Genomic DNA, 57671 nt, shown 5'->3' with positions numbered 1-57671 from the left:
AAAATCGAGAAACGAATCCAATTAAAGATAATGATAAACAATTACCAAAAGATGAAGAACAAGAACTAAGAAAAGAACAGAATGACCAATCAAATAATCATTTGAATAAATAAAATTAACCCCGTGCTTAATTGTACGGGGATTTTTCAATATAATATTTAATATTCAGTTTATTTTTAAGGGAATATATGGTTTAATTATGATGGGAGGGACAACTGTTATGATGAAAAAAAGCGCATTAATAGTATGTAGTTTATGCTTAGGTTTCAGTATGACAGCGTGTGAACAGAAGAAAGAAGTGAAAAAACAAACGGCAACTTCTTCTACTGTGATGGAAAGACAGCAGCTAGAGTCTATAAATATAAATCATTTCTCCAATATAAATGAAGGAATGACTTATACCGAAGTGAAAGATTTAATTGGTTTTGATGGTAATTTACTTATAGAAGAAGGTGTAGAAGATTCTACACAAATTAAGCAAATTTTTTCATGGAAGGGAAGCAATCCAACTTCATTAGTTGAAATTACCTTTTTAGATGGAAAAGTGCATTCAAAAGCGCAGCAAGGGCTAAGTTAATAAGTTAAAAATGGGAGAGTTTAGCATGAACATACATACAGGGGAAATTCAATTAGTTCCGTATAGGGAAAAATATAAAGAAGTTATACAAACATTTACTTTACCAAGTGAACAAGTTCAATTCACATCGGATCCAGGTGAATTATTGGAGAAGGCAAAAAGTGATCGTACAAAAAATGTCATTGTTATTTTAGATTATAATGGGGTACCTGTTGGCCTTTTTGCATTGCAAACAGGAGATAGAGTACAGGAGTTCACAGACAATCAGGATGCTTTACTTTTAACATCTTTTTCTATAAATCACGATAGACAAAGAAAAGGATATGCTAAAAAGTCATTGGCACTATTACAAGAGTTTGTACAACGTTATTTTCCGATAAAAAATGAAGTTGTACTTGCTGTGAATGAAAAAAATATTCCTGCACAAAATTTATATGAAAAAGTCGGCTTCCAAGATAAAGGCTTTAGAAGAATGGGACCAATTGGTCAACAAATTATAATGCATTTACCTATCATGAAATAACGATAAAAAAAACTTACTCTTGCATAACAAAGTAGTAAGTTTTTTTATTTAGTACGATATATAATGTAGAGTATATATAAATGAAATAGAAATGAAGGAAATACAAAATGAAACAAGTTAGAAAATGGAATATTGTTGGAGGAAGGGTGATAAAAACCGGAATAGCAGTTTTTCTTACAGTTCTAGTTTGCGAATTTTTCAATATACCCACTATTTTTGCTGTCATCACGGCTATTGTAACGATTGAGCCAACTGCAACGGATTCTATAAAAAAAGGCCTAGTTCGTTTTCCAGCTTCAACAATTGGATCGGCGTATGCAATGACTTTCACATTTTTCCTAGGTCATCAGGCTCTTTCTTATGCGTTAGCAGCGATGTTTACAATCGTTACATGTCAAAAACTAAATTTACATGCGGGAACGTTAGTCGCAACATTAACTGCTGTTGCAATGATCCCTATTACGGCAGATCATTATTTCACTGCATTTTTAATTCGATTAGCTACTACATCTACTGGTATTATAGTATCTACTTTAGTGAATTTTTTCATTTTGCCACCACACTACGTTAAAACCATTTCGGGATGTACAGAGGAACTATTTGTTAAAACGGCAAATATTATGGAGGAATGGCTTAATGCATTAATTGAAGGGAAGGTTATAACGAAAGAGACAATTCATAATCTATCTAAATTGAATTTATCATTACATAAAGCGGTACAATTTGTTCAATATGAGCAAAAAGATTGGAAATATCATCGACATACAAAAAAAGAAATGAGAAGCTTTTTACTTGTACAAAAGCAACTTCAGTTATTACAGCAAATTATTTATCATATAGATAATTTAGCTCGAGCATCAATTGAAACATGTAACTGGTCACAAAATGAAAAAGAGATATTACAGCGAACGATTCATTCTATAATTTCTATATTAAGAAATCATTGTAATGAAATAGATGAAGAACATTTTAAACTGATTGATGAATTAGACAAAAAATTTTGGGATTATAAAAATGATGGAGGACATTGTAAACCAAATCAATATCATCATCACTTTTCAAGCGAATCTATAATAATATTTGAGGTATTATCTATACATGATATGTTAGAGGAATTAAAACAAATATCCGAGAAATATGAGGGTGAAAATCAACTCAATTGTTCGGTTCATTTAAATGTGGAGGATTGATATGGCAATTTATATTGCATTACTAAGAGGAATCAATGTAGGCGGGCATAAGATAATTAAAATGGCTGATTTAAAAGAAATGTTTGAATCCATAGGGTTAAAACAAGTAAAAACATATATTCAAAGCGGTAATATCGTGTTCAAATCTGAGGAAGATATAACATTTCTAAAGGAACGAATACAATCTGAAATTAAAAACGTTTTCGATTTTGATGTTCCAGTTATTCTAAAGACAAATGAAGAGTTTATAAATATTATAAACAATGTTCCTTATGAGACGGATGCATTACTAGAAAGAGAAAATATACATGTTGCTTTTTTAGCTAATTCACTTACTGCAGATGAAAGTAAGCAATTACTTATGTATAAAAGTGAAATGGAGGATTGTTATATAGATGAGAAGGTGGTTTATTTGTTTTTCAAAAATAGCATTCGGAATTCTAAATTAATGAACCAGTTTCAGAAGTTACATACACCAGCTACAGTCAGGAATTGGCGGACTGTGAATAAATTAAAAGCGATAATTGAGGGTATGTAAATATAAAAAGATGAGATTTTCTGTATATAGAAAATCTCATCTTTTTATTTATATTGTTTTCCGACTATAAATTCGACAATAGGATAAATAAAGAATGAAGAACAAAGTGCGATAAAGAGAGGAAGATTCTTTATTTCATCAAGTAATAGGAATGCAAATCCTTCTGAAAATATTAAAATTAGAAACATAAAACAAATAAGTGCAAAATAAGCAATTTTAAAGCTTTTATATTTGATTTGCTGTCCCATTTCGTCTTGGCTTTCTTCCGATACTCCATTTGGATCTCCCCAAGTAATTTGATTAATTAAATTACCAAGCATTAACGAAAAAGCGAATATTGTTTCTCCCAAAATCGAACCTTCTGTTACATATTTATACGCACCATGTACGAGGACTCCAATTAATGATAAAACGATAATCATGAAAATAAATTTTTTATGCTTCAATTTAGAAATGACACCTCCGTATTTGTAAAAAACTATTTACATTCATAGTATAAAATTGGAAAATTTACATGTCAAACACTTTTTACATATAGGATGGAATATGAGATTTTGTTTTTAAGATTAATAAAAAATTACATTACATTTGAATGTAAAAGAATGGGCTCGCATATATTTGGAAGGGATGTCAGATTAATTTAGGGGGTAGTTATGTCTATTCTTTTAAAAGCTGGTGCTGATGCAGGAAATAACGGTTTGAAGTTAATGGTGAAAGGGCAAGACCCTATTTTTATTCCGAGTATATATTCTTTATATATAGGAGAGCCTACAGGATTGTTAGATGAGAGTGATGTTTCATTATCTGAGTTAGAAAATCACATTGATGTGACCATTAGTTCTCCATCACTAATGTTAAATAATGTGCGGTATATCGTTGGAGAAAAAGTCATTCAAGATCAATTAAAAGGTACTGAGGTTGAGAAGAAATCAAATAAGTCAACTGATGAGTTAATGGTTATTACAATTCTATCTGGTTTAGCGGTAAGTGCTATGCGTCAAAGTCCAACTTCTAGTCATATTAATATTCGTTACGATTTATCTGTTGCTCTTCCTATGCAGCTTATTACACAAGAAATAGCTGCGGAAAATGCGAAACGTTATATGGGCAATCATAAAGTTGTGTTCCATTATCCAAACGGACGTGATGTTACGATTAATGTATCTATCGAGTTTTGTAAATGCCTACCTGAAGGCGCTTCTGGGACGTGGGGTATTGTATACGATGAAGAAGGAAATGTTGTGAAACATAAAATAGAATGTGAACAAAATCAAGTTTCAGAAATTGATTTTGTTGATAAAACATTATTATCTTTTGATATTGGTGCTGGGACGACAGAAGAAGTAGTTTCACTAGGCGTAAACTTTAGACCACAACTAAGTAAAGGTTTATCATATGGTGTGAAAGAAACGTTGCTACAAATTATTACGAGATGGAACCGAAAGTATCCAACAAAAACGATTGATAGCATTACAGAGTTTAACCAAATTTATTTAAGTGAAAAGCACCCAAGAAATGCGTTATTAGTTGAGGAATCACAACCAGCATTATTAGGTTTAGCAGCGCGTGTCGCAACGGATATCATAAACAAAATTGATGATATGAAAGACGATCCATACGTATTTATATATGGCGGGGGCGCAGTAATTATAAAAAACAGTTTAAAAATGATTTTAAAACAAAAAGGACGACTAAAAAATGTAATCTTTGTAGATAATCCATTATTTACAAATGCACGCGGATTATTAGTTTACACTTGTTCGCCAAAATATAGAGAGCATAAGCAAAAAGAGTTAGGGTTTACAAACTTAACGATAAGTTAGTTGGTGGAAGCATGCGATCTAGGCGATATAAACGTGGTGATCGAGTAAAAATCAATATTCATAAGTCAGTATCACCTGAAATGCTTGCATGGCTAAATAAACAATCAAACCCAACCAATTTCTTTTTCTTTGCAGCGCAGCAACTCTTTAAACAAGTAGGAGATATTGATGTGTCAAAAGCTATACCTAGTAGTCATGTTTTCTCATTGTACGTCGAGCCATCTTCCATATTAAAGGTTGAAGTAAACCCTTTTAAAAACGTGCCACTTGAAGCTAATAAATCCACTGACAATATAAAAAAAAAATCATGGGAGTCTGTTGATCAATTAGATTGTCCGTTTTTTTAAACATAGAAAAAATAAGTATTGCCCATCACTATACATACGGATACAGTGATGGGCTTTTTTTAATATAACGAATAGAAGGGCACAAATTGTCGTGTGCCCTTCTATTCGTTATTTATCTATATTTTAGATGTATGTTCAGTAACAGCATGAATTATGTCTACCCAGTCATCGGGATGATTTTCATGTCCTGCGCCTTCAAGTGTTAATAGGACTGAGTTAGGAATTTCATCAATAAGTGCGAGACCATGTTCAAAAGGGAGTGCTGTATCGTCTGTTCCGTGAATGACTAATGTAGGTGCTTGTATGGAGTGAAGCACACATTCATATGCATCATCACCTTGAAGTAAAGCGTGATTAAACATACTTAATAAATTGCTAGCTCGTTCTATTTCTTGTTTTACTTGTTTAAAGACCCTTTTTTCATCAAATATTCGTTTGGATCCACATAATAAGCGAGATCCTGAAACTAAATATTCTGCTACAACATTTTCATTTGTCCAATCTAAATGCGTGCCATTTGCGTGATGCGTTAAAATTCTTTCATCCATCGGAGGTAAATCACGCGTGTTATCGTCAGATCCTATCACACTTGTAGCCAGTAATGTTAACGTTAAAATTCTTTCGGGATGTTTTACAGCAGCAATTTGAGCGATCATACCACCTAATGACATACCAAATAGATGCGCTTTATCAATTTGATAAGCATCTAGTACCCCAATTGCATCTTCAGCCATATTTGTAACTGTATAATTGGAAGTTCCAGGTTCATATGTAACAGAGCGTCCCACATCCCGGTTATCAAAACGAATAACAAATTTCCCCGTGTTAGCCAACTGTTCACAAAACTCTTCATCCCAATAAACCATTGAACAAGTAGCACCCATAATTAATAAAATAGCAGGGTTTTTAGGATTTCCAAAGCTTTCTGTACATATATCAATCCCGTTTATTTTAAATATCTTTTCAGTCATAAGTTCTCCCCATTTCTTTTGAATGTAATTGAAAATACAGTTTTGAATGATTCTAAGGTGAGTGTACGTTTCTTTTGGAATTCATATTGCTTCTTACATAATTACCCCCAAAAATAAGCTTATGATAATTCAAGGCAAAAAATTTTGAGAAATATTTGTATGTTATTAAAATAAATAGCAAGGAGGAATGGAAATGAAAGCAATTGTTATAGATCAATATGGTAGTGTTGAAGAATTAAAAGAAAGACAAGTTTTAAAACCGGTTGTTAAAGATAACGAGGTATTAATACGCATTCTCGCAACATCTATTAACCCTGTTGATTGGAAAATAAGAAAAGGAGACTTACAACAACAGTTAAGATTTTCATTTCCAATCATTTTAGGGTTAGATGTAGCTGGAATTATTGAAGAAGTTGGGGAAGAGGTAGAGTGTTTCAAAATAGGAGATAAGGTGTATACGAAACCTGAAAATATAGGACAGGGCTCTTATGCTGAATTCATTACAGTAAAATCGGATTTAGTATCCTATATGCCTACAAATCTAAGTTTCGAAGAGGCAGCTTCGATTCCTCTTGCAGGACTTACAGCGTGGCAAAGCCTTGTAGATTACGCAAAAATAAAAGAACATGACCGAGTACTTATTCATGCTGGAGCTGGCGGAGTTGGTAGTTTAGCAATCCAAATCGCAAAATCATTTGGAGCTTTTGTTGCGACAACTGCAAGTAGTAAGAATGAAGAGTTTTTAAAGTCTCTAGGAGCGGATCTCGTTATTGATTATAAAAAGGATAAATTTGAAGAATTACTATCAAATTTTGATATTGTGTTAGATACAATAGGTGGCGAAGTACAGGAAAAAAGTTTTCAAATTATAAAACCTGGTGGTGTTTTCGTTTCGATTGTTCATGAACCACTCCAAAAAGTAAAAGGGATAAAATCAGGTTTCTTATGGCTAAAACCAAATGGAAAGCAACTAGAAGAATTATCAGATTTAATTGTACATGAAAAAATAAAACCAATCATAAATAAAGTTGTTCCGTTTAATGAAGCAGGGGTTAGAGAAGCTCATATTTTGAGTGAAGGTCAACATGTTAGAGGTAAGATTGTAATGAAAGTGGAATGAAAATGATTAAGTAGCCTTTAAAAAGTAAATACCCCAAAATAAAAATATTTTGGGGTATTTACTTTTTAGCTTACAGATAGTGGACACATGCTTCTATAGTTTATAGTTTTGTATTGTATCATGTAATTTCTCTAAACCAATTAACATCTCTTTTTCATTTAACATAGAATAGCTAATCCTTAATTGGTGATTATTTATTTCGGGATTTAATAGACAAGCTGTTCCTGGTAAAAAAGAGACATCTACTTCATTTGCTTTTTGTAATAAGGTAAAGGGATCTATCGAATCAGGAAGTGTAATCCATAAATTAAAGCCACCATTTGGTATTTGAAATCTAATTTCTTTAAGTGGTGATAACATATCAATCGTTATATCACGTCTAATTTGTAAAGCCGTACGTAATTTTTCTAAATGGTTTTTCATACGTTCTGCACGTAAAAACGGTAGAAGTGCTTTTTGTGTTAATAAAGGGCTACCGATATCCATTGAACCTTTTACAGCAAATAACCATTCAAAAATAGGACCATCTGCAATAAGTGCTGCGATACGCAATCCTGGTGCTAACGTTTTACTAAATCCTTTTATATATATTACATGACCATTTATATCAAAGTTTTTGATTGGAGGGGGCACAATAGCATCCTCAAAATATATCTCTCCGAAAGAATCATCTTCAATTATGAAAAACTCATACAGCTCCGCTAGTTCTATAAGTTCCATTCTCCGTTCTTTACTCATTACTGTACCTGTTGGGTTCTGAAAAGTTGGATTCGTATACAATAATACGGGATTTTTACTTTGACAAATATCATCCACTAAATCGGATCGAATTCCATGATTATCAAGAGAAACTGGTATAATTTGAACGCCTTTATTGATGAAAATATCAAGTGCGGCACTGTAACACGGACTTTCCACTAATACAATATCACCAGGTTTTAATAATGTTTGAGCAATTAAATCAATTCCTTGTTGTGCACCGCTTGTAATTAATAATTGAGATGGGTCTGTCACTAATTTCTGGTGTTCATGTAAGTAATTTGCTATTTCAACTCGCAGTTCATAATCACCCTGTACTGGTCCATAAGTTGCTAAGATCATCTGGTCTTTATTCAGTATTTTATGCATTTCATCTGCTAAGAATGGATTTGGCAATAAGCGAGGATACAAAATCGCTTGTGAAAAATCGTAATATTTTCGGTGCTGATTCATTGCATATTGAGATCGTATAACATTAATCGTTTTCGTTTGTTGCCATTTATACGGAATTGGTTTGAAATCTTTCTTTCCATGTTTATGTATATAAGCACCTTTTCCTTGCTCAATGCGTATATATTCTTTCTTTTCTAATTGCTTATATGCCTTACGAACAGTTAATAGGCTAATCTGTAAATCTTCGGCCATAGAACGTAAAGATGGAAGTGAGTCACCATGTGAAAGCATGCCACTTTGTACTCTTTCAACGATCTGCATATATATTTGCTTGTAATACGGTATGTTGGATTCTTTACGAAGGACAATTTTCATGGTTTCACCTTTTTCGTTTTTATTTAATTAAAGCGAAAAATGTAAAGAGAATCAACTACGATTTTAGGCAACTGTTATATACATAGATACACTGTTATACACTATACCTTCTATACTCATGGTAAGAGTAAAAAGGAGGAAGAAAAATGGTCATTTTCAATTATATTTTAGTATGTATTATTTTCGGAACAACATTTTTAACGATAAAAATTGGAATTGAAGCAGGAGCGCCCCCGTTATTTTCAGCAGGCATTCGTTTCTTTTTAGCAGGCGTAATTCTGATGATTATATTTAAGTTAAAGCGAAAAGAAATTATGCCACATGTATTTTCGAAACGTATTATGTATGCTGGTTTTTGTTTAACGTTTATGACATTCGCATCACTGTACTGGGCAGAACAATATATTTCTTCGGGATTAGCTGCTGTGCTTTCTGCTACAGGACCGATGATGATTTTGTTATTACAAGCAAAGAGAAATAAGACAAAATTACAAAAGGAGCAACTTTTCGCTTTAATTATTGCACTAATAGGTGTTGTTTTTGTTTCTTTACCAGGAATGCATCAAGAAATAAGTTTCGTATGGAGTATCGCTTGTTTTGTTTTAATAATAGGAGAGTTATTTTACGGAATAGGCTCTATTCGCTCAAAAGAAATACTTTCGGATTTACAAAGTGTATCACCATTTCTCATTAATGGTATTCAAATGTTTTACGGAGGAGTTTTATTACTAATTGTATCCGTCATAGTAGAACAACCGAATGTAACTGTATTAGCTTCATGGAGTGTACAGTGGCCTATTTTATATCTCATCTTTATCGGATCAATTGGTGGGCATGGATTATATTACTGGCTCTTATCAAAAACGAATCCTGTATTCCCATCAACGTGGTTATATGTATCGCCGTTAATTGCTATTATAGTAGGATACATCATATTAGGAGAACCTTTAAACCCTACAATGGGAATAGGTGCTTGTTTCATTTTGGTTGGTGTATTTTTAGCTAATCTCTCCACACTCCGGACTTATTTCAAACAAGGAAGATTATTTGAGAAGGAAATGTAGTTGTATAAAGAAGCAGCCCTGTTATATACAGGGCTGCTTGAATTTTATTAACGATACGGATGGACTTTATTTATTGGAAAGGCGTAATATTATTAAGCTATATGAAAGATAACGGTAAAAAGAGGGGAGTTATTATGAAAATGAATTGGACTGAAGTAAAGGAAAAAATTCGACCGCAAATTTCAAAACCATCATATGTAACTTGGTTTACTAATACTACTGTTAATTTAGAGGATGATATATTAACAATTTATTGTCCGAATGAATTTGCACGTGACTGGTTAGAATCTCATTACAAAGAATTAGTATTTCATACATTAAGAGAAATGTTTAATACGACATTTGAAATTCAGTTTGATTTATGTAATGGCGAACCATCTAAGTTGAAAGATGTTCAAAAAGAAAGGCTTAATAGCTGGGATGAAGTAAAGAAAGCATTAAGGCCAAAAGTAGCTGAGAAAACATTTATGACATGGATTAGAAATACAAATGCTACTATAGAAGATAATACATTAATAATCTTTTGTGAGGATGCGTTTCATCGTGATTTGCTTGAAGGGGAGTATAAAAATATAATTTCAAGTACCGTACAGAATCTTACTAATGAAGAATATCAAATTTGGTTCGAAATAGAATCAAAAGCCACTTCTATAGCACAGATTCATAACATGCAAAATAATCCACTCACTTCTGGACAAGAGGAATCCAACACGATTTGGGATGAAATAAAAGATAAAATCCAATTAACAATTTCAAGACCTTCCTATGAAACGTGGATGAAAGGAACGACAGCCAGAATAAATGAAAGTTTATTGACCATTTATTTTGAAAACGAATTTCAACAAGAATGGGTTGAAAAGTCTTATAAAAATTTAATTTCACAAATAGCTAAAGAGTTAACTGGAAATACATATGAACTTCAATTTGAATTAGAAGCAAATAAAGATGCAACCAGTAATGATGAAAAATCAAAATCACCTACCGAAAATACTATTTTCGAATTATGGGAGCAGTTCAAATCGTCCAATGATGAGTTAAATTATAATAATGTAGAAGATAGCGAAAAACGCATTCAAGCATTAGAAGAAAAAATAGTGAACTTAGAAAAAGTGATTGATACATTAGTGGGGAAATTAGAGGTAGAAGAATCAAAAACACAGCTGGAAAAATAACCAACTGTGTTTTTTTACTTAATTTACTTTTTTTATAAACCCTTTATAATGACGTTTCACGAGCTGACTTTCTAATGTCTTCATCGTTTCAAGTGCTACACCGACGATGATAAGTAAGCTTGTACCACCAATTTGTGCAGAAGGTGGTAATGTAGCAATTTTCGTGAATACGAGCGGTAAAATTGAAATTGCACCTAAGAAAATTGCACCGATAAATGTTAAACGATATAAAATTTTAGTTACATATTGTTCTGTTGATTTACCAGGACGAATACCAGGCACATATCCATTTTGCTTTTTCAAATTCTCAGCCATTTGTTCTGGATTTACTTGAATAAATGCGTAGAAGTATGTGAAAGCAACGATAAGACCGACATAAAGGGTCATTCCAATTGGATGTGCAAAATCAAGATTTGCAACTAACCATTTTGATACACTTGAATCAGGGAAGAGCTGCGCAATTGTACGCGGCGTCATTAAAAATGCGGAAGCAAAGATGACTGGAATTACACCAGCACTATTTACTTTAAGAGGTAAATGAGTGTTTTTTGCTCCTTGATATTGATTGTTTCCTGAAACAGCTTTTGCATATTGAATCGGTATTTTACGCACAGCTTGTTGAATGTAAATAACACCAACAACTATCGCTAAAATTACGAGACCAATTAAAACCATCTTTATGATGTGCATGAATAATTGATCGCCTGCATTTTGAAATTGTTGCAAATAAATTTGGTTTGCAACATTTGGGATCGCTGCAACAAGTCCTGCGAAGATAATCATCGAAATACCATTACCTACTCCATTAGCAGTAATTTGTTCACCTAACCAAAGTAAAAATGCAGTACCTGCAGTTAAAACTGTCGCAATAAATAAGTATGTAGTCCAGCTTTGATCTGTTATTAATTGTCCACCTGCTATATTATTAAAGCCATAAGACATCCCAATGGCCTGTATGAATGCGAGAATGATTGTAAAGTATCGAGTGAATTGAGCTGATTTCTTACGGCCCATTTCTCCTTGCTTTGCCCATTCCGAAAATTTAGGTATAACATCCATTTGTAGTAATTGTACTATGATGGAAGCGGTAATATAAGGTGTAATACCTACAGCAAAGATTGAGAAGTGTTGCAGTGCTCCTCCGCCAAATACGTTTAGCATACCTAAAACGTTAGCTTGATCTTGTACTTTTAATACCTCTGCGTTAGTATGAGGAACTGGAATAAACGTGCCAATTCGAAAAACGATTAACATCGCTAATGTAAAAAGGATTTTCCTTCTTATCTCAGCTACTCTCATGAAATTTGAAATCGTACGAAACATTTTGTCGCCTCCTATATTTTTATCAGTTTAAAACTGATTATTATATCCCGATGAAGTAACCACAAACCTCCTTCCGCATTAAATTCATTTGACAAATGGATTTACATACATTTTGTAGTTTTCTCGGATATAAAAATATAAGGTTTTTTTAGCGACCAATAAACTTTTCATAATCATTCAATACACATAATATATCGAATAAATTAACAAATGTACATACATATGCATGAAAAATGGATGAATAGGATGATTTTTTACATTTATGTAATGTTCGATTGAATGAGACAACGCTTAATAACATGATTTTTAAAAATATATAGTGTTACTACGAATGCATCGTCTAATGATGTTTGACAGGTTGATTCGGTCCGTTGACATTTCGGAATCAGAAGATTATAGAAATCTAAGAAAGCAGTTGTTGCAGTATATAGAAGGTGTTAAACAGCAAGTCAAAAGCGCGTGCATTTTATTCCCTTTATTTTTGCAGCAGCAGAACCACCTCCAAAATTATCTTGTGTAGTTGAATTTTTCCGAATAATAAGTTACATTTTTAAAGTTCAAGCAACTTTAAGACAGTACAAAAGGGGAGAAATATTGATATTATGCAAAAAATGAAATGGAAGAACTATGTATGCTATTTTATTATTTTTATGCTTTTTGTAACAACAGTAACGGTCAAACCAGCTCTTTCTAAGGCTGAAGAATCTGATGTTAATATTACATTGTTAGGTACGGCAGATATTCATGGTAGATTTATGCCTTGGGATTATGCGCTTGATGGAGCAAATATGAGTGGAAGTTTAACGCAGCTTTATACGGTTATAAAGAAGGTACGTCAAGAAAATCCAAATACCATATTAGTAGATGCTGGGGATACAATTCAAGGAAATTCAGTAGAGTTATTCAATGATAAGCCACAATCGCCAATGATGGTAGCGATGAATGCAATGGGATATGATGCTTGGGCATTTGGAAATCATGAATTTAACTTTGGATTAGATACATTGAAAAAAGTTAGTGAGCAATATAAAGGCAAGACGTTAGCAGGAAATATTTATAAGGAAAATGGAGAGCGTTTTCTTCCTGCATATACAATTGTTGAAAAAGGTGGAATTAAAGTCGGGATTATTGGTATGAATACACCAATGATTAGTGATTTTGAAAAAGGGACAGATCATTTGGATGGTTTAGTGGTGAAAAATCCAGTAGAAGAGACAAAGAAGGCCATTAAAGAGTTAGAAGGTAAAGTAGATGTAATGGTAGGGGTTATGCATATGGGACTAGAAAATGAGAATGGAATCCCTGGTACTGGGGTTCAAGATATTGCGAATGCTTGTCCGGAACTAAGCGCTATTTTTGCAGCTCATATGCATAAGCTTGTTAAAAAAGAAGTTGTAAATGGTGTCATTATTACAGAACCAGATAAATATGGAACGCATATTTCACGTATTGATCTTAATTTTACAAAGCAAGATGGAAAGCTTGTTCTAAAAGATAAAACTGCTACCGCTATACCTGTAAAGAATACTGATGGAACTACAGTAGTATCTGATCCTACACTTGAAGACACACTGACACCTTTTCACGAGTATGCAAGGGGAGATGCAAATGTTGTAGTCGCTCAATTAAAGGGTAGAAACCTTGTTCCTGAAAATGAAATAAAGGGTATTCCGAGTGTGCAGATTCAAGAGACACCTTTATCAGATTTCTTTCATGAAGTCATGCTCTACTACAGCAAAGCAGATGTAGTAGCCCATCAAATTGATAATGATAATGCCCGTTTGGATGTAGGTCCTATTAAGAAAAAAGATATTGCATATAATTATCAATATGCTTTGGGTGAAATTACGGTATATAAGGTAACTGGGAAAGACTTAAAAGACTATATGGAATGGGCAGCGGGATATTTTAACTCATCTCGTGCTGGAGATGTAACCGTTAGTTTTGATAAAACTCGCCGTGCGTCTAAATACAGTACGAACGATTTCTTTGGAGGCGTAAAATACGAAATTGACTTAACAAAACCATATGGAAGTAGAATTACAAATTTACGCTCTATTCGTACAAACAAACCAATCAAAATGAGCGATGTTATGACGCTGGGAATGAATGCATATAGAATGGAGGCTCTTCAGGCAAAAGGTGGAGCTTTAGAGGGGCGTAAGTTTGAACAAATTTGGTCATCTAAACAAGAGAATGCATTCGGGGAAACTGGTGGAACCATTCGTAACCTCGCTATTACATATTTAAAAGAGGTAAAGAACGGTGTATACACGCCAAAAGTTATGCGTAATTGGAAAATTACTGGTGTAGATATACATTCTTCAGAGCATAAGGCGGTAGTTGATCTTGTGAATAAAGGGATTTTAGAAATTCCAAAAACAGAAGACGGAAAATACACAAATATAGCATCTATAAATACTAAAGACTCAATTTCAAAAGAAGAGATTATATTACTCTCACAAAAAGCAAATATTAATCCAAATCAGTTTAATCATGTAAAGACAAAAGGTGAATTCTACAAAAAACTTAGTAGGATTACTAGAAAAATATAAATTATAAAGTTTCTTATAGTAATTGTTATTTTAATAGCATGAAACCCACTCTTAAAAAAGTAAAGAGTGGGTTTTTATGTTGTTATTTAGATGTAAGTGTACTTTTATTAGAATGAAATATAGATAATTGGCAACTAATCAATTGGATGAGCGCCTTAGGGAGCTCTTTTTTTATTGAAATTAATGCATTTATATGAGTTGTTCTTTATTTATAGCATCATCCTTAATTTATGTAATTTTGCATAATATTACACAAATTGTGTATTTTCTCTTTTTTCCGACAGTAATAGACAGTATACTTTGTACAAGCTTTCTATTTCAAAAATTATACGAGGTGAAATAATGAAAAACAAAAAGACATTAACTAAAGTAGCATTAACAACAGGATTAGCTTTAACAGTTGTGGCACCATATGGGGTAGGTCATGCAGAGGAAACAGATCAACTACAAGTTCAAATTCAGGAGGAATCGTTCCGTTCGGGTGAACTTACACAACCGTCACAAAAAGAACCAGAAAATGTAGTAAAGGATGCCCTTAAGGAGAAAGCAGAACAAGCTCTGTCCCAAAAACAAGTCAATGGAGAAGCAGGAGTAGATTATAAAGTCCTTCAAAAACGTGGTTCGTATGATGGAACTACACTTATACGTATGCAGCAAACATACGAAGGAAAAGAAGTATATGGACATCAATTAACTGCACACGTAGATAATAAGGGTGTTATTAAAAGTGTTTCAGGCGATAGCGCGCAAAACTTAAAACAAGAAGAATTGAAAAAACCTATTAATCTATCAAAAGATGAAGCAAAACAATATATTTATACGAAATATGGAAACGATATCAAGTTTATTTCTGAGCCAGAAGTTAAGGAAGTTATTTTTGTTGATGAAAATAATGGACAAGCTAGTAATGCATACCAGGTTACATTTGAAGCTGCAACACCAAACTATGTGTCTGGAACATATTTAGTAAATGCACAAAATGGTGATATGTTAAAAAATATGGTGCAAGAGTCTAACTTGAAAGCAAGCGATAAACTAGTTGGAGCCTTAAAGAAAAGTAAAAAAAGCAGTCTGACATCATTAAAGGGCACTGGAAAAGATGATTTAGGGATCTCTCGTTCATTTGGTATTTCTAAACAAAGTAATGGTAAATATGCTCTTGCTGATTATACAAGAGGGCAAGGAATTGAAACATATGATGTGAATTACAGAGATATTACTAAAGAAGAAAGCTATTATCCTGGTACATTAGCAACTAGTACTTCAACAACATTTAACGATCCAAAAGCAGTAAGTGCTCATTACTTAGCAACAAAAGTTTTTGATTTTTATAAAGATAAATACAATCGTAATAGCTTTGATAATAAGGGACAAAAGGTAGTTTCAGTTGTACATGCTTGGGATTCTGGAGATACGAATGATCCGAAGAATTGGCAGAATGCGTTAAGTGCTAATAATGGTAGTATGCTTGTATATGGAGATCCTATCGTCAAAGCATATGACGTAGCTGGGCATGAATTTACACATGCTGTTACTTCTAGTGAATCTAATCTTGAATATTACGGTGAATCTGGTGCGATTAATGAGGCACTATCTGATATTATGGGAACATCTATTGAGAAATACGTAAATAATGGAAGCTTTAACTGGACGATGGGAGAACAAACTGGATCTGTCTTCCGTGATATGGAAAACCCAGCTTCTGTTCCATCTTCACTTGGAGTACCTTATCCAGATGATTACAGTGAATTTAACGATTTTAATGGATGGGATCAAGGTGGCGTTCATTTTAATTCAAGCATTATTAATAAAGTCGCGTATCTTATTGCAAAAGGTGGAACTCATAACGGTGTAACCGTTAAAGGAATTGGTGAAGATAAAATGTTTGATATCTTCTATTACGCAAATACAGATGAGTTAAACATGACTTCTAATTTCAAAGAATTGAGATCAGCATGTATTCGAGTGGCAACTAATAAATATGGTGCGAATACAGCTGAGGTTCAAGCAGTACAAAAAGCATTTGATGCAGCAAAAATTAAGTAAGTTAGAAATATAGTTATCATTCATATATTATTACATTATGAAAAACAGCTAATATCATTTTAAGGATATTAGCTGTTTTTTTACATAGCAATGTATTGCTGAAAATAAACTTACTTAGCAATAATTAGGCGTTTTATCTTTAAGAAGTTGCGACAAATAAATAAGGTTTACAGCATATAAAAACAGAAAATTAATAATATATTGACCTCTTAATGGGAAGTGCTATAGAATGAAAGCGATAACAAACGATTGCTTTAAAATGATTTCCCTGATCTTTTACTAATTACAAATATATGAAGACATAATCAAATCTATTTTTTTAAACATTAATGCAAACGTTTTCGTATTAAAAGATCATTGAAATACATACATAAAAATAGCCAATATGGGGGTGAAGTAAAAGAGATTTCTAGATTAATTTAAGCAGTGTAATTTAGACGAGCATAATAAATCGCTCATACTATTTAAAGAAAGGGTGTATGTGGTGCAAATGACAAAAAGATTAATTAACAAATCAGTTTTATTACTTACTATAATCGTTATGTTAACATCTGTTTTCTCTTTTCAAAGTGTAAAGGCAGTTTCAAATTCGAAAACAACTGAAGTTATCATTCATTACAAAGAGCAATCTGGAAATACAAAAGACTGGAACCTTTGGATGTGGGGAGAAAATGCAAATGGTAAATCATATGAATTTACTGGTGAAGATGAATTTGGAAAGTACGCTAAGATTAAAGTAGATGGTGACTATAATCGTGTAGGATTTATCATTCGTACGAATGAGTGGGAAAAAGATGGTGGAGATCGTTGGATTGAAAATATAAAGGACGGTCGTGCTGAAGTGTGGATTCTTTCGGGTGATGAAAAAGTATATGACTCTAAGCCTTCTTCGGATCTCGCAATTCAAAAAGCTACTATTGATAGTTTTAATGAAATAACAGTAACGACTAATGTTCCGTTTAACAGTAAGGAACAGAAAATTGAAATTGAGGGCATTAAAATTAAAGAAATTAATCCTTTTGATAAAAATGGTGGAGATATTACTAATAGGGTGAAAATAATTACGGAGCAGAAAATTGATTTAAAACAGACATACAAAGTTAAAATAGAAAACTTAGCTTATGCGAATACTGAAATCGGTAAAGTCATTCGTAGCGAAGAGTTTGATAAATTATTTTATTATAGTGGTAACGATTTAGGTAATATTTATACCCCGCAACAAACAAAGTTCCGTGTATGGGCTCCTACTGCGAGTGAAGCAAAGTTAGTTACATATAAAAAATGGAACGATAAAATAGGGACTGAAATAAACATGCAACAAGGTGAAAAGGGCACTTGGAAAGCAGAACTTAAAGGGAACCAAAAAGGGCTCTTTTATACGTATAAGGTAAAAATTGGTGATAAGTGGACTGAAGCAGTTGATCCGTATGCACGTGCTGCTTCTGTAAATGGAGATAAAGGTGCAGTTGTTGATTTAGAAGAAACAAATCCGAAAAAATGGAAAGCAAATAAAAAGCCAAAATTTAAAAATCCGGAAGATGCTATTATTTATGAATTACATGTACGCGACCTTTCCATCCAACCTGAAAGTGGTATTAAGCAAAAAGGGAAATATTTAGGAGTAACAGAAAAAGGAACAAGAGGACCTGAAGGTGTGAAAACAGGACTTGATCATATGAAAGATCTTGGTGTTACGCACGTTCAGCTTTTACCGATATTTGATTATGCTTCAGTAAATGAAGAGAATTTAAACGAACCACAATATAACTGGGGATATGACCCGAAAAACTTCAACGTTCCAGAGGGATCCTATTCTACAAACCCTTATGAGCCAACTGTTCGAATAACTGAATTAAAGCAAATGATTCAAACACTACACGATAATAATCTTCGTGTTGTTATGGATGTAGTTTATAACCATATGTATAGTGCTACTGAATCTAATTTTCATAAGTTAGTTCCAGGTTATTATTATCGTTACAATGAAGACGGAACATTTGCAAATGGAACTGGAGTAGGAAATGATACTGCCTCAGAACGAAAAATGATGAGGAAGTTTATGGTTGATTCTGTCACGTACTGGGCAAAAGAATACAATTTAGATGGATTCCGTTTTGATTTAATGGGCATTCATGATTATGAAACGATGAATGAAATACGTAAAGCTGTTAATCAAATTGACCCTTCTATTATACTGCATGGAGAAGGTTGGGATTTAAATACACCTCTTGCAGCTGAGTTGAAAGCCAATCAAAAAAACGCGGAGAAAATGAAAGGGATTGCTCATTTTAATGATAATATACGTGATGGATTGAAAGGTAGTGTATTTGAAGAGAAAGAAAATGGTTTTGTAAATGGAAAGGAAAACATGGAAGACCGTATTAAAAAAGGCATTACAGCAGGCATTGACTACGATATAAATTCGTCTACTTATCAAGATCCAGAGCAGGTGCTAACTTATGTGGAAGCACATGATAATCATACATTATGGGATAAACTTGAGTTGACTAATCCGGGTGACAGTGAAGAAGTGCGAAAACAAATGCACAAATTGTCTTCTTCAATTTTATTAACATCACAAGGTATTCCATTCATACATGCAGGGCAAGAGTTTATGCGCACGAAGTATGGTGATCATAATAGCTACAAATCTCCCGATTCAATTAATCAAATGGACTGGTTACGCCGTGCGTCATTTAATAATGAAGTAAATTATATGAAGGGGTTAATAGATTTACGGAAGAAGTACTCAGCTTTTCGAATGACAACTGCAGAGCAAATAAAAACACATGTATCATTTATTGATACCCCGAAAAACACGGTAGCTTATACAATAGAGGGGAATAAAAACGAATACTTTATGGTGGCTCACAATGCAAATAGAAAAGCGGTTGACATAACACTTCCATCGAAAGGTCCTTGGAAAGTGTTAGTAGATGGTAAACAGTCAGGTAGTAAACCACTATACGTTGTCCATGATAATAAAATTAAAGTTCCTGCGTTAAGTTCATTCGTTTTAAAAACAGAGAAACCAATTAAATAAATGCCAAAAGTGGAGAGAAGGTTATTTTCACTTCGCTTTTACAATTAAAATAATATAATTTCACATACTGTAATTATATTACAATTTAATAAACAAAAAAGAGAAGAACTTACCAAGGTTCTTCTCTTTTTTGTGTGAAATTATAGTTTCCATAATTGTAGATATAAGAGCTTTTGAAAATAGCAACGGGCAAGATAATGAATCTATTTAAAAAATGACAAGAAAATGACAAAACTGTAAGAATGCATGAATGTTTGTAAGAAAGTTCGATGTTTTCCGTTTTCTTTTTTTATTAAAGTGAAAAAGAAGAAAACGGTGTCATAAGAGGTTGATATTTTTACATGGATACTATAACCAACACTATTCATGTAATGAAAGTATATAGCAATCAGTAAAACACCTTACTAAAAAGGAGGGATTTGAAATGTCTTTTTCTCAATTCAATATTGATATTTTTCGAGCAATTAATGATTTAGGTAAACAATATTCATTCCTAAACTCAACCATGGTATGTTTGGCAGAATATATGGTATATATTTTAGCTTTAATTATTGTAGCTTATTGGTTTACTGGGTCCAGAAAAAGTAGAATGATGATTATTCAAGCAATGGTTGCGTTTGTAATTGCTGAGGTGATTGGAAAAATAGCAGGGAAATTTCATTTGAATTATCAACCGTTTGCAATATTGCCTGATGTGAATAAACTTGTCGATCATGCTATAGATAATTCATTTCCTAGTGACCATACGATTCTCTTTTTTTCGATTTGTTTTTCATTTGGCTTGTTCGTAAAAAAACTGGATGGTTATGGCTTATACTTGCATTTTGTGTAGCGATCTCTCGTATTTTGATAGGGGTTCATTATCCTTTTGATGTTGCAATAGGGGCTTTAATAGGATGTGTTTCAGCGTTATTTTCTTATTGGTTAGTACCGAAATTATCTTTTATTAGGCAATTACTTACTCAATATGAAAGAATAGAGAAACATGTTTTACCATCGAAAAACAAATCAAAGGGATTTTGAGTATAGCTCTTTTTCATCCTCATTACTATTTTCCAGAAGCTGAATGGGCCGAGACATTCAATGCACTTATTTGCATCCATGAAGACGAAAAGGAATGGGTAGTACATTCAAGTGACAAAATAATTTTTTGGTCGGGCGAGTCTTTTGAATTACCACAGGTAACACTTTTTAACACATAAGATATTTCAATATTACTTGTAGACATCTTTAAGAAATTAAAATAAATAGATAAGTTTAGAGCATGTTATTATCATCTTTTTAATACATGCTCTTTTTATTTAATTACTGATACGTACAAGTTATCAACAATCTTTATGGTAAAAAATCTTAGCGTACGAAATTCGCGTTTTGTTGGTACTACCCCATGCCCATCAAATTAAAAAATTGCTAGTTCCCCAAAAAGAAGAAAATGAGTTGAATTCTTATAAATAACCATAAAATAATAAGATGTTCATTTTGGGACATTTTAAAATATTAGCTTGATAGTGACGGGGGTGGACTTCTACTAGCAATTAAGGTTTATTGATGAATTTATTGCATTAGATAATAGTGTGATTTATAATGTGTTTAAATGATTAAATTCTTCAACAAAAGGAAATGTGAGTAAAATGAACTGTAATGATAAAGTAATGCATCTTTTAGAAAGTTTAAGACCATGTTTTCAAGGGCTAGGAGATCCAACACGTCAGCAAATTGTATCACTTTTAATTGATAAAGATAGCTTGAATGTAACGCAAATTGCAGATCATATTCCTATGTCAAGACCTACTGTATCGCATCATCTAAAAATTTTGAAACAATCAGGGTTGCTTCAAGTTCAGAAAAAAGGCACTGAAATGTATTATTGTCTTGAATTTAATGAAACAATAAAACTTTTAAAAGAACTTGTTTCTTTAGTCGAAGATGAATGTAAGAATTAGATACACATTTATAGTTTAGGGGCACGTTTTGTCCCTTTTTTAATATTTTTTATGTTTAAACGTTTAAGTTTTTAATCATTTAAACTTATGAGTTAATGCTAATTAAAATGGAGGTTTCAAATGAACAAGAAAACCGTATTAATTGTTGGTGGATATGGGGTTGTGGGTAGCCAAATTGCTCAAATTTTACATGACCGATATCCTGATTTGGAAATTAGATTAGGAGGAAGAACTTTAGGGAAGGCGTTACCTTTTGAATCCGAAAGAGTAAAAATAGTTAAGGTGGACAATACAACAGATGATCCTTTAAGAAATTTGAATGATCATCCCACATTAATTGTTAATGCGGTTAATGACCCTCAAGATAGATTACTTCTATCCGCAGTCCAAAAAAGAATTCCATTGGTTGACATTACTCGTTGGACTGAACGTTTTCAAAGTTCTATTGCTCGATTGAAAAATGTTGAAGTTCAATCCCCTGTTGTATTAGCTTCGGGGTGGATGGGGGGGACAGCAGCCCTTTTTTCTAAAATTTATTCAAAAGATCTTCAAGAGATTACAGTTGATATTAACGCACTATATTCTCTTCAAGACAAAGCAGGACCAAATTCAACAGCATATATGGATCGGTTAACTATTCCGTTTGAAGTCAAAACTCGTGAGGGAATGCGGCAGGCTTATCCGATGACAGATCCTATCAAAATCCGCTTTTCCAACGGTTATATAACAAAATGTTATCGTTTGGATACTCCTGATCATGTAACTCTGCCAGGATCAATTCATGCTGTTTCAGTTAACTTTCGTATTGCTTTTGATAGTAAACTATCAACATATGGATTGGTTTCTCTGGTGAATACAGGAATTTGGAAAATAATTAGCGGAGAAAAATTTACCAGATTACGAAAAAACATTCTCTATAAACCCGGAAAGGGAAGTGCACATAACATAGTTATCCACCTTAATGGTTATGATGATACCGGTGTATTACATAGACGATGTGTGAACATATCAGATCCGTTAGGACAGACACATCTTACTGCTTTAGGAGCAGCTGTCCAAGCAGAGCATATTTTACAACCATCTGATATTGTGGCTCTGAATTCTGAAATTTACTTTCCAGAAAATCTATTAGATTTTGGGGTGAATTCATCTGCAATTTTAAATTTTTATAAAGAATATGGAGCTAATATTACGATAGAAGATTTATAAAAGGTACCGTTCTATACGCGATAATGCACATATTACTATCAAGATAAAGTTAAGAAATTGAATTTCCTCAAAACAAAAAATGAGTTAACTTACTCAAAGTAACTACCTGTAGAGGAAGAAAATTTTCGTTTAGGAGGGACTTCCAAACCTTAGATTGATAGCGAATAGATGCTATCGCATAATGCACCAGCGTCAGAATGCTGCATATATTATCTAGGTAATTTATCTATTACAAAAAACAATGGAGGAATAATATGTTTACTTACTATCCTCGCCAAATGGTGGCTCACCCAATACTTCTTGAGGCTAGACAAATTTCTCCTAATCAAATTTTAATGACTTATGATAAACCAACGGATTTGGCATCTGCTACAAATGTCTCGAATTATTGGATTAGGAGTAATATGGGTCCTGCCAGTATTGCTAGTGTAGGAATGAAAGAGGCACTTACGGCAGAAAATGCTATACGTCCAGATATGGGAATGATAACAACCGTTGATAATTCAAAAATGAGATTTGTTATAACATTTAGAGTTAATGCAATGCAGGGGGTAATGTATACTGTGCTTCCGTGCTTCGTTAACTTAGAGGGAATGTCAGGTTTTATGGGAGAGAATTGGGGTCCTAATAGTAAAAATATGTTTATTGGTATGTAGGTGAGAAAAAAATGGTGGTATCTTTAAATCAAAAAGTAAAATCATAAAAAATAGTGATGAACAGATATTCATGTAAGGTTAACATAAAGTCCTATTATTGGTAGCTAGGAAAAAGGAGGAACCTTAATTTCATAAGGGAATCTCTTTTTTTCGTTCTATAAAAAAAGACACCCAAAGGTGCCTTCCTCCGTTAGTTTAATAAGCATAATTAAAATTGCACACTAAATCCTTTGAATTTATGAATTCCAACTGCTGAATATCCGCGCTCTAGGAATTGATAAGTACATGGATATCATTTTAATGTCAGAACAAGAAGGGATTAAAAACCTCAAGCTGAAATTTTTCTGAGAGCTTTAGCAAGAGTACATCACTCACGCAATTATGTAGTTGTCTTGAAGTATCTACAGGTGTTCTTATCAGTCCTGAAGGATTTAACCAACGATTTAATGCTTCCGCAGTAAAGTTTCTTGAACAAGTTCTAGCTAACCTTCTAACCCAAAGAATTCATTCAATACAAGAAATATACATTAAATATATTTTTATGTTACATACATTAAATTAATCTTAACTATAACCTTCACTCTATAAATTCCTTAAACGGAATAACTCCTTACCAATCTTCAAAAACGATTACGTTTTTAAATTTGTGTTCTAATTTTTCTTGAACAGCTAAATAAATAACTACACATAAACTCCTTATATCTCTAGATAAACTACCGATTAGCTCCATATAGACTCTAGATAACATATATAGAATACAAGTTATCAAGGAGGTAAGAGAAAATGAATTTTATGAAACGTGCAATTCTCAGTATGAAAAAAAGGATAGGAACATCATTAATTTTGATGGCAGTATTTCTGATTGTTACAAATTTGGTTCTTTCAGGGTTCACAATCCAAAATGCATCAAAAAAAGCTGCGGATGCAGCAAGAAAAAAATTAGGCGCAGATGTTACTTTAGGTCTTGATTTTGACAAACTAGGTCAACAAGCTCGTGAAACTGGAGAAATGCCAAATCCGCCGCAACTCGATACAAAAGAAACAGATCAATTAGCAAAGTCAAAATATGTAAAAGACTATAATTACATAGGTAATACTTTCGGAATTTCTGATGGGCTTAAACTAGTAGGAGCTTCAGAAGGAGAAGAAGAAGGAAAAGGTAAAGTGGGAATGGCGGCTGTACGAGGCGGTTCAAGCTCTGGTACAGAAATAGATATGAATGCTTCTTTTATGATTGAGGGAGTTCGCAAGACAGCATTACAAGAAAGCTTTAAAAACGGAAAAAGTAAAATCATTGATGGAAAACCAATTACAGAACAGATGAAAGATCAGAATGTAGCTTTAATGGAAAAACGATTAGCGGAATTAAACAATTTGAAAGTAGGAGACAAAATTAAAGTGCAATCCGGGGATAAGAAGGAAACCCTTGATGTTGAGATTATCGGTATTTACGAAACGAATGAGCAAGCAATGGGGCAACAGGCTCCGCCTATAATGGACCCAGCTAATAAACTATATATGCCGCATTCAACTATGAAAAAATTAGAAATAGATCAAGGTATAAGTAGTGTTCAAGTCGTGTATTTCTTGAATGATCCACAATACATTGATGCATTTAAAAAAGAAGCAAAAAAATCTAATATTGATTTTAATTATTATAAATTAGATGCGCATGATTCATTGTACAAGCAATTGATTGGTCCTATCGAAAATATCTCTTCGACTTCTCAAATGATTATTTATATTGTATCGATTGCAGGTGCGATCATTTTAGGATTAATCATTATGCTATCAATTAAAGGACGTCGTAAGGAAATGGGGATTCTGTTATCTATTGGAGAGAAAAAGTGGAAACTGATGGCACAGTTCGTAGTAGAAGTAGTATGTGTCGCTATTTTAGCATTTGGATTATCCATAACAACAGGAGCTAAAGTTTCTCAATATATAGGGGATAATTTACTTTCGAGTGAAATTGCTACAGCAAGCGAAGAAACAGACACCTCGCAAAATGGTACTGTAATGATGGCTGGACCTGGTGGTACTCTACAAAATCAAAAAGAAGATCCAATTGATAAAATTGATGTAAGTGTAACAGGAGAAGATGTAGGGAAAATGGGTGGAATTGGACTAGCTATTGCTATAATAGCAACGCTTCTTCCGGCATTATCTATTCTACGCTTAAACCCAAAACAAATTCTTTTAAAAGATGAATAAGGAGGCTTAATATGGAAACGATTTTACAGTTTAAAAATTTGGATTATTATTATGAAAGTAATGGGAAAAATGTAGCGATACTAGATAATGTTAATTTTTCTTTTCAAAAAGGGCATTTCTACACGATTTTAGGGCCATCTGGATCTGGTAAAACCACAACTCTAAGCTTAGGTTGTGGACTAGATGTCCCCAAAAATGGTTATGTACTGTATAATGGCAAGGATATTAGAAAAATTGGTTTGGATCGATATCGTAATCAATATGTATCTGTCATTTTCCAGTCTTATAACTTGATTACCTATATGACTGCTCTTCAAAATGTCTTAACCGCAATGGAAATTACAGGTGTTAAAGTACAAAATAAAACGGCAAGGGCTTTAGAATTATTAAAGAAGGTAGGGCTTACAGAAGTAGAAGCGAAACGTAATGTTCTGCAACTAAGTGGCGGGCAACAACAGCGTGTAGCAATTGCTCGAGCGTTATCTTGTAATGTTGATTTACTAATTGCTGATGAGCCGACAGGAAACCTTGACGAAGAAACGGCAATGGATATTATAGAACTGTTTCAAGAACTTGCACATAAAGAGAATAAATGCATTATTGTTGTGACGCATTCACAGGAAGTTGCTAAAAAATCAGACCGTGCAGTCTATTTAAATAAGAAGAAGTTGGTCGTAAATGAAATCTAATATAAACATCGTAGTTTTCCAATTCACATAATTTTCAAAATCAACTTCTTTCAAAAGCTTATATTTGATTTATAATAAAATCAAGCCCTAATCAAAATGGTCTCCCTGTATTGAATGTTAAGATTGTTTGTTGTTCCTTTTTTAACAATATTTGAAAAAGAACTTGTAGAATATTCTACAGGTTCTTTTTGTTATAATTGGTTACCTGTATCATTGATGAATTACATATAAAAAACGGGACTGTACCTAGATATATGATCTAAATACTGTCCCGTTTAACTGTGTATCTGTATAGTTATTGCAGAATTAAACCTACAATCATAATTAAACTAAATACTATCATCCAACCGAACGCACAATAGCCAAAAATTCTAATCCATTTAGGTAATTGATTCATGTTAATTTTATTTGTGGGAACTCCTTGCATAGACAACATCATTTTTTGATCTCTATCCCTATTATTTTGTTGTTCGTACATAATATCATCACCTTTCCAGAACTATTGTGTTTATAGTATACCAGCCTGAAGAAAATTATGTACAGAATAAAAGGGAATAGCTTATATATTATATGGTGAATTTTATAAATAAAGAAGTTTAATTGTCCATGTCTCTAAGCGCTAACCCTTTATAAATACTTGCTGGATATGCATCAGAACCAAGATAACGTTCTTTTATAATTTGAAGATGATGAAGCTCATGACCCGCAATGATATATGCTAATGCACGAACTGTAACTTCAGAATTGTTCGCATTTCCTCTTTGTAACCAAGCTTCTTTATCTAAGCTTCTAAGTAAATACAGGGTAGATTGGCGAACAACTATTAAATTCTCAAGAAGATCTTGCATAGATTGCTTATCAAAAGCAGCTCTAAGAACATACATATCATCGTTATAGCCTGGAAGTTCTGCTGTCTCGCCTCGAGCAATAGATAGCAATCGATATGCCATAATACGTTCTGTATCTGCTATATGACCGATTACTTCTTTTATACTCCATTTAGTAGAAGCATACTGGAAAAGTCCCTCACTATCAGAAACTTCCTTTAATACAAGGTTCGTTTCCTTCATTTGTTGTTCTAGAATATGTATGATATTTCCGTCTGATACTAAGTTGATATACGTTGCATAATAGGGGTTATATTCACTTACCTTTGGTCTTATTTGCATACGAATCATCCTTTATATTTAATCTTTACATACAGCTTATCATAAAAGAGTTCCAAATTAATCTGAAAAATGGGGGTAAATATACATTTTTCATCCTCCTTTTCAGTTTCATAGATGAAATGCATCTCAAATAAGAGAATCTAATTTGTAACTAAGCGGAATCTCATTTTGTTTACTGTTATAGTAGAAGGAGAATATTTAAATTGGATACAGTGGATTGGGCGATCCTTAATTGTTGTCACTACTTATGACGATCGCCATTAAAAAAATAGTACACGTTATAAAACGAGCAGCCAGTCTATTAGTTCCTAATAAGTCTATGCTTACTATAAAAATAAACAAACTCGTCCTATTTAGAGGAGAGTTTGTTTTGGTGTTTAGATAATGGAATACTCATGCAAAATTGAACACTATGTTCCATATTTTTCATAGAATACTTCATATCTAGTGTTTCAAGAATTTGTTTAACAATATATAATCCCAAACCACTTCCCCCAGTATTTCGATTCCTTGATTTTTCAATTCGATAAAATGGTTTGAAAATTTGTTGTATATCTTCATTTTTAATATTGACACCTGTATTTATAATTTGCATGTTGAATTGACCTTGTTTAGTATCCTCACTTAATTTTATATAGACCTTTTCATTATGTGGTGAATACATAACCGCATTATGGATAATATTTTTACATGCTTTTTCAAAAAGAACACGATCTGTATAAATAGAAAAGTCAGAGTCAATTTTTTTTATTATTTGGATGCTTTTTTGAGAAGCGAAAAATTCGAGATCTTTTGTGATTGTACCTAATAACTTTGAAAGATTAACTTCTTCTATTTTTAGTTTGAAAATGTGTTGTTCTAACTTAGACATGCTTAAAATTTCACGAACTAATTGTTCCATACTTTCAATAATTTGATGATTTTTCTTTAAATATTGATCACGATTTTGATAAGGGCCAATATTGTATATCATCCCTTCTAAGTACCCTTTCATTACAGTAAGAGGGGACTTTAATTCATGTGCTACAATCGCAAAAAACTCTCTGCGTTTTGTTTCTATTTCTCTTTCTTTTTCAATATCATTTTTTAATTGTTCATTTGCTTTTTTTAAATCGAACATAGCTTGTTGTAAGTTAATAGACATGTCGTTCAAACTATTAGATAACTCTCCTAACTCATCTGTAGAGCGAACCTCAATTTTTTCGGAGAAATCTAAATTTGCCATCTTTTGTGCACCCTCATTAATATAAATAAGTGGCTTTGTAATAAACCTGGAATAGAAATAAGCACTCCCTATACCAATAACGAGCACAATGATACTAATATAGGGGAGAAAGCGCACTAATACCTGCGAAGCCTCATCAATCGGTTGAAATGTTGCGAACACTACAAGGGTTAAACTACCATCTTGGAATTGAATTGGTTCCGTAACGTTATATGAATTACTAATGGTACCTGCATTCTCAAATCGTGTGGCTTTAGTAACTACTGTCGTTTGTGTACCACTTTGAATAAAAGAAAATGAAGGCGAGTAAATAATTACTCCTTCTTTATTTTGAAGCGAAAGCATCGCATTATTTTTTTTTGCGTATTCATCAAAAAGTGGGATAGCATCTTGAAACGTAAGATCTTTAGATTTATCAATTATTTCTTTTATCCCTGTTTGAAGTTGATCTGTTTTGTATTGTTCATAAAACGTAGGGAGAAAGAAGTATAGAGTTAAATAAATCAATACTGCAAAGGATAACAAAATGAGTGATGTAGTCATAAAGAGTTTATAAGTTATTTGCTTCATCTTCATGATTTTTAAAATTTTATTCATCAACTTTATAACCAATACCCTTTATTGTTTTAATGTAGGGGATAGCTAGTTTTTTACGTAGGTTTTTAATATGTGTATCAATTATTCGTGTTTCTCCAAAATAATCGTATCCCCAAACTTTTTCTACGATATTTTCTCTTGTAAGTACTTTTCTCTCATTTTGAAATAGTAGTTGTAGAATTTCAAACTCTTTTGTCGTTAACAAAACTTCAACGTCATTTACATATACTCTATAAGCATCAACATCAATGCGCACTTCTTTAAATATTAAATGATTATTGCCATTTTTATCATAACTTCTTCTAAGTACAGCTTCGACTCGTCTAATCAAAACATGAAATGAAAAGGGTTTTGTTATATAATCATCGATCCCAAGATCGAATCCTTTCATTTGATCTTCCTCTTCTTCCAACGCAGTTAGCATAATGATTGGTACGTTTGACTGGCTTCGAATCATTTTAGAAACTTCAAACCCATTAAGATTAGGCATCATGACATCTAGAAGAATTAAATCAAATGATTGCTTATTAAATTGTGTCATACCCTCTAGGCCATCTGAAGCGACTACCACTGTATACTGTTGTGTCATTAAAAATTGTTTAATTAATTCCTGGATTTCTTGATCGTCCTCTACCACGAGAATATGATAGTTTTTCATAATATCACCTCTGATAGTCATTATAGCCGTACTATCTGGAGTTTATGTGGAGATACAGTAGGAAACTTCATAGGATGTTTAACGTATTAGCTCCATTTACTTTGTTATGGAGAAATAATTGTATGCTTGAAAAAACTTATCGTATAAAAAACTGAACGATCAATATTTACGAAAAGCTAATGTATAATAATGTGAAATATATACAGTTTCTTAAACTATGTGAAAATATACTTTTGCTTCTTTACCAGAAGAGGGAAAAGAGTTTCAATATAGAAGAAGTTACCGTAACACTAGAGTATGTGCCACAAACTTTGGATTTTTTGTCTAGTTTCTGTTTAATTTTTAATCACTACATAACAGTGCTCTTGCTAAACCAAAAGTTTAAAGGTACGAACTTGGAGAGATGTACATAATACTAGAAAGGTTGTGAAATGATTTGAGGGGTTATAAAGCTATGCTGTTTGATTTAGATGATACGTTACTTGATAGGGATAAAGCAGTAGATAAATTGTTTTTATTTGTTTTAGAAAAGTGTTATGGGGATGTTAATGATGTAGTTAAAAACAATATGTTACAGAAATTCAAAGAATATGATAAAAGGGAATACGGCACGAGTGATAAAACAATAGTTTTAGAATCATTGTTTGATGAATTTCCGCCGAAGTATAGATTGCCACGCAATTATATCCAAGATTTTTGGAATAATAATTTCCCTAAATGTTTTTCAGTAGACAAAAATACTATTCATTTCTTACATCATATAAAGAAGCACTTTGAAGTTGGAATTATAACAAATGGCTCAACTCAGAGGCAAAGGGCTAAAATAATTAACACGAATTTAAACGATTACTTTGATACGATCATTATTTCTGAAGAAGTAGGATTTAGCAAACCGGATAAACGTATATTTGAACTAGCATTAAATAAGCTTAATGTGCAACAAAAAGATGTATTATTTATTGGAGATGACTTAGAAAAGGATATTGCTGGTCCTCAAAATGTAAATATAAAAGGTGTGTGGTTTAACCCTCAGAAAATCAAGAATACTACCAAAATACAACCATATGCCGAGATTAACACTTTGGATAGTTTGTTAAGTTATGTTACTCCACAATATTTTTATAACAAGTAAAATCGATTTCATATATATTCAAAAATTTCATTGACCGTATTAGAAAGATGAAAATTTACATTTACAATAAAAAAAGATGCAATTTTAATAGCTGCGGCTAATTTAATCTATGATTAATATGAAGTTTTGTAAAATAATTTTACTCATACAGTGTACATTATAAAGGGGTGGAACTATGGAAATAAAAAAAGTAGTAATCGATGGAATCAATATTGCGGTCATTAGAAATGATAAGGTATTAATATCCGATGTTCAATCTGCATTAGATACTATGGCAACAGTTCAATATGAGGTAGATGCGAAACATATTATTATCCATAAATCTTTAATAAGTGAAGATTTCTTTGATCTAAAAACATGTCTGGCGGGCGATATCCTTCAAAAGTTTATAAACTACAAGGTAAAGATTGCTATCATTGGAGATTTCTCTATGTATACTAGTAAAAGCTTAAAAGATTTTATTTATGAATGTAATAAAGGGAAAGACATTTTTTACTTACCAACTGAACAACAAGCAATTGAAAAACTAAGTACATTAAAGTAATAATTATATCCTGCTAAATTCCCCCATTTCACTTAGTTCATGATTATATACGATATAGCAGAACTGATGTTTGTGGTAAACTAAGAAATGAATAAAGGGGGAGTTTTTTTGAACAATTTTAATGATACGATCCGAAATTTAAACAATATAGTTTACAAACCAAATAATTTAATGATTACGAATCTAAAAGAAGAAAAGCAAAACGCAGAATATGCAGGATGTTTGTTTCACTTAAATAGCAAGACTATCCGTTTTAGAGTATCAAAAATTACTCCTAATAAAATTGGGCAATTTGTTTCTTTTTGGGAGAAAGATGATAATATGCAAAATCAAGCATTTTCTTATGACGCTGCTCCTGACTTATTAGTTATCACTTGTATAGATGATAATAAACTAGGACAATTTATCTTCCCTAAAGAGATTCTTCTTAAGGAAAAAATCTTGAGAACACAAAATCAAAAAGGCAAGATGGCTATGAGGATTTATCCGATCTGGGAAACCCCTGTTAGCAACCAAGCTAAAAAGAGCCAAATGTGGCAGCTTCAGTATTTTGTTGATTTAAGCGATCATAATAATTTACCCATAGACAAACTATTAAATTTGTATTCGTAGCTTCTTATCTTAAGTAATCTTGTGGGCTAGACTTTTTGTACCGGTACAGTTAAACGAAATGTACATTGTTTCAGTACCCCATCAAATTTACAATCAGCATATACTATTTTAACTTATACATGTTAAGGGGTGCTGACTATGACAAGTCTACAATATAAGCTTTTTACAAGATTGAATCTTGCAGAGCGTACTGAAGCGAAGTTTGAAGAATTAAATACAATTCTCTTTGCATTTGCATACACTATACCATTTGAGAATTTAGCTGTTATATCACGTAATACGAATGCAATTACTATAGAAAATTTACAGGATAAAATTTTAACTAGTTCCCGCGGCGGGCTTTGTTATGAGTTAAATACTCTTTTTTACTACTTTTTAAAAGATTGTGGTTATGATGTACAGCTCGCATTAGGTACCGTATATAAAAATGATATAAACACTTGGGCACTCGAGGATGGGCATATAACAATTATTTTAAATTATGATAACGTACGATACTTAATTGATGTAGGTATTGCTTCCTTAGTACCTCTAGTCCCTGTACCTTTTACTGGTGAGTCTGTTTCTTCTAAAAATGGTACGTATCGAGTGAGAAAACAAGAGTCAAGTAAAGGAAATTACATTCTAGAAAGAAAAGATACGAACGGAGAGTGGAAAGTTTGTCATGCATTTTATAATCGTATCATTGACGAGGCAGTAGTAAATGATGTTCAAAGAAGAGTAATAGAAGATGAGAAATCTATTTTCAATAAGGGACCAATTGCAGTTAAATTGACGGACTCTGGCCATGTCTCTTTAACAAATACTAGTTTCACTGAAATAGTTCATGGTGAAAAAGCGAAACGTGAAATTACAGAAGATCAATATAGAGAGCTTTTATATACTTTATTTGCTATTGAGTTGTGATGAAACAAATAGCCGGTTCTTATTTAGAATTGGCTACTTTATTTATTTTGATTTAAAACAATTATTAAAGTTTGATTTTCTTAATAGATATAATACACTAGAACAGTATGAAAAAGTATAAACAATGAATTTTGAATGTAAAGGAAGATTTTTATGTCAATTATTGATAAATTGAAACTTAATAAGTATACAAACATGGTCGTGATTAATGAACCAAGTGATTATGACATTTTTACAGGGAAAGAAACTGCATTTTCCAAAGATCACGATGCCATTTTTGTTTTTGTAGAAACACTTGATGAAATGGTAAAACAAACGAATTATATTATTAGTAATGAAGAATTACTAACTGAAAAAAGCTACATATTCTTCGCATATCCGAAAAAAGGTAATTCTCGTTATAGTACGTTTATTCACCGTGATGAAATGTTTCCTGCATTAAGCGTTGGCGAAGATGGGTATGTAGGACAGAGTGATATTAAATTTGCACGAATGGTAAGTATGGACGACGTCTTTACTGTTGTAGGTTTAAAGCGTGAAAAGAAAAAAGAGAAGAAAACGCCTGCTATGAGTCAATGTGTTGCCGATTATGCAGATCGTATTAAAGACGTTGAAGCACTCTTGGCTAATCATCCGAATGAACTTACGTTTTATCAAAGTTTAACACCTGGATATCAAAAAGATTGGGCACGTAATTTATTTTCTGTAAAACAAGAAAAAACACGTGATAAACGTCTTGAGAAAATGATTGAAATTCTTTCACAAGGCTATAAAACAATTGAATTATTCCGTAAGAAGAAAAAATAATGGTTAGGAACGTCACAATGATGCAACAATTAATGACACTTTGCACATTGAAAAAAGAATTCCTTTCCGTATACTAAAGTATGTTCTTATATTTAAATAATTAGTAAAAGAGAAAAGGTGTTTGAAATGAAATCGTATATTGTAGTTGGAGCTGGTATTTTAGGAGCGTCTACTGCTTATCATCTTGCTAAAGCAGGTGCGAATGTTACTATCGTTGATCGCCAACAATTAGGTCAAGCAACTGATGCAGCGGCTGGTATTGTATGTCCATGGCTTTCACAGCGTCGTAATAAAGCGTGGTATAAAATCGTTAAAGGCGGTGCACGTTACTATTCTTCGTTAATTCAACAATTAGAAGAAGACGGTGAAACGGATACAGGTTACAACCGTGTAGGTGCAATTAGTTTACATACTGACGAGAAAAAACTAGATCAAATGGAAGAGAGAGCTTATAAACGACGTGAAGATGCACCAGAGATTGGTGAAATCACTCGCTTATCAGCTGAAGAAACGAAAAAATTATTCCCAGCATTATCAGAAGAATATAGTTCTGTTCATATTAGTGGCGCTGCACGAGTAAATGGAAGATTATTACGTAACGCATTAATAAGTGCTGCGAAAAAACATGGTGCTACTTTTATAAAAGGAGATGCTGTATTAGTTCGTGAAGGTAATCGTATTACTGGAGTTACAGTAAACGACGAAACAATTGTAGCAGAAAAGGTCATTGTAACTGCAGGCGCATGGGCGAATGAAATCTTGAATCCGTTAGGAATTAATTTCTTAGTTACATTCCAAAAAGGACAAATTGTTCATTTGCAAATTGAAAATACAGCAACAGAAAATATGCCAGTTGTTATGCCGCCAAACGATCAATACATTTTAACATTTGACAATGGTCACGTCGTAATTGGTGCAACACATGAGAATGACACTGGTTTCGATCACCGTGTAACAGCAGGTGGTTTACATGAAGTATTCCATAAAGCTTTATCAGTTGCGCCTGGTTTAGAAGATAGCGCTATGCTTGAAACGAGAGTTGGATTTAGACCATTTACTCCAGGATTCTTACCTGTTATCGGACCACTGCCTAACTTTGAAGGTATTCTCGTTGCAAATGGATTAGGTGCTTCTGGTTTAACTGCCGGTCCATATTTAGGAGCAGAACTTGCTAAATTAGCACTTGGCCAAACAATTGAATTAGATTTAAACGATTATGACGTTGCTGGTGCAATTGAATAACAAAAAAAGATTAGGATTCGCTCCTAGTCTTTTTTATTTATAGCTAATTTTCTTAGTTAATACTTTAATTGTTTTAATAACCTTTTGTTTAATTCCCACAATGCTGTTTTGTTACTATCCCATTTCAAAAGCATTATTGCTTGCTCAAAGCATAACCATTTATAATTGAGGTGTTCTTTGGATAAGGAAATATTTTTTGTAGGAACTTTAACTCCAAAAGAAAATTCTTTTATTACATAAACATCTTCTCCACCACCAGCAATTCCTTGCCAATAACCATAATCACTTCGGTTAAAAATAGCGTATTGAATAGAATCTTCAGTTATTATATAAGGAAATATCAATACTTGATATGGTGCTCTCATTGTATAACCCTCCCGAAAAAAAGCTTTAAATAAATATGAATAAAGAGCCGACATCACTATTCTACATTAATAATGCAGGGTTTTTTATGTCGGCTCTTCATTTTTAAAGAACAAATTTATTGTTCATAGACATGTTTACTCATAACGGGGAAAAACTGCTTTTTCTTGTTGGAGTTTGCTAAACGTGTTTTTTCTCCGAAATGCTGTCGATTTCCCTTATAGTTAATTGTTATATGGAGTGGGGGTTCTTTTGAATAAAAACACAATTGATAAAATAAAGATTACAGCCTTTAAACTGCCCCAATACGGATAAACAGCATGATCTGTTAAACTAGCATATTGAAAGATATTCTCTAAACCGAAAATCCCTATCATGACTGCCAAAAGAAATGAAGCTGATCCATACATTCCATTACGATAGAGGGTAAATAAGTATATTGCACATATAAGTGGTACGATGATTTGTAGTAAGATTGCCATGAATTGTCCCCCTAATTTATATTTTATACTTATATTATATCAAAAATGTAATGAAAAGGAATATAAGTTAATTGATGCTAAATAGGAAACAAACTTGTACGAACAGGGATATCACGCTTTCCCGTCTATAGTTTTGATACTAATTGAACTACTCTAATCATATTCTTCTATTAAAAAGAATAAAAAGGGGTGTACAGTGAATTGACAAAAGTTAAGGTTCGTTTACGGCCCATCGTTCATAACTTAAATTTACCTACTGTAATAAAAACAGCCATTCTTCCAGGCGAATCGACTGAAAGGCTATTTATCGGAACTCAATTAGGAGAGGTTTTTTACATAGGAGACCGAACTATAAAGACATTTTTAAATATTCGTCACCGAATTATTAAATTAGGCACATTTGAAGAAGGTGTTGCTAGTAGCGGTTATGATGAACGCGGATTGCTGGGATTAGCGTTTCATCCGCAATTTAATCATAATGGCTTATTTTATCTTCATTATTCAATGGCTGGGACTCAAGGACCAGGTGCGCTTTCAGAACAATTTAAACCAAATCCGTGTGACCCAAAAACTTTAAACTTAAAGTGGATAAAAAGAGATACTCAATATGATCATATTGATACAATTGAAGAATGGATTTTACAATCAAACGGTCAACCTCAAAAGCGACGAACATTACTGAATATAAAACGGCCGTTTTTTAATCATAATGGAGTAAATAACTTAAACTTTTCACCTGAGACTGGAAAACTGATTTTTACAAATGGAGATGGCGGTTCAGGCTATGATCCATTTAATTTAAGTCAGGATGATTTAGAAATAGCGGGTAAAATAATTGAAATCGATGTAAGTAGAAGTACGTCCATAAACAATCCTCCAGTAGTTACACGCTTTAATGAACTTCCTTTATCTATACAAGAAACACTTACGGTAATTGCAAAAGGCGTTCGTAATATAACAGGTATTTCATTTCAAAGGTTTTATAATCAATATATCAAATATGCCGGAAATGTCGGACAGGATATTGTAGAGTCTATTTTTTCTTTTGTTCAATATAAACCAATACGAGTTACCGAACTTGTTCAAAGCCATTTAATGAGAGATACTCCCGATCAATATGGATTTATTAATTTTGGTTGGAGAGGATGGGAAGGAGAATTACCTACTTCTTTTATAAGGCACTGTTCTGAGAATCCTACTTTAGATGAGAGAACAATGGCTTATTATAATGAAACTATAGAAACATCAGTGAATCGCATACAACCTCTAATTAGTTATTTTCATAAAGATTCCAGACCAGATAAATTTGGAGGAACTTCACTTACAGGAGTCCAGCCATATATGGGAACTGCAATACCTAGTTTAACGGGTAGTATCGTGTTTACTGATCTTGCTAAGAAAGAGGAATCTCAGTCTCCGGTAAAGGGTGCATTAGCTTGTTCTAAAGCTCGTATAGATGGGACACGTAATGATTTTCAAGTTATTGAAACTCATTATGATTTTGGTGAGCAAGCAGCTTATTTTATGAGTTTAGGAACAAACTTAGATCAAACTAAATTATATTTAGGGGTGTATGGTTCTATGAAAGTAACTGACTTTAACAAAGGTACTATTTTTGAAATCGTTCCTTAATATGATGTACGCTCTCAGATTTATTCTTAATACAATAATCTATTGTATAGTAATGGATTCCTTGAAGAAGGTAACAAATAAACAAAAAGCGTATGAATAAAAATAGAAAGTGATAAATTATATATCTTTAGGGGGATTTTGATGAATCACTTTAGAAACTATTGGTATCAACCGATGATTACGCATGATACGGATTTTGTTCACAAAAGTAAGATGACTCCGGCAAAGAGGTTAGTCATTACAGCATTACTCGGTTCACTTGCTGCTATTTTTCAATCTGCGGGGAACTTAATCCCTGGTATCGGGTTATTTATTAGTCCTTTTGCGACGTTACCGATTTTTCTAGCTATTTGTTATTCTATTCGTGCGGGACTACTTTCTTATATTCTTACTATCCTCCTATTATTTATTATTGAGCCAAGTGAATTAATTGTCTTTCCTTTTACTACAGGTTTATTAGGTATAGCGCTAGGAGTTTCTTTTATACATTTCAAGAGGAGGATTTTGATTGTTTCCTTTTCAGCAATATGTCTACTTCTAGGTATTATGATTGTACTTGATGTCTTTCGATTCCCTGTATTAGGTCCTACTATTCATACAACTTTGGATATAAAAGTTATTTTATCGATATTTATACTGAGCTTTCTATATTGTTGGATCTATGCAGGCTTGTGTAGAATAATATTGAATAGAGTATATAAAGCATGGTCATAACAATTTCTCATATATTTTCAAAGATTGGAGATTTAAGTCGTGTATAACGTTAAAATTAGAAGGCCAAATTCAGATGATTTAGATGAACTAAATTTATTTTTTCGTCTTGTTATTACTCATACATTTAAAAATGAAGGGTTATCACAATTATTGGATGACATAGAAAATGAAATACATACGAAAAATCAATATTTGAAAAACGATTTGGAGAGTAATGGAGAAAGTCGTTACTTTTTATTAGCGATTGATACAAGTAACGATAAAATCATTGGAACAATTGAAATCGGTCCAGCAAGTACATTGATTCATAGTTGCACAGGTGGTGTTCTTAAAGATTTATATGAAATAGGAACCGTATTTGTACTACCTGAATATCAACAAAAGGGTATAGGAAATGTATTACTAAACGCAATGTATATTACATTACTTAGCAGAGGAATAACAGAATACTGTTTAGATAGTGGATATAAAAAAGCGCAAAGTATATGGACGAAGAAGTTTGGAGAACCTAGTTATGTACTGAAGGAGTATTGGGGAGAATCAAGTGATCATATGATTTGGAAGAAGAGTTTACATGATACACCTATAATATTTGAATTATAAAATGAAATATGCCTCTGAACGTAGCTTTTCTTACATATGTATGCTATTATTTATCTTTATAATAAAAGAGGACGTGAATGAACTTGATTAAAATTAATATTCCTGAAGCTGATGTTTCAATTACTGAACGTAAACAAGTTATTAAAGGAGACGAGCCAATAATTACTCCAATTAACGGTTTTATCGATTTCCACTTGTTCCCTAGAGATAAAGGCGGCATTTTTATGTTTTACAATATTAATGACGAACTTCTTTTCGTTGGTAAAGCTCGTAAAATTAGACAACGTATTAAAAAGCATTTTGAAGACAATGTTTCACCAATTAAAAATCACCGTGATGAAGTATACCGCATTGATGCATGTATCGTAGAAGATCCAACAGAAAGAGAAATTTACGAAACATACATTATTAATGAATATAAAGCAAAATATAACGTTGATAAAGTGTTCTATAAATAAGTAACAAAAAAACAATCCTAGCACATATACTGGGATTGTTTTTTTGTGTTTCATTCCTCGTTTCTTTCTCCTTTTTTAAAATGATTAGCAGCAATTAAACAGAAAAGCCCTATAAATAAAATTATAATTCCAAGCGTTTTATGTTTTCCTTCAAAAAAAGGAATATCTGAAATAACATTTGTCATACATAACCCTATAAACACAAGGATAGGTCCTGCCCACAGTAATACATTACCCAATTTCGTATGTTGCCACATAGTAACCCTCCTTACTCCTTTTTACATATATATCCATGAAATAGAAGTAAATTCATAGAGAAAAATAGTTTTTTTCATATCGAAAATTGAACCTTCATATATTGGTACAAGCAAACGAGAAAGGGGACCATCATGAATTGGTTAGAAGCTTTTATATTAGGGATCATACAAGGTTTAACAGAGTTTTTACCGATTAGTAGTACAGGACATCTTTATTTAGGAAGACATTTGTTTCAATTAGATGAAGCTGGATTGTTTTTAGATACGATGCTGCATATCGGGACTTTACTTGCAGTGTTTATTTATTACAAAAAAGAATTTATATACTTAATTAAAAATCCATTTTCGAAACTAATGCTACTACTTATTGTTGGGACGATACCCGCAGTTGTAATCGGATTGTTATTTAAAGACTTCTTTGAGGATATTTCAAAAACAGGTATTACGATTGGATGGGAGTTTTTAGTGACAGGTTTCTTTCTCTACATGGCCGATAAACAAAAAAATGGTCGTAAAAAAATGGATGACATTACATATAAAGATGCGTTTATCATCGGTTCATTTCAAGCGGCTGCTATTTTCCCGGCAATTTCTCGTTCTGGTATGACAATCGTCGCTGCATTATGGAGGAAGTTAGATCGTGAAACTGCTGCTTACTTTTCTTTTTTATTATCAACTCCAGCCATTGTCGGAGCTATCATTTTGCAATTAGCAGATGTTTATCAAGGGAAAGCAGAATCTATTTCCAGTACATCTTTAATTGTCGGAACGTTATCAGCAGCATTTTTCGGTTACATAGCTGTTTCATGGATGATTCAATACTTAAAACGTCACTCTTTAAAAGTATTCGCGTATTACGTATGGGGATTAGGCATTTTAATTTTAATGTTGCAATATACTCATGTGTTTTAATTTAGTAACAGATCCTGTTTCATTCATACAAAGCAGGATCTTTTTTCATTAAGGAGGAAACTATGTTTAATAAGGCTATCGTTATTGGCGGAAGTATAGCAGGAAAGCTCGCAGCAAAAGCATTATCAACTACTTTTAAAGAAGTAATCATTATAGAAGCTGGTGAAAGATGGGATGGAAAGGCTTCGAGAAAAAGAGTTCCGCAAAGTAGTCATCCTCATGTGTTATTAAAAGGTGGAGAAAAAGCAATTGAGGAATTGTTTCCTGCTATCACTAATGAACTAATTGAAGCAGGTAGTATCGTAAATAACTTTACTCGTGATATAAAATGGCATCAATTTGGTTTATGGAAACAGCAATTCATAGGAAAAGTACATATGATTCAACAAAGTAGGTTTTTACTTGAATGGCATATCCAAAAAAGAATTGATGATATTTCAAATGTTACCACTAAATATAGAACATTGGTTGAAGGGTTATTAGTAGATAGAAAACTCAACAAAGTATGTGGAGTAAAAGCTAAATGTTTAGAAACTAGCTCGCAGGAAGAAATCCAAGCAGATATTGTCGTTGATGCGAGTGGATTTGGTTCAAAAAGTATAGCGTGGTTACGCGAACATAATATCGAAGTGCAAGAAGAGAAAGTGCGTATTGATTTATTTTACGCAACTAGAATGTTTAAACTCAAAGAAAATGAGAAATTTGACTGTTGTAATATGCTAATGTCTCCAAGTTTTCCTAGAAATCCGTATGGTGTTCTTATTCAAACAATCGAGGATCATCGTTATTTTGTTACTTTCAGCGGGTATGCAAATGAGAAAGCACCACAAACTGATGAAGATTTTTATAATTTTGCTGAAAACCTATCAATCTCTAATGTTACAGATTTTCTAAATAAAGCAGAAGCCATTTCAGATATCAAAACGTACAAAATTCCTTATCAAGTACGTCGGCGATTTGATTTAGTGAATGATCTACCCGAAAGACTGTTAGTAGTTGGGGATGCACATTGTCGTTTTGATCCTGTATTCGGGCAAGGTGTTTCAGTTGCTGCTATGGAAGCTCACCAATTACATTTGCTTTTACAACGGAGACAAAAACTTGATAAAGCATTTACTCAGCAGTTTTATAAAAGGACTGCTCATATCATACAAACTCCTTGGGAAATGACTACAACGGAAATATCACGTCATCCTCAGCTAAAAAGAGAATTATCGATAAAGCAAAAATTTCAGCTATGGTATACGAAACAAATATATCAACTATCTGCAACTGATTCTGACGTTTATATTCGATTAGTAAGAGTGATGAATTTAATTCGCAGTCCATTACACCTATTTCATCCGAAAGTGCTACTCGCTGTGTTACTGAAGCGAATGAAATAGCAGGAAAATAGTTGATTAAAAAAGAATATATAACAGTTAGTAGATATAGAAGGAGTAAGCGAGATGAAAATATACATAGAACAATTAAAGAAACACGATGCTAAAGATGTATTTACGTTTGAACTTACGAATAAATCTTTTTTTGAAACAATGGTACCAAATCGTGGATCGCAATATTTCAATTTTGAATATTTCCAAAAACTACTAGACGATTTATTAATAGAACAAGCGGATGGAGATTCTTATTTTTATTTAATTCGTAATGAAGAAAATGAAATTGTAGGACGAATAAATTTAGTAGATATAGATACGGAAAATCGAAGCAGTTCGTTAGGTTATCGAGTCGGAGAAAAGTTTACTAAAAAAGGAGTTGCAACAGCAGCTGTAAAATTGGTTTTAGATGTGGCGAAAAATAATGAAATTAATGAGGTTCTTGCTAAAACAACTACTAATAATCTCGCATCACAAATTGTACTAGAAAAAAGCGGATTTTCTTATCAAAACGAAGCAGATACAAATTCTGTAGAATTAAACGGGGAACATGTGAAGTTTGTACATTATATATGGAGAAATACTTCGCGCTTATAATAAGGGGGACTTATACATGAATGATTTACGTTATCCAATTGGCCAATTTACATACAAACGTCCTATAACTGAAGATATGATTGATACATGGATTCAAGAAATTGAAGATTTACCTAATGAACTAACAAAGGCAATTAAAGATTTAGATCAGAAGCAGTTAGACACACCATATCGAGTTGGTGGATGGACAGTTCGTCAAGTAGTCCATCACGTTGTTGATAGCCATATGAACAGCTACATACGCTTTAAATTAGCACTAACAGAAAAGAATCCAACGATTAAACCATATAAAGAAGAGAAGTGGGCAGAACTACCTGATTCTAAATTACCAGTAGATGTTTCACTAGTAATGTTAGATTCATTACATAAAAGATGGGTTAACCTTTTATATTCTCTAGAACTTGAAGATCTAGAAAAGACATTTAACCATCCAGATACTGGCGAAACAAAACTTGCTGCTGCAATAGGACTATATGCATGGCACGGACGTCATCATACAGCTCATATAACTTCATTAAGAAATCGACTAAATTGGTAACATGGAGATCACTTTAGAGAAGGCGACAACAAATGATGCAGCAGCTGTATTTCAAATACAAATAGACTCATTTAGCCCTTTATTAAATAAATATAAAGACTATGAAACAAACCCAGCAAATGAATCTATTGAAAAAACCATTTTAAGGATAAAGAATCCTAGTAATAACTTTTATAAGATTATATTTGATTCGAACCTTGTTGGAGCGATATGCATATCAAAAAAAGAAATACCTAATAAATTTTGGATTAGTCCAATGTTCATTCATCCAAATTATCAAGGGAAAGGAATCGCTCAGAAGGTACTTATTTTAATTGAAGAGATGTATCCAGAAGCACGGACTTTTGAACTTGCTACGATTTTAGAAGAAGAAAGAAATTGTTTTCTATACGAAAAAATGTGGTATAAAAGAACAGAAGTAATAAAGAAATTAAATGATAAAACTACACTTATTTTTTACAAAAAAGAAAGGTAAAGCATTTGAAATACGCTTTACCTTTTTATGTTATTTTCGATTAAATATACAAAATAAATGTATATTCTTCCAAAATACTCGGGTTAGTAATTTTACAAACGAATAAACATGCACAAATCAGTTATTTCGTCGTATATGTTACCAATGCTTTTTGAATGCTTAAAACACTATCGTCACCTTTAAATTCTTTTGTAATCGGCATGCTTAAACTAGATATCCAAATTTTAAGTTCTGCATCTAAATCAAAATGTCCAGCTGTTTCAATGCTAAATTGTGTAATGCTTTTATAAGGGATAGAGTGATACTCAGTTTTTTTACCTGATATCCCTTGTTTATCTACTAAAATAAGACGACGATTTGTAAATACGATTAAATCGCGAATTAATTTATAAGCATGTTCAACTTTTTCATCATCTAACATAATCTTCTCTAAATCACGTTCTACACTTTCTGTACTCGCATTTGATGCATTTCCTAAAATACCGCTAAATAAACCCATATTAAATTCCTCCTTTAATATATGTGGAATGAATTACTTATATTGTAACATGTTACTCACAAAGATATTATGACCTTACTTTAGTAGTTTCTGGTTATTTCTGCAATCCATTTATATTATCTAGTCTTAAAATCTTGTGCTAATATGTAATTAAGAAAAAAGAAGCAGAGGGATATAGCATGAAGAATATCGGTTTAGTATTAGAAGGCGGAGGAATGAAAGGTTTGTATACTGCAGGCGTACTCGAATATTTTATGGAAAAGAACTTATTCTTTCCTTATGTAGTCGGCGTATCGGCGGGAGCTTGTATGGGAGCAACTTATTTATCACGTCAAAAAGGGAGAAATAAAAAAGTAAATACAGAGCTAGTAGCAGATCACCGTTATATATCTTATCGAAATTTGATTCGAAAACGTGAATTATTCGGAATGGATTTTTTATTTGATGAAGTACCTAATAAAATTGTACCATTTGATTTTCAAACTTTCTTAAACTCAAATGAACAGTTTGTCATAGGGACGACTGATTGCGAATCAGGACAGGCTATTTATTATAATAAAACAGAACACGGAAATGATATTTTAAAAATCATTCGTGCCTCAAGTTCTGTACCGTTTATAGCACCTGCTGTAGAATACGATAATCGAAAATTGCTAGATGGAGGAATTATAGATCCTATACCGGTTTTAAAAGCTCAAGCTGATGGTTACCAAAAGAACGTTGTAATTATGACAAAGCCCGAAGGATACGAAAAGCAGCGGAATAAATTTTCTGGACTGGCTAAAATTCTATATAGAAAATATCCGAATATCGCAGAATCTTTAGTAGAACATTATCGTTTTTATAATGAGACGATATCTTATATGAATCATTTAGAACAAAAAGATAACTTTTATGTCATTCAACCAAGTGTACAACTTCCTATAAGCGGAATAGAAAGAAATAAAGAAAAGCTCGTTAATCTATATAATCTTGGCTATACAGATGCTCAATATCATTATGAAAACTTATTAAATTGGATAGGGAAATAAAGGGGTGGAAAATTGCTATTAGGCAAAAAGATTATTTTTAATGAATTGCAGAAAATGCATAGCCCGCTGTATAAACCGTTTCAGTCTCGTGCTACAGGAAAATTGCAGCGAGATTTAAAAAGTAAATTTACCGAAGATGACTGTATAAACGCTGATACTAATCATTATTGGATGCATACAGCAGGCACTTTAAGTTCTGTACTACATGGCAACGAACAGAACATTACGTTTCAGCAAATAAAATGGTTAAGGAAATCGTTTTTTGAATGGTTTCCGCAATATCGTTCTATAGAAACAGAAATTGTGAAGTATCCCGTTTTGTATAGAGATTTCATGAATTATGAGAAAACCTGAAAACTATTACTATATTATCTTACTGAATAAAAATAAAAACGTACAAGTTATGCTGCTTGTACGTTTTTTGTTCATAAAATATACAACATTAACAACTGGTTTATATAGGAATTCTAATGAGAAGAAAGAAGTACATATTATAGAATGATGTAAGGGAGGAGAGAGGAATAGCTGTTTTCCTTTAAGATATTGTCCAACTCGAATACAGTTAGTTATTTATGTTAAAATATTTCGAGTGAAATCAAGCTTTAAACAAAATAAGTCAACAATGCAGAAGGGACAACATTAACATGGAAAACGTATCAAAAATAGATAAATTGGAATCAATAAAATCTTTACAATCAACAATTCGTAAACTTGAAAATGCACGATCACAGATGACTGAAAAAGGTGCAAATACTACATTAGTAAAAAAACGACTTAAAGCAGTTTACATAAGTTTAGCAGTGCTAGAAAACGTTTGGAATCAAGAAAGTCATCAGTATAGCCAAGAAGAGCTAGCAGAAGCTCGTAACATCCTTGCTGGTTTGCTTCCGTCAATTGAGAGAGCCTATGATAAGTCTAAAGCTGGTAGTCCGCAAAGAACACTTTTAACAAGAAGAATAAAAGCGTTAGAACTTTCTATTCAAGCAATTGATAAACTTTCTAATAAATAACTCAACTAGATACATAACATTCTAATGCAATTTTTATATAGGCATTAGAAAGGAGGCAAAGGGATGACTTCAATAATTAGTCCTAAGTTAGAGGAGCTTACTAATCAATTAAAGAATGGAAACGAGAAAGCTTTGTATAATTTTTTGTATGAGATAAAGTTAAATGCTACGCCACTAATAGAACAATGTCCTATAGATGATCAGTATAAGCTTCTAACGTATATATGGTTAGGAGATCAAACTACTGAAAACGTTTATGTATTCGGTAGTTTTCCTGGTTGGGATCTGTCTGTAAATCAATTACAACGATTGTTACAGACAGATATTTGGTATGTTACGTTTAGGACGAATAAGAGTTTTATTTCAACTTATTATTTTACAGTAAATGATTTTTTCGAAAATGATTTTTTCGAAAATGATTGGATAAAGCGTAGTGAACAGTATCGACTAGACCAATTTAATGAAAATACATTTGGAGAAGGTGCCAATAAAGCGTCTGTGTTAAAAATAAGTATGGACGTGCAGTATAGCAGTCGTTTTCCTTCAAATCATTATCCATCTGGGAGAATTGAAACATATTCTTTTCATAGTTCGATTTTAAATAACACACGTAAAATGCACATTTATACGCCTCATGATTATTCTCACACTTCACATCTTCAAGAGCTTCTCATTGTATTTGATGGGAATTCATTCATTAATAACCTTTCAATCGCAAAAACACTTAATTATTTAATTTACAAAAAAGAAATCCCATCTTGTATTGCTGTTGCTATAGAACCAGTTGATCGGCTAGAAGAGCTAACTTATAACGATAAAATGAATTCATTTTTAAAGGAGGAATTACTTCCATGGATTCAGGCGAAGTATCGTGTGCATCAAGAAGCGAAACATACAACTATTGCTGGATTCAGTCTTGGTGGCTTAGCGGCTTGTTATGCAGCAGTTCAAAATCCACATATTTTCGGGAATGTGTTGTCAATGTCTGGATCCATTCATTGGAAAAAGGATGGATATGAAAATGAAATTCCTTGGATTGAAAATCAAATTTCAGCTATAGATTCAAATGCAACTCAACATCATTTTTATATAGCAGCAGGAGAACTTGAAAACAAACCTCTTTTAACGGCTAATAGACGCCTGTATAAGGCTTTAAAAGAAAAGGAATACCAAATTACTTATGAAGAGTTCCAAGGCGGTCATGACGGTGTTTGGTGGCGAGAAAAGTTATTCGATGGGTTGAAAGCATTAAAACTTACAAAAACAACACTATAAAATAAAAAGGAGAGAAATTCTATGAATCAAGAAGAACTAGATAAAAAACTAAAAAAGCAAGAGATTTTAGTAAAAGATGAGAAAGTTTGGTCCTATACGTATGAGGATCATATTAGTTCTATTGTTAAAGAGGCAGAAAAGAAAGGGTCATTTGATAATTTGCCTGGTAAAGGGAAACCTCTTAATCTTGATAAAGATCTTTCGTACAATCCTGAAAAGCAATTGTATAGAACGTTAAAGAATAATCATGTGTTACCTAGGTGGATTGAGCTTTCAAAGGAAATTGATGATTTAAAAGAAAAGCTAAAAGAAAATACAAATACTGCAGAAGCAACGGATTTAATTCGAACTATTAATAAAAAGGTTTTAGAACATAATCTACTTTGTCCACCAAGTGCGCAAAAAACGAGGATGAAAACGGACTTTTAACAATTTTCAATGAAGCTATCTCTTGCTATATACTTAAGTAAGGCATTTTTAATTCATTATTAAAGGGAGGCAAATGTAATGAAGAATACGTATCAACTTCAGATTCCGAAAGAACTAGAGCAGTATCGTCGTATTTTAGAAGAAAGTGTGAAACCGTATATTAACGTATCTGGAGCGAAAGCAGAGACAACGCTTTTTGAGAGTAAGTTTGGTGGTTATCCGTATTTACCTATAGATCAAGAGCATCCTAAAGATTCAAATGGACAACCTATGATGTTACTTGCACAGCTAAACTTTGAAGAAATGCCGCATGTTGAATATATGCCTCAAAAGGGAATGTTACAGTTTTTCGTAAGTGCTGACAATGAGCTTTTCGGAGCAGATTTTGATCATCCAACAATCCAAAAAGACTTTCGAATTATTTATCATTCTACAATTATAGAAGATTTAAATAAGGTAATTACTGATTTTAGTTATTTAAACACTTTAGAATTAGAGGACTTTATCATACCCGAAGCAGCAAAATTAAAGTTTGAATTGGATTATCAACCAGTAACATCAAGGGATTATCGATTTGAAAAGATTTTTAGTGAAGAGATTGATTGGGAAGAAATTGTTGATGAAGAAAATAATACAGAATTAGGCGAACTGTATGATGATTTATGTAAAGATCAAGGACATAAAATTGGTGGCTATCCATTTTTCACACAGACAGATCCAAGGGAATGGGAAGAAAAATACCAGCAACATAACATATTATTGCTGCAAATCGATACAGACGATTCATTAAATATTATGTGGGGAGATTCTGGTGTTGCTAATTTCTTTATTAAGAAAGACGATTTATTAAATCTAAATTTTTCCAATGTAATTTACAATTGGGATTGTTATTAAAAATATATAAATGAAATACTAGCAAGCTAAAAAATCTTCCTGAAGGTGAGGGAGATTTTTTTATGTTAAAAACAAACGTTATGTTAACTAGAATAAAAAACGATGAGTGTAATGAAAGTCAAGCGTTAATAATAGAAATGACAACAAATAAAGTAAAGTTGTAAAACGTGTGTAAATAGCAATAAATTCATAAAGTAAAACATAAAATAAAATTATTACTTTATGTTTTGTATAAAAATATTTTTTCCTCATAAAAATTTCTTGTTGATCAAAAAATGTTTTTGATTCGGCAAATCTCAATCAATAAACGATTAAGATTTGCCGTGATGGATTTATAACAAAATAAACGATAAAAACTGTAGAAATTCATTTAGATAAGATTTTGTGTAAATCTCACTAAAAATCTCCGTTCCGTCTCATTAAGTATAGTTTACTTGGTTTTTGATACCTGAGATTGCTTTGTTTCTACAACTACCTATAATATATATTATGTTAACTGGATAAAAATAATAAACTTATTATATGTTAGTTGATTCTTGTTAGGTTCCCCTTTTCACGGGATTCATTCTGTGTGATTGATTATGTAATTGTTGTAGTTTAATAAGTTGTTACTGATAATGTCTCTAGATATAAATGATATGTAAGACAATAAAAAATACAATTCGTTTAATGCATTCATTTCAAACGAATTGTATTGATATGATTACGAATAAGTTTTTAAAATTAGTTTGCTACAGCAATTGCTTCGATTTCAATTAATAAGTTATCGTTAATTAACTTTCTAACTTCTACAGCCGAACTTGCTGGTGGATTTTTAGTATCAATGTATTGATCTCGTATATCTCTAACAATGGCCATTTGAGAAATATCTGTTAAGAAAAATGTTAATTTTACTACATCATTAAATTGTAATTCCAAAGTTTCTAATGCACTTTTTATGTTTTCGAATACTTGTCGCGTTTGTGTAGCTAAATCACCAACGCCAACTATTTGACCATCAGTATTGATTGCTACTTGCCCAGATATGTAAATTGTTCGTTTTGCGTTACTAATTTCGACTACATGTGAGTATCCGAAAGTTGGTGGCATTGTTTCTGGATTGATAAATTTCTTTTGCAAGATCCTTCTCTCCTTTAAATATCTTATTTTCTTTATATTAGATTTTAATTTAGATTATTATCTATTTACTAATAATACTTCACATATTCAGCTGCTGCATACGTGAAATTATATAAATAAGTCATTATTATTTAAATTTCGTTAAAATACGTTTGTATTAGATTTAATAGATTATGTATGGTTGATTTTTTTGAGTATTAGTTTTAATTACACCTTTTGTTATTAATTCTTCAATGTCTCTATTTTTTTAGAAATAGCATCAATTTGATTTAAATAATTTTCAATGATTTTAAGTGTAGGTTTACTAGAATTTTAAAGTTAGTTATTGGTAGTTGGATTTATCAAAATTAATTCTTTCATAGTCTTTTTTAAATTACTTATCATTTTTTAACCAACTTTTAAAAGTTGGTTCCTTTATTTCTAAAATGGAACAAGTTTTAGCGATACATTCATTTTTCATATATTCCTTAAGGAAATTTTGTTTTCTCTGCTTAACAGCAGCTTGAGTTCTTTTTAGCTTTCGATCTTTTAATTGATCTAGACTTAGACTTTCTTTCTGAAATTCTTCATATTTTCTATGCAGATAAATATCTTTGTCTTTATAAATCCACTTTGAAAATAGTTGTATTGGTTTTCTTCCGGTTAAAATGACGCGATAATGTTTATTCTGATTTAGTAAATCGGCTGATAAATTGTGATTTTGTAGTATTTGATGTAAAGAATTCATAAAGTTATATGATCCTCCTACAAAACTTACTGTATAAGTTTCATACTTGACGTAACCATCTCCATCAAAATACCCACGAACAAAGTGATGTAAATATTCTTCTGGTACAAATGGAATTTCAATGTTAAATGATTTACATGGGTTAATTCCGTGAATGTTCATTAAATCGTCTTTTATTGTTTTGCTATTTATGTTTAGCATATATACGCCTGTTTTTTTGTTTTGATATAGTGGCTGGTTGGTGTTTAGTTCTTGTTTTATATCTTCTAAAATGTAATTTTCTTTTTGAGATATACTGACGCATTGATTTTCTTTTTGTATGACACCATCTGCTACTATAAACCCTAATATATAAGCCATATTGTTTGACCACGTTTTAAAATAATCTTCTGTTATGTCATACTTTCTCTTCCAACTCCCTATAGCGCGCCTTGGTACGTTATCGTCTGATAAAACCATACGAATATACCTTGCAGACACATTAGCCAGTATAGCGATTTCTGAGGTGCTCTTTCCTTCTGCATATAGCTGCGTTATTTCAGATTTTGATAGTTTACATTTTGATTTCTTTTTTCGCTCTATTTGCACTTACATCCTCTCCTCCCTAGTCTTAATTAGAGACACACTTTCTTCTATAACATATAACGAAACGTATGTTCTTTGTTACATATAAGAATGAATTTACTAAATTAAAATAATTTACATTTACTTCATATTAGTTGCATCTGCTGCTATATGATTTGTATTTTATATATAAAAATAATGAATTTGACGAATTTATGAAATGTACTGCATTTAAGGTGAAAGGTAAAATGATTTCGTTTAAACTACAATTAGCTACAATAACAACATACGTATATTGTTAAACGTAAAAAGGAGAACAAATGAAAAAGAAATATATAAATCAAATTCATACTGATGTAAGTTTTAAACCGAAAGATATTATAGGTTTAATGACTGATTACTTTAAAATGAAATCAAAGCTGCGTCCATTAAAGAATTTACCTATTGTTTTATCAGATAAAAATAATGAGACTTTAGAGAGTGTGACATGGTTTGGGCACTCTGCTTCTCTTTTAAAAATAGCAGGTAAAAAATTGTTATTAGACCCTATGTTTGGAGATGCCTCTTCCCCATTTCCTGTGTTTAATAGTAAACGTTATAGTGGTGCTTTTTCTTTAGAACGTGAAGATTTTCAAGAAATAGATGCGATTATCATTTCTCATAATCACTACGACCATTTGAATTACAAGAGTATTATGCTGTTAAAAGATCGTGCAAAGCACTTCTATGTTCCGACTGGCGTTGCACAATATCTTATTAAATGGGGTGTTTCACCTAGTAAAATTAGTGAGCATAATTGGTGGGATGAAATTATATTTGATAATATTAAGTTAGTATGTGCTCCTGCAAGGCATTTCTCTGGACGAAGTATGACAGATAGAGATTGTTCGTTATGGTGTTCATGGCTTATTCTTGGTCAAGAGACTAAAGTTTTCTTTAGTGGTGATAGCGGTTATGCTCCTCACTTTAAGGAGATTGGTGATAAATACGGTCCATTCGATCTTACGTTAATGGAATGCGGACAATATGATTCGAGGTGGTCTGCTATTCATATGTTACCAGAAGAGACGGTACAAGCTCATATTGACGTGAAAGGAGAACTACTTCTTCCAATTCATTGGGGTGCTTTTACATTAGCATTACATGACTGGAGTGATCCAATTGAACGAGTTACGAAAGAAGCTAAGCGTTTAGGAGTTAAAATCGCAACGCCGCAAATTGGTGAATCGATTACGTTAAAATCTACAGACTATCCATCATCAGCTTGGTGGAAAGAAATTTAATTATAAATAAAAAAGAGCGAACCTTCTTATAAGTGATTCGCTCTTTTTTATTTATTTAAGTTTACTTCATTTGCTCAAACATTGATTGTACATATTTATCATTAGGTGTTGCAAATAATGCCGGAGTACCAGAGGTAGAAACACTTATTTTTTAGTCTAAATAAATACGTACAAGTCCTGCTCTTTACAATCGAATTATATTATCTATAGAACTGTCCTGCAGAGCTAATTCTTTATTCCTATAATCTATTAATTTATGATTAGATAATACAAAGTTGTGCTCTAATATTAATTCATTGTGAAGTATTTCAGATAAAAAATTAGGTATCATCTCTCCTACGCCGTAATTATAGTCACTTAGAATCCAAGAAATCTCTTTCCAATCTAGAATTCCTTCTGTGACTTTTTTGGGAGTGTGATATGTAAATTCATTAAATAGCTCTATTAGATAAACATACATACCGCCAGAATATGAAGAATCATCCCACTTAATAATGCCTTTAAATTGAATTTGATCATGCGAAACTTTTATATTAGTTTCTTCTTTTATTTCACGAATTGCATTTTCTAAAGGTGTTTCTCCCTTTTCTATCTTTCCTCCTACCCCATTCCATAATCCTTTTACAGGGTCATATTCTCTATTTAACATAAGTATCTCTTCATTTCGCTTTATAAAACATAAAGTGTGCTTGTACATAATGTAATTCCTTCCTTTGTTATTAATAAGCTCTTACTGGAGATATAAGATGTAATGCTGCAGATTGCGTCCCTGCTTCAATTAATATCGGTCTCATAGAACCGCTGAAACTTAAAGTAACCGTTTCTTCTTTTATTGCCCTTAAAGCGTCTATCATAAATCGTCCATCGAAAGATATATTTAATTGCTTTTCACCTTGAATCGCATCAATTTGTTGCTTCTCGGATATTTTTCCAATTTGAGAAGCGTTAGAATAAATTTTAATTGTGGATTCGTTTATGATTTCTAAGTTGACATTGTTATTTGCCCATTCGCTTGCTAATAAGCTTGATCGATCTATCCCTTGTAAAATCCTTTGTCTATCTATGTTAATGACTGTTTGAAAGTCATTTGGAATTAAGCTAGATATATTAGGATATTTCCCTTCAATTAATCTTGAATATAATGTAGTTGTACCGAATGTAAAAATAATGTGACTTTCTGAAAGATAGATGTATACGAATTCTGAATTACTACCCATTAATTTTAGAAGTTCACTAATAGTTGCACTTGGTACGATACAATTTGCTTTCATATCTGTAGAAATAGTAGTTTCACGTATAGCAAGTCTATGTGAATCAGTTGCAGCGCAAATTAATTTGTTGTGATCTAACTCTATATGTACGCCAGTAAGAACGGGTCGAGATTCATTTTTAGCTACTGCAAAGACTGTTTGTTTAAACGCATCCATCAATTGATTTGTTTCTATTTTTATTTCTGCGTGATCGTCTATTAGTGGTACGTTAGGAAACTCATTTGCTGGAAAGCCATTTAAGTTTAAAGTAATTTCTTCTGATTGTATGGTAATTGTTTGCTCATTCTTACTTTTTATTACTATATCACTTGGCATTTTCTTTATAATTTCAATAAAGTATTTTGCAGGTACAACAATAGTTCCTGCTTTTAAGATAGTCGTAATTTTTTCGTCATCTATAGAACTTGGTATAAATTTTTCGATGAAAATATTCGAGTTACTCGCGATTAAAGTAATCCCAGATTGATCTGCTGTTATTTTTATACCAGATAATATAGGGATTATAGATTTGGTAGATATAGCTTTACTTACTTCTGAAAGTGCTTGTGTGAAATGTTTGTGATTAACGATAAACTCCATTTTTTCCCCCGCCTAAAATGAAATGATATGTTTATGAAGATTGATGAACGATAGTTCCGTTAAAAACGTAAGGTACCGTTTCTTTCTTTTTTAACATATTTAGCAAATGTTCTGGTATACGTAAATACGGTGCTGCTATATGTAATTCCATCCAAGTAATCTCTTCGATTTCTTTTGGTCTCGATATATATGTCTCTCCCTCAATTATTTCACCTAAAAAATTAAAGAAAATTGCATGATGACCTCTCTCTTCAAAGAAAGCTTCGCTAATAGAACAAATACCCTTTACACATATATGTAGCCCGGTTTCTTCTTTCACTTCCCGAATTACTGCCTCTTCTAACGTTTCCCCAAACTTAACTGCGCCACCTGGTAGCGTGTAATAAGAACCGTTTTTCCCTTTGTTTTTTACCATTAAAATCTTTTCATTTGTTTTATCGTATAAAAATGCATATGTAACATTTACTTTTTTCATACATATCTCCTCCGTTTTAATAAAAGGAATTTTCTGTCTTCTGTTCATTCTACCATTTACCCGTTTTAATATATATAAATTAATTGAGTTTTGCTTTTACGGCTATTTGAGAAGTTAATAAAAAATGAATTCGAATGAAAATGGCAGAATAACTCCAAAATTAATAAAACCCCCGCCCTTATTTTGAGACGGGGTTAAACATATACAACAAATCGGATTCCAAATTAATCTTCCTTTAGATCAATTGTTTTTGTATTTTATTTTGTGCTTTACCACTCATTTCAAATACATACATATGAGACCAATACTTTTTGTTAATGAACAAAAGATTTTACTTCCCGATTTCACAAAGTGATTTTATTTCTTTGATTTGTTCTATATGACGCTGTTCATGCAAATAGATCAGTTCTATCCACTGATCAAGAAGTAATTCTCCAAGAGCTGGATGCATCACTGATTTATTCGTTAATATAGATTCATCTTCTATTGTACTAAGGAAACGCATCAATTCTTTCCTCGATTCGTTTAACATATCGATCATTTGCTGCACTTTAAACGGTTCTGAACTTGGTTCAATCATTTCTGGTGCTGTAAATTTTATCGATCTATCTTGTAATATAGAATGAATTTCCCGACGCTCTTTTAGAGTGCTATCAATCTTTTTCAATCCAGATGTAATGACCTTTATAACCACTCCATCCAATAAAACTAAGTGATGACATACTTGCGCTATACTCCATTTATTCTTGTCTGGTTTACTATTGAATTGAGCATCATTCAATATCACAATTTCCTCGAATAGATTTTCTCTTATTTCATAAAACGTGTTATTTACAAATGAATTCATAAGAATTCCCCCTTCATCTGAATGCCTACATTTACATTCCTATTTTAGATATATTCGCTATAAAAAAATATTTTCCCGTCACTGCTATTCCAATTCTATCTTTTCTTGCATTAGCAGTCCTTCTAATTCATAACAAAAAAAGAGCCCTAGCATGAGGACTCTTTTTAGAATTAAGCTACTTTCCGATATACATGTTGTGTGTCTTTTTTCTTCTCTGCTTTTGGAGGACGAATTAATATTGAAATAACGAAAGAAATAACAGATAGAACACCGATTGTAATAAAGGTCGGTTGAAATCCCCCAAGTATCGCCCCAATGAATGATCCTGCAAGCGCACCAAATCCGAATCCTTGATATACAATCCCGTAATTTGTACTATGGTTTTTTAAACCGAAGTAATCCCCCACAATGGCTGGGAATATTGTAATATTACCACCAAAGCAAAAGGCTACACTGGCTACACAAGCGAAATAAATCCCGTAATTTAGTGGAATGAAACTTAATGTAAAGACTGACAATCCAATAATAATAAACGTTGCAGAGACAATTTTCATTCGACCAATTTTATCTGATAACGTTCCAAGAACGATTCTACCTACTGTATTAAAAATTGCAATCATTGCAACGGCGTTAGCAGCAGTTGCTGCGCTAAGTCCAACGAGCTGTACTCCAATATCTTTTACCATACCGATTAAATACAGACCACCCATACACGATGTAAATAACATGAAAAATAAGAGATATACTTGTTTCGTTCGTATCATTTCACGTGGCGTGTAGTCATTGTGTAATGTCTCTGTTAGGGTGTTATTTACTATTGCTTCACGTAAGAAGAACGATCCGGTTAATACTAAAAGTAAAACAATGATACCCCAATATAAAAATGCCTGTGATACGCCAAGACTATCGATAAGACTTCCGTTTATATATCTAAAGATTAAGCTACCCATTCCGTATGCAGAAACAGATATACCAGAAATAAGGCCTTTCCGATTTGGAAACCATTTTATTAAATTAGATAATGATGTAATATAAGCAGTTCCATCTGCATAACCAACAACGACACCAGCTAATAAGTATAGTAATGGTAAGGAAGAAACTTGTGAACTAAGTATTAAGCCGAGCCCCAGAACAATCCCTGCAGTAGCAATGAGTTTTCGAAGTCCTAATTTCCGCTGCAACTTTCCGGCAAATAGGGTTGAAAATGATAAAGAAAAGCTTGTTATGGAGAAAGTTATCGCTACGGAATTGAGGTTCCATCCAAACTTACTAACAAGGGGTTGATTAAATAAACTCCATGTATAAATTGTTCCAAGGCCAATTTGAACAATGATTGTACCTAGAACAATTAGTAACGGATTTATAGAAGTTTGTTTCATACTAACTGTCCCCTTCTTTTATCTTGACATGAATTTTCACAGTTAGTATAACCATCATGAAATGCAAGATACTGTGCGGAAAATGGAAATTAAGTTCATGCACACAAAAAGACACTTCATAATGAAGTGCCTTTTTGCAGGTTATATTAGATTTACTTAAAGAAAGCTTTGTTAAGATAAGACATTTTCAAATGCTTATGTATATAGGATATCAAAAGACTTCTGTCATGTGATGGGACTTAAGATGTATTTTTCATTCATCATATAGTCGGATGGACAAAAATTAATATTCGATTTCATCAAAATCCTTCGGCTGAGGTACCGTCTGCATATTAGCTGCGTCCTTTGGATCGCTATAAATTGCATTTTGTTCTGTATTTACATCTTTAATGTTTTGCTTTTTGTTTTTATTTATTTTATCTTTCATTTTCTTTCACTCCTTTTCATTATAGGAGTAATT

60 protein-coding genes and 4 pseudogenes (2 of these 64 cut by a window edge) are annotated in these 57671 nt (G+C 32.4%); 43 read left to right on the top strand and 21 right to left on the bottom strand.

The features are described from left to right. From KVT31_RS18840 to KVT31_RS18820, 5 genes are all read left to right on the top strand, one after another. A protein-coding gene (locus KVT31_RS18840) for a YhcN/YlaJ family sporulation lipoprotein (protein WP_088096588.1) crosses the window boundary here: on the top strand, positions 1-113 show its final stretch. It extends 484 nt beyond the left edge of the window; only the last 113 of its 597 coding nucleotides appear in the window; its start codon lies beyond the left edge, outside the window; the stop codon is at positions 111-113. A 107-nt stretch (positions 114-220) separates the two neighbouring features. Beyond that, on the top strand, positions 221-577 hold the full coding sequence (locus tag KVT31_RS18835; protein ID WP_088096587.1) for a hypothetical protein: 357 nt from the start codon (positions 221-223) through the stop codon (positions 575-577). 25 nt (positions 578-602) lie between these two features. Continuing rightward, complete coding sequence (locus KVT31_RS18830; protein WP_088096586.1) at positions 603-1100, top strand: GNAT family N-acetyltransferase; 498 nt, start codon at positions 603-605, stop codon at positions 1098-1100. 107 nt (positions 1101-1207) lie between these two features. Then, entirely contained in the window at positions 1208-2290 is a 1083-nt protein-coding gene (locus KVT31_RS18825; RefSeq protein WP_088096585.1) for an aromatic acid exporter family protein, read from the top strand. A gap of 1 nt (position 2291) precedes the next feature. Further along, positions 2292-2828: a DUF1697 domain-containing protein gene (locus tag KVT31_RS18820; RefSeq protein ID WP_088096584.1), complete on the top strand. Its 537-nt coding sequence runs from the start codon at positions 2292-2294 to the stop codon at positions 2826-2828. A 44-nt stretch (positions 2829-2872) separates the two neighbouring features. Here the strand turns inward: KVT31_RS18820 and KVT31_RS18815 are convergent, their stop codons facing one another. Beyond that, positions 2873-3274, bottom strand: a complete 402-nt coding sequence (locus KVT31_RS18815) for a hypothetical protein (RefSeq protein ID WP_088096583.1) — start codon at positions 3272-3274, stop codon at positions 2873-2875. Between the two features lie 207 nt (positions 3275-3481). Here KVT31_RS18815 and KVT31_RS18810 point away from each other — a divergent pair, with 207 nt between their 5' ends. Continuing rightward, positions 3482-4651, top strand: a complete 1170-nt coding sequence (locus KVT31_RS18810; RefSeq protein WP_088096582.1) for a ParM/StbA family protein — start codon at positions 3482-3484, stop codon at positions 4649-4651. Positions 4652-4662: 11 nt separating this feature from the next. Beyond that, entirely contained in the window at positions 4663-4998 is a 336-nt protein-coding gene (locus KVT31_RS18805) for a hypothetical protein (protein ID WP_088096581.1), read from the top strand. Between the two features lie 116 nt (positions 4999-5114). On the opposite strand, the gene mleBCA is transcribed toward KVT31_RS18805, so the two are convergent. Then, a complete protein-coding gene (gene mleBCA, locus KVT31_RS18800; RefSeq protein WP_088096580.1) occupies positions 5115-5969 on the bottom strand; it encodes a BCA family alpha/beta fold macrolide esterase in 855 nt (284 codons plus the stop codon). A 193-nt stretch (positions 5970-6162) separates the two neighbouring features. On the opposite strand from mleBCA, the gene KVT31_RS18795 reads away from it, so the two are divergent. Continuing rightward, positions 6163-7089 carry an NADP-dependent oxidoreductase gene (locus KVT31_RS18795; RefSeq protein ID WP_088096579.1) on the top strand — a complete coding sequence of 309 codons (927 nt, stop codon included), beginning with the start codon at positions 6163-6165 and terminating at the stop codon, positions 7087-7089. A gap of 93 nt (positions 7090-7182) precedes the next feature. Here the strand turns inward: KVT31_RS18795 and pdxR are convergent, their stop codons facing one another. Then, positions 7183-8616 (bottom strand): MocR-like pyridoxine biosynthesis transcription factor PdxR, encoded by a 1434-nt coding sequence (gene pdxR / locus KVT31_RS18790; protein WP_088096578.1) that lies wholly within the window; start codon positions 8614-8616, stop codon positions 7183-7185. Positions 8617-8762: 146 nt separating this feature from the next. On the opposite strand from pdxR, the gene KVT31_RS18785 reads away from it, so the two are divergent. Together KVT31_RS18785 and KVT31_RS18780 are read left to right on the top strand one after the other, a co-directional pair. Next, positions 8763-9680, top strand: a complete 918-nt coding sequence (locus KVT31_RS18785; protein ID WP_088096577.1) for a DMT family transporter — start codon at positions 8763-8765, stop codon at positions 9678-9680. Positions 9681-9814: 134 nt separating this feature from the next. Then, positions 9815-10852 carry a DnaA N-terminal domain-containing protein gene (locus KVT31_RS18780; protein WP_088096576.1) on the top strand — a complete coding sequence of 346 codons (1038 nt, stop codon included), beginning with the start codon at positions 9815-9817 and terminating at the stop codon, positions 10850-10852. An 18-nt stretch (positions 10853-10870) separates the two neighbouring features. On the opposite strand, the gene secY is transcribed toward KVT31_RS18780, so the two are convergent. Then, on the bottom strand, positions 10871-12175 hold the full coding sequence (gene secY / locus KVT31_RS18775; protein WP_088096575.1) for a preprotein translocase subunit SecY: 1305 nt from the start codon (positions 12173-12175) through the stop codon (positions 10871-10873). Positions 12176-12777: 602 nt separating this feature from the next. On the opposite strand from secY, the gene KVT31_RS18770 reads away from it, so the two are divergent. From KVT31_RS18770 to KVT31_RS18725, 11 genes and pseudogenes are all read left to right on the top strand, one after another. After that, complete coding sequence (locus KVT31_RS18770; RefSeq protein WP_088096574.1) at positions 12778-14730, top strand: bifunctional metallophosphatase/5'-nucleotidase; 1953 nt, start codon at positions 12778-12780, stop codon at positions 14728-14730. Between the two features lie 342 nt (positions 14731-15072). Further along, on the top strand, positions 15073-16776 hold the full coding sequence (locus KVT31_RS18765; RefSeq protein WP_088096573.1) for a M4 family metallopeptidase: 1704 nt from the start codon (positions 15073-15075) through the stop codon (positions 16774-16776). Positions 16777-17260: 484 nt separating this feature from the next. After that, positions 17261-19819: a type I pullulanase gene (gene pulA / locus KVT31_RS18760; RefSeq protein WP_088096572.1), complete on the top strand. Its 2559-nt coding sequence runs from the start codon at positions 17261-17263 to the stop codon at positions 19817-19819. A gap of 424 nt (positions 19820-20243) precedes the next feature. Then, positions 20244-20842 (top strand): annotated as a pseudogene (locus KVT31_RS18755) (undecaprenyl-diphosphatase). 608 nt (positions 20843-21450) lie between these two features. Continuing rightward, entirely contained in the window at positions 21451-21762 is a 312-nt protein-coding gene (locus tag KVT31_RS18750; protein WP_088096567.1) for an ArsR/SmtB family transcription factor, read from the top strand. A gap of 120 nt (positions 21763-21882) precedes the next feature. Then, on the top strand, positions 21883-22971 hold the full coding sequence (locus KVT31_RS18745; protein ID WP_088096566.1) for a saccharopine dehydrogenase family protein: 1089 nt from the start codon (positions 21883-21885) through the stop codon (positions 22969-22971). Between the two features lie 254 nt (positions 22972-23225). After that, on the top strand, positions 23226-23627 hold the full coding sequence (locus tag KVT31_RS18740) for a hypothetical protein (RefSeq protein WP_088096565.1): 402 nt from the start codon (positions 23226-23228) through the stop codon (positions 23625-23627). Positions 23628-23867: 240 nt separating this feature from the next. Continuing rightward, positions 23868-23992 (top strand): annotated as a pseudogene (locus KVT31_RS30345) (HAD family hydrolase); the annotation flags it as partial. Continuing rightward, positions 23989-24138, top strand: a pseudogene (locus tag KVT31_RS18735) (IS4 family transposase); the annotation flags it as partial. The pseudogenes KVT31_RS30345 and KVT31_RS18735, both read left to right, overlap by 4 nt. A 272-nt stretch (positions 24139-24410) precedes the next feature. Further along, positions 24411-25841 carry an ABC transporter permease gene (locus tag KVT31_RS18730; protein ID WP_088096564.1) on the top strand — a complete coding sequence of 477 codons (1431 nt, stop codon included), beginning with the start codon at positions 24411-24413 and terminating at the stop codon, positions 25839-25841. An 11-nt stretch (positions 25842-25852) separates the two neighbouring features. After that, positions 25853-26530: an ABC transporter ATP-binding protein gene (locus KVT31_RS18725; protein WP_088096563.1), complete on the top strand. Its 678-nt coding sequence runs from the start codon at positions 25853-25855 to the stop codon at positions 26528-26530. A gap of 295 nt (positions 26531-26825) precedes the next feature. Here KVT31_RS18725 and KVT31_RS18720 read toward each other — a convergent pair whose 3' ends face one another. The 4 genes from KVT31_RS18720 to KVT31_RS18705 all read right to left on the bottom strand — a co-directional run bounded on the left by KVT31_RS18720 (position 26826) and on the right by KVT31_RS18705 (position 30179). Continuing rightward, positions 26826-27008 carry a hypothetical protein gene (locus KVT31_RS18720; protein ID WP_088096562.1) on the bottom strand — a complete coding sequence of 61 codons (183 nt, stop codon included), beginning with the start codon at positions 27006-27008 and terminating at the stop codon, positions 26826-26828. A gap of 118 nt (positions 27009-27126) precedes the next feature. Continuing rightward, positions 27127-27699, bottom strand: a complete 573-nt coding sequence (locus tag KVT31_RS18715) for a DinB family protein (RefSeq protein ID WP_088096561.1) — start codon at positions 27697-27699, stop codon at positions 27127-27129. Positions 27700-28048: 349 nt separating this feature from the next. Further along, positions 28049-29521, bottom strand: a complete 1473-nt coding sequence (locus KVT31_RS18710; protein ID WP_088096560.1) for a sensor histidine kinase — start codon at positions 29519-29521, stop codon at positions 28049-28051. After that, complete coding sequence (locus KVT31_RS18705; RefSeq protein ID WP_088096559.1) at positions 29514-30179, bottom strand: response regulator transcription factor; 666 nt, start codon at positions 30177-30179, stop codon at positions 29514-29516. The genes KVT31_RS18710 and KVT31_RS18705 overlap by 8 nt, the downstream gene beginning before the upstream one ends. Before the next feature lie 454 nt (positions 30180-30633). On the opposite strand from KVT31_RS18705, the gene KVT31_RS18700 reads away from it, so the two are divergent. From KVT31_RS18700 to KVT31_RS18675, 6 genes are all read left to right on the top strand, one after another. After that, positions 30634-31311: an HAD family hydrolase gene (locus KVT31_RS18700; protein ID WP_140392468.1), complete on the top strand. Its 678-nt coding sequence runs from the start codon at positions 30634-30636 to the stop codon at positions 31309-31311. Positions 31312-31486: 175 nt separating this feature from the next. Continuing rightward, positions 31487-31855 (top strand): DUF4180 domain-containing protein, encoded by a 369-nt coding sequence (locus KVT31_RS18695; protein WP_088096557.1) that lies wholly within the window; start codon positions 31487-31489, stop codon positions 31853-31855. Between the two features lie 87 nt (positions 31856-31942). Next, complete coding sequence (locus tag KVT31_RS18690; RefSeq protein ID WP_088096556.1) at positions 31943-32467, top strand: MepB family protein; 525 nt, start codon at positions 31943-31945, stop codon at positions 32465-32467. Between the two features lie 138 nt (positions 32468-32605). Next, entirely contained in the window at positions 32606-33373 is a 768-nt protein-coding gene (locus tag KVT31_RS18685; RefSeq protein WP_088096555.1) for an arylamine N-acetyltransferase family protein, read from the top strand. A 153-nt stretch (positions 33374-33526) separates the two neighbouring features. Beyond that, on the top strand, positions 33527-34180 hold the full coding sequence (locus KVT31_RS18680) for a YdeI/OmpD-associated family protein (protein WP_088096554.1): 654 nt from the start codon (positions 33527-33529) through the stop codon (positions 34178-34180). A 126-nt stretch (positions 34181-34306) separates the two neighbouring features. Then, complete coding sequence (locus tag KVT31_RS18675) at positions 34307-35422, top strand: NAD(P)/FAD-dependent oxidoreductase (protein WP_088096553.1); 1116 nt, start codon at positions 34307-34309, stop codon at positions 35420-35422. Between the two features lie 56 nt (positions 35423-35478). On the opposite strand, the gene KVT31_RS18670 is transcribed toward KVT31_RS18675, so the two are convergent. After that, the gene (locus tag KVT31_RS18670; RefSeq protein ID WP_088096552.1) at positions 35479-35787 is read right to left on the bottom strand and encodes an NUDIX hydrolase; all 309 of its coding nucleotides are present in this window, start codon (positions 35785-35787) and stop codon (positions 35479-35481) included. Positions 35788-36009: 222 nt separating this feature from the next. Next, entirely contained in the window at positions 36010-36267 is a 258-nt protein-coding gene (locus KVT31_RS18665; RefSeq protein ID WP_088096551.1) for a hypothetical protein, read from the bottom strand. Positions 36268-36468: 201 nt separating this feature from the next. On the opposite strand from KVT31_RS18665, the gene KVT31_RS18660 reads away from it, so the two are divergent. The 4 genes from KVT31_RS18660 (at position 36469) to KVT31_RS18645 (ending at position 39674) form a co-directional block, all read left to right on the top strand. After that, entirely contained in the window at positions 36469-37899 is a 1431-nt protein-coding gene (locus KVT31_RS18660; protein WP_088096550.1) for a PQQ-dependent sugar dehydrogenase, read from the top strand. Positions 37900-38040: 141 nt separating this feature from the next. Further along, positions 38041-38613 (top strand): YybS family protein, encoded by a 573-nt coding sequence (locus KVT31_RS18655; protein WP_088096549.1) that lies wholly within the window; start codon positions 38041-38043, stop codon positions 38611-38613. A gap of 39 nt (positions 38614-38652) precedes the next feature. Beyond that, a complete protein-coding gene (locus KVT31_RS18650; RefSeq protein ID WP_088096548.1) occupies positions 38653-39216 on the top strand; it encodes a GNAT family N-acetyltransferase in 564 nt (187 codons plus the stop codon). A gap of 77 nt (positions 39217-39293) precedes the next feature. Next, positions 39294-39674, top strand: coding sequence for a nucleotide excision repair endonuclease (locus KVT31_RS18645; protein ID WP_001048941.1), 381 nt, complete (start codon positions 39294-39296; stop codon positions 39672-39674). Positions 39675-39724: 50 nt separating this feature from the next. Here KVT31_RS18645 and KVT31_RS18640 read toward each other — a convergent pair whose 3' ends face one another. Beyond that, positions 39725-39931, bottom strand: a complete 207-nt coding sequence (locus KVT31_RS18640; protein WP_088096547.1) for a hypothetical protein — start codon at positions 39929-39931, stop codon at positions 39725-39727. Between the two features lie 132 nt (positions 39932-40063). On the opposite strand from KVT31_RS18640, the gene KVT31_RS18635 reads away from it, so the two are divergent. From KVT31_RS18635 to KVT31_RS18615, 5 genes and pseudogenes are all read left to right on the top strand, one after another. Then, positions 40064-40843 (top strand): undecaprenyl-diphosphate phosphatase, encoded by a 780-nt coding sequence (locus tag KVT31_RS18635; protein ID WP_088096546.1) that lies wholly within the window; start codon positions 40064-40066, stop codon positions 40841-40843. A gap of 62 nt (positions 40844-40905) precedes the next feature. Then, on the top strand, positions 40906-42228 hold the full coding sequence (locus tag KVT31_RS18630; protein ID WP_088096545.1) for an FAD-dependent oxidoreductase: 1323 nt from the start codon (positions 40906-40908) through the stop codon (positions 42226-42228). A 63-nt stretch (positions 42229-42291) separates the two neighbouring features. After that, the gene (locus KVT31_RS18625; protein ID WP_088096544.1) at positions 42292-42816 is read left to right on the top strand and encodes a GNAT family N-acetyltransferase; all 525 of its coding nucleotides are present in this window, start codon (positions 42292-42294) and stop codon (positions 42814-42816) included. 16 nt (positions 42817-42832) lie between these two features. Beyond that, positions 42833-43354: a YfiT family bacillithiol transferase gene (locus KVT31_RS18620; RefSeq protein ID WP_088096543.1), complete on the top strand. Its 522-nt coding sequence runs from the start codon at positions 42833-42835 to the stop codon at positions 43352-43354. Between the two features lies 1 nt (position 43355). Next, positions 43356-43829 (top strand): annotated as a pseudogene (locus tag KVT31_RS18615) (GNAT family N-acetyltransferase); the annotation flags it as partial. A 121-nt stretch (positions 43830-43950) separates the two neighbouring features. Here KVT31_RS18615 and KVT31_RS18610 read toward each other — a convergent pair. Beyond that, positions 43951-44328: a PH domain-containing protein gene (locus KVT31_RS18610; RefSeq protein ID WP_088096541.1), complete on the bottom strand. Its 378-nt coding sequence runs from the start codon at positions 44326-44328 to the stop codon at positions 43951-43953. 179 nt (positions 44329-44507) lie between these two features. Here KVT31_RS18610 and KVT31_RS18605 point away from each other — a divergent pair, with 179 nt between their 5' ends. From KVT31_RS18605 to KVT31_RS18580, 6 genes are all read left to right on the top strand, one after another. Then, entirely contained in the window at positions 44508-45359 is an 852-nt protein-coding gene (locus KVT31_RS18605; RefSeq protein WP_088096540.1) for a patatin-like phospholipase family protein, read from the top strand. Positions 45360-45371: 12 nt separating this feature from the next. Then, positions 45372-45713 (top strand): YxiJ-like family protein, encoded by a 342-nt coding sequence (locus KVT31_RS18600; protein WP_088096539.1) that lies wholly within the window; start codon positions 45372-45374, stop codon positions 45711-45713. A gap of 290 nt (positions 45714-46003) precedes the next feature. Further along, complete coding sequence (locus tag KVT31_RS18595) at positions 46004-46369, top strand: hypothetical protein (RefSeq protein WP_088096538.1); 366 nt, start codon at positions 46004-46006, stop codon at positions 46367-46369. Between the two features lie 63 nt (positions 46370-46432). Further along, complete coding sequence (locus KVT31_RS18590; protein WP_217613539.1) at positions 46433-47644, top strand: alpha/beta hydrolase; 1212 nt, start codon at positions 46433-46435, stop codon at positions 47642-47644. A gap of 21 nt (positions 47645-47665) precedes the next feature. Next, positions 47666-48073, top strand: coding sequence for a DnaJ family domain-containing protein (locus KVT31_RS18585; RefSeq protein ID WP_098342107.1), 408 nt, complete (start codon positions 47666-47668; stop codon positions 48071-48073). 78 nt (positions 48074-48151) lie between these two features. Further along, entirely contained in the window at positions 48152-48967 is an 816-nt protein-coding gene (locus tag KVT31_RS18580; protein ID WP_088096537.1) for a YwqG family protein, read from the top strand. A 723-nt stretch (positions 48968-49690) separates the two neighbouring features. Here the strand turns inward: KVT31_RS18580 and KVT31_RS18575 are convergent. Both KVT31_RS18575 and KVT31_RS18570 read right to left on the bottom strand, forming a co-directional pair. Beyond that, positions 49691-50086: a RidA family protein gene (locus KVT31_RS18575; protein ID WP_088096536.1), complete on the bottom strand. Its 396-nt coding sequence runs from the start codon at positions 50084-50086 to the stop codon at positions 49691-49693. 373 nt (positions 50087-50459) lie between these two features. Continuing rightward, positions 50460-51401, bottom strand: a complete 942-nt coding sequence (locus KVT31_RS18570) for an LAGLIDADG family homing endonuclease (protein ID WP_088096535.1) — start codon at positions 51399-51401, stop codon at positions 50460-50462. A 296-nt stretch (positions 51402-51697) separates the two neighbouring features. On the opposite strand from KVT31_RS18570, the gene KVT31_RS18565 reads away from it, so the two are divergent. After that, a complete protein-coding gene (locus tag KVT31_RS18565; RefSeq protein ID WP_088096534.1) occupies positions 51698-52660 on the top strand; it encodes an MBL fold metallo-hydrolase in 963 nt (320 codons plus the stop codon). 184 nt (positions 52661-52844) lie between these two features. On the opposite strand, the gene KVT31_RS18560 is transcribed toward KVT31_RS18565, so the two are convergent. The 7 genes from KVT31_RS18560 to KVT31_RS18530 form a co-directional block, all read right to left on the bottom strand. Then, a complete protein-coding gene (locus KVT31_RS18560; RefSeq protein ID WP_088096533.1) occupies positions 52845-53357 on the bottom strand; it encodes an NUDIX hydrolase in 513 nt (170 codons plus the stop codon). A 22-nt stretch (positions 53358-53379) separates the two neighbouring features. Next, positions 53380-54510 (bottom strand): DNA polymerase III subunit beta, encoded by a 1131-nt coding sequence (gene dnaN / locus KVT31_RS18555; RefSeq protein WP_088096532.1) that lies wholly within the window; start codon positions 54508-54510, stop codon positions 53380-53382. Positions 54511-54541: 31 nt separating this feature from the next. Then, on the bottom strand, positions 54542-54985 hold the full coding sequence (locus tag KVT31_RS18550) for an NUDIX hydrolase (protein ID WP_088096531.1): 444 nt from the start codon (positions 54983-54985) through the stop codon (positions 54542-54544). A 331-nt stretch (positions 54986-55316) separates the two neighbouring features. Next, the gene (locus tag KVT31_RS18545) at positions 55317-55832 is read right to left on the bottom strand and encodes a DinB family protein (protein ID WP_088096530.1); all 516 of its coding nucleotides are present in this window, start codon (positions 55830-55832) and stop codon (positions 55317-55319) included. A 170-nt stretch (positions 55833-56002) separates the two neighbouring features. Then, complete coding sequence (locus KVT31_RS18540; protein ID WP_088096529.1) at positions 56003-57211, bottom strand: L-lactate MFS transporter; 1209 nt, start codon at positions 57209-57211, stop codon at positions 56003-56005. Positions 57212-57494: 283 nt separating this feature from the next. Next, positions 57495-57638 carry a hypothetical protein gene (locus tag KVT31_RS18535; protein ID WP_000653324.1) on the bottom strand — a complete coding sequence of 48 codons (144 nt, stop codon included), beginning with the start codon at positions 57636-57638 and terminating at the stop codon, positions 57495-57497. A gap of 31 nt (positions 57639-57669) precedes the next feature. Beyond that, a protein-coding gene (locus KVT31_RS18530; RefSeq protein WP_088096528.1) for a serine hydrolase domain-containing protein crosses the window boundary here: on the bottom strand, positions 57670-57671 show a 2-nt sliver of it. 1015 nt of this gene lie beyond the right edge of the window; just 2 of its 1017 coding nucleotides fall inside the window; the start codon falls outside the window, past its right edge; its stop codon straddles the right edge of the window (only 2 of its three bases are visible, at positions 57670-57671).

Source organism: Bacillus sp. GbtcB14 (assembly GCF_019091205.1).
Lineage (GTDB): Bacteria > Bacillota > Bacilli > Bacillales > Bacillaceae_G > Bacillus_A > Bacillus_A cereus_AG.
This window is presented reverse-complemented; position numbering and strand designations above follow the sequence as displayed.

Bases quoted from the DNA above. Each gene is read 5' to 3' on its own strand.
- KVT31_RS18835 (WP_088096587.1), top strand. From the start codon at position 221: ATGATGAAAAAAAGCGCATTAATAGTATGTAGTTTATGCTTAGGTTTC.
- KVT31_RS18830 (WP_088096586.1), top strand. From the start codon at position 603: ATGAACATACATACAGGGGAAATTCAATTAGTTCCGTATAGGGAAAAA.
- KVT31_RS18825 (WP_088096585.1), top strand. From the start codon at position 1,208: ATGAAACAAGTTAGAAAATGGAATATTGTTGGAGGAAGGGTGATAAAA.
- KVT31_RS18820 (WP_088096584.1), top strand. From the start codon at position 2,292: ATGGCAATTTATATTGCATTACTAAGAGGAATCAATGTAGGCGGGCAT.
- KVT31_RS18810 (WP_088096582.1), top strand. From the start codon at position 3,482: ATGTCTATTCTTTTAAAAGCTGGTGCTGATGCAGGAAATAACGGTTTG.
- KVT31_RS18805 (WP_088096581.1), top strand. From the start codon at position 4,663: ATGCGATCTAGGCGATATAAACGTGGTGATCGAGTAAAAATCAATATT.
- mleBCA (WP_088096580.1), bottom strand. From the start codon at position 5,969: ATGACTGAAAAGATATTTAAAATAAACGGGATTGATATATGTACAGAA.
- KVT31_RS18795 (WP_088096579.1), top strand. From the start codon at position 6,163: ATGAAAGCAATTGTTATAGATCAATATGGTAGTGTTGAAGAATTAAAA.
- pdxR (WP_088096578.1), bottom strand. From the start codon at position 8,616: ATGAAAATTGTCCTTCGTAAAGAATCCAACATACCGTATTACAAGCAA.
- KVT31_RS18785 (WP_088096577.1), top strand. From the start codon at position 8,763: ATGGTCATTTTCAATTATATTTTAGTATGTATTATTTTCGGAACAACA.
- KVT31_RS18780 (WP_088096576.1), top strand. From the start codon at position 9,815: ATGAAAATGAATTGGACTGAAGTAAAGGAAAAAATTCGACCGCAAATT.
- secY (WP_088096575.1), bottom strand. From the start codon at position 12,175: ATGTTTCGTACGATTTCAAATTTCATGAGAGTAGCTGAGATAAGAAGG.
- KVT31_RS18770 (WP_088096574.1), top strand. From the start codon at position 12,778: ATGCAAAAAATGAAATGGAAGAACTATGTATGCTATTTTATTATTTTT.
- KVT31_RS18765 (WP_088096573.1), top strand. From the start codon at position 15,073: ATGAAAAACAAAAAGACATTAACTAAAGTAGCATTAACAACAGGATTA.
- KVT31_RS18750 (WP_088096567.1), top strand. From the start codon at position 21,451: ATGAACTGTAATGATAAAGTAATGCATCTTTTAGAAAGTTTAAGACCA.
- KVT31_RS18745 (WP_088096566.1), top strand. From the start codon at position 21,883: ATGAACAAGAAAACCGTATTAATTGTTGGTGGATATGGGGTTGTGGGT.
- KVT31_RS18740 (WP_088096565.1), top strand. From the start codon at position 23,226: ATGTTTACTTACTATCCTCGCCAAATGGTGGCTCACCCAATACTTCTT.
- KVT31_RS18730 (WP_088096564.1), top strand. From the start codon at position 24,411: ATGAATTTTATGAAACGTGCAATTCTCAGTATGAAAAAAAGGATAGGA.
- KVT31_RS18725 (WP_088096563.1), top strand. From the start codon at position 25,853: ATGGAAACGATTTTACAGTTTAAAAATTTGGATTATTATTATGAAAGT.
- KVT31_RS18720 (WP_088096562.1), bottom strand. From the start codon at position 27,008: ATGTACGAACAACAAAATAATAGGGATAGAGATCAAAAAATGATGTTG.
- KVT31_RS18715 (WP_088096561.1), bottom strand. From the start codon at position 27,699: ATGCAAATAAGACCAAAGGTAAGTGAATATAACCCCTATTATGCAACG.
- KVT31_RS18710 (WP_088096560.1), bottom strand. From the start codon at position 29,521: ATGAATAAAATTTTAAAAATCATGAAGATGAAGCAAATAACTTATAAA.
- KVT31_RS18705 (WP_088096559.1), bottom strand. From the start codon at position 30,179: ATGAAAAACTATCATATTCTCGTGGTAGAGGACGATCAAGAAATCCAG.
- KVT31_RS18700 (WP_140392468.1), top strand. From the start codon at position 30,634: ATGCTGTTTGATTTAGATGATACGTTACTTGATAGGGATAAAGCAGTA.
- KVT31_RS18695 (WP_088096557.1), top strand. From the start codon at position 31,487: ATGGAAATAAAAAAAGTAGTAATCGATGGAATCAATATTGCGGTCATT.
- KVT31_RS18690 (WP_088096556.1), top strand. From the start codon at position 31,943: ATGAATAAAGGGGGAGTTTTTTTGAACAATTTTAATGATACGATCCGA.
- KVT31_RS18685 (WP_088096555.1), top strand. From the start codon at position 32,606: ATGACAAGTCTACAATATAAGCTTTTTACAAGATTGAATCTTGCAGAG.
- KVT31_RS18680 (WP_088096554.1), top strand. From the start codon at position 33,527: ATGTCAATTATTGATAAATTGAAACTTAATAAGTATACAAACATGGTC.
- KVT31_RS18675 (WP_088096553.1), top strand. From the start codon at position 34,307: ATGAAATCGTATATTGTAGTTGGAGCTGGTATTTTAGGAGCGTCTACT.
- KVT31_RS18670 (WP_088096552.1), bottom strand. From the start codon at position 35,787: ATGAGAGCACCATATCAAGTATTGATATTTCCTTATATAATAACTGAA.
- KVT31_RS18665 (WP_088096551.1), bottom strand. From the start codon at position 36,267: ATGGCAATCTTACTACAAATCATCGTACCACTTATATGTGCAATATAC.
- KVT31_RS18655 (WP_088096549.1), top strand. From the start codon at position 38,041: ATGAATCACTTTAGAAACTATTGGTATCAACCGATGATTACGCATGAT.
- KVT31_RS18645 (WP_001048941.1), top strand. From the start codon at position 39,294: ATGAACTTGATTAAAATTAATATTCCTGAAGCTGATGTTTCAATTACT.
- KVT31_RS18640 (WP_088096547.1), bottom strand. From the start codon at position 39,931: ATGTGGCAACATACGAAATTGGGTAATGTATTACTGTGGGCAGGACCT.
- KVT31_RS18635 (WP_088096546.1), top strand. From the start codon at position 40,064: ATGAATTGGTTAGAAGCTTTTATATTAGGGATCATACAAGGTTTAACA.
- KVT31_RS18630 (WP_088096545.1), top strand. From the start codon at position 40,906: ATGTTTAATAAGGCTATCGTTATTGGCGGAAGTATAGCAGGAAAGCTC.
- KVT31_RS18625 (WP_088096544.1), top strand. From the start codon at position 42,292: ATGAAAATATACATAGAACAATTAAAGAAACACGATGCTAAAGATGTA.
- KVT31_RS18620 (WP_088096543.1), top strand. From the start codon at position 42,833: ATGAATGATTTACGTTATCCAATTGGCCAATTTACATACAAACGTCCT.
- KVT31_RS18610 (WP_088096541.1), bottom strand. From the start codon at position 44,328: ATGGGTTTATTTAGCGGTATTTTAGGAAATGCATCAAATGCGAGTACA.
- KVT31_RS18605 (WP_088096540.1), top strand. From the start codon at position 44,508: ATGAAGAATATCGGTTTAGTATTAGAAGGCGGAGGAATGAAAGGTTTG.
- KVT31_RS18595 (WP_088096538.1), top strand. From the start codon at position 46,004: ATGGAAAACGTATCAAAAATAGATAAATTGGAATCAATAAAATCTTTA.
- KVT31_RS18590 (WP_217613539.1), top strand. From the start codon at position 46,433: ATGACTTCAATAATTAGTCCTAAGTTAGAGGAGCTTACTAATCAATTA.
- KVT31_RS18585 (WP_098342107.1), top strand. From the start codon at position 47,666: ATGAATCAAGAAGAACTAGATAAAAAACTAAAAAAGCAAGAGATTTTA.
- KVT31_RS18580 (WP_088096537.1), top strand. From the start codon at position 48,152: ATGAAGAATACGTATCAACTTCAGATTCCGAAAGAACTAGAGCAGTAT.
- KVT31_RS18565 (WP_088096534.1), top strand. From the start codon at position 51,698: ATGAAAAAGAAATATATAAATCAAATTCATACTGATGTAAGTTTTAAA.
- KVT31_RS18560 (WP_088096533.1), bottom strand. From the start codon at position 53,357: ATGTACAAGCACACTTTATGTTTTATAAAGCGAAATGAAGAGATACTT.
- dnaN (WP_088096532.1), bottom strand. From the start codon at position 54,510: ATGGAGTTTATCGTTAATCACAAACATTTCACACAAGCACTTTCAGAA.
- KVT31_RS18550 (WP_088096531.1), bottom strand. From the start codon at position 54,985: ATGAAAAAAGTAAATGTTACATATGCATTTTTATACGATAAAACAAAT.
- KVT31_RS18545 (WP_088096530.1), bottom strand. From the start codon at position 55,832: ATGAATTCATTTGTAAATAACACGTTTTATGAAATAAGAGAAAATCTA.
- KVT31_RS18540 (WP_088096529.1), bottom strand. From the start codon at position 57,211: ATGAAACAAACTTCTATAAATCCGTTACTAATTGTTCTAGGTACAATC.
- KVT31_RS18535 (WP_000653324.1), bottom strand. From the start codon at position 57,638: ATGAAAGATAAAATAAATAAAAACAAAAAGCAAAACATTAAAGATGTA.